The organism is Thermomonas sp., from assembly GCF_019104945.1.
In the GTDB taxonomy this organism is placed as follows: Bacteria; Pseudomonadota; Gammaproteobacteria; order Xanthomonadales; family Xanthomonadaceae; genus Thermomonas.
The window spans coordinates 1-57671 of sequence record NZ_JAHRWW010000017.1; the positions used below are offsets into that span (position 1 = coordinate 1).

General features: G+C 58.8%; 43 protein-coding genes, 8 tRNA genes and 1 riboswitch (1 of these 52 running past the window's edge). Of the genes, 27 read left to right on the forward strand and 24 right to left on the reverse strand.

The window, feature by feature from the left end; translation table 11 throughout:
- The first annotated feature begins 1369 nt into the window (after nucleotides 1–1369).
- A complete protein-coding gene (locus tag KUL77_RS04840; protein ID WP_297144181.1) occupies nucleotides 1370–2359 on the forward strand; it encodes an integron integrase in 990 nt (329 codons plus the stop codon).
- 2 nt (nucleotides 2360–2361) lie between these two features.
- Here the strand turns inward: KUL77_RS04840 and KUL77_RS04845 are convergent, their stop codons facing one another.
- The 5 genes from KUL77_RS04845 to rlmJ form a co-directional block, all read right to left on the reverse strand.
- The gene (locus KUL77_RS04845; RefSeq protein WP_297144182.1) at nucleotides 2362–2772 is read right to left on the reverse strand and encodes a hypothetical protein; all 411 of its coding nucleotides are present in this window, start codon (nucleotides 2770–2772) and stop codon (nucleotides 2362–2364) included.
- A gap of 116 nt (nucleotides 2773–2888) precedes the next feature.
- Nucleotides 2889–6383: a transcription-repair coupling factor gene (gene mfd, locus KUL77_RS04850; RefSeq protein ID WP_297144183.1), complete on the reverse strand. Its 3495-nt coding sequence runs from the start codon at nucleotides 6381–6383 to the stop codon at nucleotides 2889–2891.
- 72 nt (nucleotides 6384–6455) lie between these two features.
- Nucleotides 6456–7052, reverse strand: a complete 597-nt coding sequence (locus tag KUL77_RS04855) for a GNAT family N-acetyltransferase (protein WP_297144184.1) — start codon at nucleotides 7050–7052, stop codon at nucleotides 6456–6458.
- A 72-nt stretch (nucleotides 7053–7124) separates the two neighbouring features.
- The gene (locus tag KUL77_RS04860; protein ID WP_297144185.1) at nucleotides 7125–8066 is read right to left on the reverse strand and encodes a DUF808 domain-containing protein; all 942 of its coding nucleotides are present in this window, start codon (nucleotides 8064–8066) and stop codon (nucleotides 7125–7127) included.
- Between the two features lie 51 nt (nucleotides 8067–8117).
- Nucleotides 8118–8975 (reverse strand): 23S rRNA (adenine(2030)-N(6))-methyltransferase RlmJ, encoded by an 858-nt coding sequence (rlmJ, locus tag KUL77_RS04865; RefSeq protein WP_297144186.1) that lies wholly within the window; start codon nucleotides 8973–8975, stop codon nucleotides 8118–8120.
- 94 nt (nucleotides 8976–9069) lie between these two features.
- Between rlmJ and KUL77_RS04870 the strand changes: the two genes are divergently transcribed.
- Nucleotides 9070–10653 carry a M20/M25/M40 family metallo-hydrolase gene (locus KUL77_RS04870; protein WP_297144187.1) on the forward strand — a complete coding sequence of 528 codons (1584 nt, stop codon included), beginning with the start codon at nucleotides 9070–9072 and terminating at the stop codon, nucleotides 10651–10653.
- A gap of 65 nt (nucleotides 10654–10718) precedes the next feature.
- Here the strand turns inward: KUL77_RS04870 and KUL77_RS04875 are convergent, their stop codons facing one another.
- The 5 genes from KUL77_RS04875 to KUL77_RS04895 are packed head-to-tail and all read right to left on the reverse strand — an operon-like array spanning nucleotide 10719 to nucleotide 18025.
- Complete coding sequence (locus tag KUL77_RS04875) at nucleotides 10719–12248, reverse strand: Ppx/GppA phosphatase family protein (protein ID WP_297144188.1); 1530 nt, start codon at nucleotides 12246–12248, stop codon at nucleotides 10719–10721.
- A complete protein-coding gene (gene ppk1, locus KUL77_RS04880) occupies nucleotides 12245–14323 on the reverse strand; it encodes a polyphosphate kinase 1 (RefSeq protein ID WP_297144189.1) in 2079 nt (692 codons plus the stop codon). The genes KUL77_RS04875 and ppk1 overlap by 4 nt, the downstream gene beginning before the upstream one ends.
- A complete protein-coding gene (gene phoR / locus KUL77_RS04885; protein WP_297144190.1) occupies nucleotides 14320–15648 on the reverse strand; it encodes a phosphate regulon sensor histidine kinase PhoR in 1329 nt (442 codons plus the stop codon). Before phoR ends, ppk1 begins: the two co-directional genes overlap by 4 nt.
- Nucleotides 15648–16349, reverse strand: a complete 702-nt coding sequence (gene phoB, locus KUL77_RS04890) for a phosphate regulon transcriptional regulator PhoB (RefSeq protein WP_297144191.1) — start codon at nucleotides 16347–16349, stop codon at nucleotides 15648–15650. Before phoB ends, phoR begins: the two co-directional genes overlap by 1 nt.
- A gap of 59 nt (nucleotides 16350–16408) precedes the next feature.
- Nucleotides 16409–18025: a M48 family metalloprotease gene (locus tag KUL77_RS04895; RefSeq protein WP_297144192.1), complete on the reverse strand. Its 1617-nt coding sequence runs from the start codon at nucleotides 18023–18025 to the stop codon at nucleotides 16409–16411.
- 111 nt (nucleotides 18026–18136) lie between these two features.
- Here KUL77_RS04895 and grxC point away from each other — a divergent pair, with 111 nt between their 5' ends.
- The 4 genes from grxC (at nucleotide 18137) to KUL77_RS04915 (ending at nucleotide 21372) form a co-directional block, all read left to right on the forward strand.
- Nucleotides 18137–18415, forward strand: coding sequence for a glutaredoxin 3 (grxC, locus tag KUL77_RS04900; protein ID WP_297144231.1), 279 nt, complete (start codon nucleotides 18137–18139; stop codon nucleotides 18413–18415).
- The gene (locus KUL77_RS04905) at nucleotides 18412–18798 is read left to right on the forward strand and encodes a carboxymuconolactone decarboxylase family protein (protein WP_297144193.1); all 387 of its coding nucleotides are present in this window, start codon (nucleotides 18412–18414) and stop codon (nucleotides 18796–18798) included. The genes grxC and KUL77_RS04905 overlap by 4 nt, the downstream gene beginning before the upstream one ends.
- 107 nt (nucleotides 18799–18905) lie before the next feature.
- Nucleotides 18906–19910 (forward strand): isocitrate dehydrogenase, encoded by a 1005-nt coding sequence (locus KUL77_RS04910; RefSeq protein ID WP_297144194.1) that lies wholly within the window; start codon nucleotides 18906–18908, stop codon nucleotides 19908–19910.
- Between the two features lie 127 nt (nucleotides 19911–20037).
- A complete protein-coding gene (locus tag KUL77_RS04915; RefSeq protein WP_297144195.1) occupies nucleotides 20038–21372 on the forward strand; it encodes a Na+/H+ antiporter NhaC family protein in 1335 nt (444 codons plus the stop codon).
- A 59-nt stretch (nucleotides 21373–21431) separates the two neighbouring features.
- Here KUL77_RS04915 and KUL77_RS04920 read toward each other — a convergent pair whose 3' ends face one another.
- The 6 genes from KUL77_RS04920 to KUL77_RS04945 all read right to left on the reverse strand — a co-directional run bounded on the left by KUL77_RS04920 (nucleotide 21432) and on the right by KUL77_RS04945 (nucleotide 22873).
- Nucleotides 21432–22199 carry a Bax inhibitor-1/YccA family protein gene (locus tag KUL77_RS04920; RefSeq protein WP_297144196.1) on the reverse strand — a complete coding sequence of 256 codons (768 nt, stop codon included), beginning with the start codon at nucleotides 22197–22199 and terminating at the stop codon, nucleotides 21432–21434.
- Between the two features lie 93 nt (nucleotides 22200–22292).
- Nucleotides 22293–22377: transfer RNA gene (locus tag KUL77_RS04925), tRNA-Leu, on the reverse strand.
- A gap of 66 nt (nucleotides 22378–22443) precedes the next feature.
- Nucleotides 22444–22519: transfer RNA gene (locus tag KUL77_RS04930), tRNA-Lys, on the reverse strand.
- 69 nt (nucleotides 22520–22588) lie between these two features.
- Nucleotides 22589–22665: transfer RNA gene (locus tag KUL77_RS04935), tRNA-His, on the reverse strand.
- 21 nt (nucleotides 22666–22686) lie between these two features.
- Nucleotides 22687–22763: transfer RNA gene (locus tag KUL77_RS04940), tRNA-Arg, on the reverse strand.
- Between the two features lie 33 nt (nucleotides 22764–22796).
- A tRNA-Pro gene (locus tag KUL77_RS04945) sits at nucleotides 22797–22873 on the reverse strand.
- A gap of 325 nt (nucleotides 22874–23198) precedes the next feature.
- On the opposite strand from KUL77_RS04945, the gene tig reads away from it, so the two are divergent.
- From tig to KUL77_RS04985, 8 genes are all read left to right on the forward strand, one after another.
- Nucleotides 23199–24491: a trigger factor gene (gene tig, locus KUL77_RS04950; RefSeq protein ID WP_297144197.1), complete on the forward strand. Its 1293-nt coding sequence runs from the start codon at nucleotides 23199–23201 to the stop codon at nucleotides 24489–24491.
- 32 nt (nucleotides 24492–24523) lie between these two features.
- Nucleotides 24524–25147 (forward strand): ATP-dependent Clp endopeptidase proteolytic subunit ClpP, encoded by a 624-nt coding sequence (clpP, locus tag KUL77_RS04955; protein WP_297144198.1) that lies wholly within the window; start codon nucleotides 24524–24526, stop codon nucleotides 25145–25147.
- Nucleotides 25148–25276: 129 nt separating this feature from the next.
- Complete coding sequence (gene clpX / locus KUL77_RS04960; RefSeq protein WP_297144199.1) at nucleotides 25277–26566, forward strand: ATP-dependent Clp protease ATP-binding subunit ClpX; 1290 nt, start codon at nucleotides 25277–25279, stop codon at nucleotides 26564–26566.
- A 182-nt stretch (nucleotides 26567–26748) separates the two neighbouring features.
- Complete coding sequence (gene lon / locus KUL77_RS04965; protein ID WP_297144200.1) at nucleotides 26749–29241, forward strand: endopeptidase La; 2493 nt, start codon at nucleotides 26749–26751, stop codon at nucleotides 29239–29241.
- Nucleotides 29242–29456: 215 nt separating this feature from the next.
- The gene (locus KUL77_RS04970; RefSeq protein ID WP_297144201.1) at nucleotides 29457–29729 is read left to right on the forward strand and encodes an HU family DNA-binding protein; all 273 of its coding nucleotides are present in this window, start codon (nucleotides 29457–29459) and stop codon (nucleotides 29727–29729) included.
- 116 nt (nucleotides 29730–29845) lie between these two features.
- Nucleotides 29846–29920 (forward strand) — tRNA-Val (locus tag KUL77_RS04975).
- 62 nt (nucleotides 29921–29982) lie between these two features.
- Nucleotides 29983–30059 (forward strand) — tRNA-Asp (locus tag KUL77_RS04980).
- A gap of 124 nt (nucleotides 30060–30183) precedes the next feature.
- Nucleotides 30184–32151 carry a peptidyl-prolyl cis-trans isomerase gene (locus KUL77_RS04985; protein ID WP_297144202.1) on the forward strand — a complete coding sequence of 656 codons (1968 nt, stop codon included), beginning with the start codon at nucleotides 30184–30186 and terminating at the stop codon, nucleotides 32149–32151.
- A 90-nt stretch (nucleotides 32152–32241) separates the two neighbouring features.
- Here KUL77_RS04985 and KUL77_RS04990 read toward each other — a convergent pair whose 3' ends face one another.
- Both KUL77_RS04990 and gloB read right to left on the reverse strand, forming a co-directional pair.
- Nucleotides 32242–33030 carry an enoyl-ACP reductase gene (locus tag KUL77_RS04990; protein WP_297144203.1) on the reverse strand — a complete coding sequence of 263 codons (789 nt, stop codon included), beginning with the start codon at nucleotides 33028–33030 and terminating at the stop codon, nucleotides 32242–32244.
- An 82-nt stretch (nucleotides 33031–33112) separates the two neighbouring features.
- Nucleotides 33113–33877 carry a hydroxyacylglutathione hydrolase gene (gloB, locus tag KUL77_RS04995; RefSeq protein WP_297144232.1) on the reverse strand — a complete coding sequence of 255 codons (765 nt, stop codon included), beginning with the start codon at nucleotides 33875–33877 and terminating at the stop codon, nucleotides 33113–33115.
- A gap of 46 nt (nucleotides 33878–33923) precedes the next feature.
- Here gloB and KUL77_RS05000 point away from each other — a divergent pair, with 46 nt between their 5' ends.
- From KUL77_RS05000 to dnaQ, 3 genes are read left to right on the forward strand one after another with little or no spacing between them, the layout of a single operon-like run.
- Entirely contained in the window at nucleotides 33924–34589 is a 666-nt protein-coding gene (locus tag KUL77_RS05000) for a hypothetical protein (protein WP_297144204.1), read from the forward strand.
- A complete protein-coding gene (gene rnhA / locus KUL77_RS05005) occupies nucleotides 34586–35044 on the forward strand; it encodes a ribonuclease HI (RefSeq protein ID WP_297144205.1) in 459 nt (152 codons plus the stop codon). The genes KUL77_RS05000 and rnhA overlap by 4 nt, the downstream gene beginning before the upstream one ends.
- Nucleotides 35044–35766, forward strand: coding sequence for a DNA polymerase III subunit epsilon (gene dnaQ / locus KUL77_RS05010; protein WP_297144206.1), 723 nt, complete (start codon nucleotides 35044–35046; stop codon nucleotides 35764–35766). Before rnhA ends, dnaQ begins: the two co-directional genes overlap by 1 nt.
- Here the strand turns inward: dnaQ and KUL77_RS05015 are convergent.
- Both KUL77_RS05015 and KUL77_RS05020 read right to left on the reverse strand, forming a co-directional pair.
- On the reverse strand, nucleotides 35763–36467 hold the full coding sequence (locus KUL77_RS05015; protein ID WP_297144207.1) for a PP2C family serine/threonine-protein phosphatase: 705 nt from the start codon (nucleotides 36465–36467) through the stop codon (nucleotides 35763–35765). The two genes, dnaQ and KUL77_RS05015, sit on opposite strands and share 4 nt — an antisense overlap.
- Nucleotides 36468–36622: 155 nt before the next feature.
- Nucleotides 36623–36713: transfer RNA gene (locus tag KUL77_RS05020), tRNA-Ser, on the reverse strand.
- Nucleotides 36714–36878: 165 nt separating this feature from the next.
- Here KUL77_RS05020 and rnr point away from each other — a divergent pair.
- From rnr to KUL77_RS05070, 10 genes are all read left to right on the forward strand, one after another.
- Nucleotides 36879–39149, forward strand: coding sequence for a ribonuclease R (gene rnr, locus KUL77_RS05025; protein WP_297144233.1), 2271 nt, complete (start codon nucleotides 36879–36881; stop codon nucleotides 39147–39149).
- A 35-nt stretch (nucleotides 39150–39184) separates the two neighbouring features.
- On the forward strand, nucleotides 39185–39928 hold the full coding sequence (rlmB, locus tag KUL77_RS05030; protein ID WP_297144208.1) for a 23S rRNA (guanosine(2251)-2'-O)-methyltransferase RlmB: 744 nt from the start codon (nucleotides 39185–39187) through the stop codon (nucleotides 39926–39928).
- Nucleotides 39929–40048: 120 nt separating this feature from the next.
- Nucleotides 40049–40312: an RNA chaperone Hfq gene (hfq, locus tag KUL77_RS05035; RefSeq protein ID WP_297144209.1), complete on the forward strand. Its 264-nt coding sequence runs from the start codon at nucleotides 40049–40051 to the stop codon at nucleotides 40310–40312.
- A gap of 60 nt (nucleotides 40313–40372) precedes the next feature.
- The gene (gene hflX, locus KUL77_RS05040) at nucleotides 40373–41689 is read left to right on the forward strand and encodes a ribosome rescue GTPase HflX (protein WP_297144234.1); all 1317 of its coding nucleotides are present in this window, start codon (nucleotides 40373–40375) and stop codon (nucleotides 41687–41689) included.
- Nucleotides 41690–41730: 41 nt separating this feature from the next.
- Nucleotides 41731–42801 carry an FtsH protease activity modulator HflK gene (gene hflK, locus KUL77_RS05045; protein ID WP_297144235.1) on the forward strand — a complete coding sequence of 357 codons (1071 nt, stop codon included), beginning with the start codon at nucleotides 41731–41733 and terminating at the stop codon, nucleotides 42799–42801.
- A complete protein-coding gene (gene hflC / locus KUL77_RS05050) occupies nucleotides 42798–43661 on the forward strand; it encodes a protease modulator HflC (RefSeq protein WP_297144210.1) in 864 nt (287 codons plus the stop codon). Before hflK ends, hflC begins: the two co-directional genes overlap by 4 nt.
- A gap of 3 nt (nucleotides 43662–43664) precedes the next feature.
- Entirely contained in the window at nucleotides 43665–43853 is a 189-nt protein-coding gene (locus KUL77_RS05055; protein ID WP_297144211.1) for a DUF2065 family protein, read from the forward strand.
- A gap of 188 nt (nucleotides 43854–44041) precedes the next feature.
- Nucleotides 44042–45334: an adenylosuccinate synthase gene (locus tag KUL77_RS05060; protein ID WP_297144212.1), complete on the forward strand. Its 1293-nt coding sequence runs from the start codon at nucleotides 44042–44044 to the stop codon at nucleotides 45332–45334.
- A gap of 30 nt (nucleotides 45335–45364) precedes the next feature.
- The gene (locus KUL77_RS05065) at nucleotides 45365–46048 is read left to right on the forward strand and encodes a hemolysin III family protein (protein WP_297144213.1); all 684 of its coding nucleotides are present in this window, start codon (nucleotides 45365–45367) and stop codon (nucleotides 46046–46048) included.
- Between the two features lie 91 nt (nucleotides 46049–46139).
- Complete coding sequence (locus KUL77_RS05070) at nucleotides 46140–48788, forward strand: M1 family metallopeptidase (protein WP_297144214.1); 2649 nt, start codon at nucleotides 46140–46142, stop codon at nucleotides 48786–48788.
- An 81-nt stretch (nucleotides 48789–48869) separates the two neighbouring features.
- On the opposite strand, the gene KUL77_RS05075 is transcribed toward KUL77_RS05070, so the two are convergent.
- The 4 genes from KUL77_RS05075 to KUL77_RS05090 form a co-directional block, all read right to left on the reverse strand.
- Entirely contained in the window at nucleotides 48870–51749 is a 2880-nt protein-coding gene (locus KUL77_RS05075) for a TonB-dependent receptor (protein WP_297144215.1), read from the reverse strand.
- A 203-nt stretch (nucleotides 51750–51952) separates the two neighbouring features.
- Entirely contained in the window at nucleotides 51953–54859 is a 2907-nt protein-coding gene (gene gcvP, locus KUL77_RS05080; RefSeq protein WP_297144216.1) for an aminomethyl-transferring glycine dehydrogenase, read from the reverse strand.
- A gap of 36 nt (nucleotides 54860–54895) precedes the next feature.
- Nucleotides 54896–55024: riboswitch (glycine riboswitch) on the reverse strand.
- Nucleotides 55025–55118: 94 nt separating this feature from the next.
- Nucleotides 55119–56738, reverse strand: a complete 1620-nt coding sequence (locus KUL77_RS05085) for a SpoVR family protein (RefSeq protein ID WP_297144217.1) — start codon at nucleotides 56736–56738, stop codon at nucleotides 55119–55121.
- Nucleotides 56735–57671 carry the 3' portion of a YeaH/YhbH family protein gene (locus KUL77_RS05090; protein ID WP_297144218.1) on the reverse strand. It continues 329 nt past the right edge of the window, so 937 of the gene's 1266 nt are visible here — the last part of the coding sequence; its start codon lies off the right edge, out of view; it ends in the stop codon at nucleotides 56735–56737. The genes KUL77_RS05085 and KUL77_RS05090 overlap by 4 nt, the downstream gene beginning before the upstream one ends.

Here is a 57671-nt window from a genome sequence, read left to right on the forward strand (position 1 = left end):
GTCAGTCGCGTGGAGTTCGCTCTGGCTCTTGCTCTCCAAGCACGTGCAGGCTGTAGATTTTGATCTTGATCTTGTTGCAAAAACGAAATTTTCTTGTCGTTAAGCGAGTTCAATAATTGGCTTGCTAGATCGTGAGTGATTATAGTCATCACTGGCCTTGCAAGGGAGCGCGATTGATTGCTCTTCACAGGGCTAACGCCTGAGTTAAGCCGACACGCGCAGTGGCGGCGAATGCCTGCTAGCGTAGCGCAAGCAGGCATTTGACGCCACGAAGCGGGTTCGGCTTGAACGAATTGTTAGGCCGCGTGCCACAACTGCCGCGCCCACCGAGCGAGCATAACTCGCGACCCTGACCGCGATGGGATTGTACTTGCAGTTGGCGCCTGTAGAGTCTCGTGCGTCTTTCGGGCTCATCGGCTTCCCTGAGTTGAACGGCGCCGTTGTGCCAGAACCTTGAGGCTTATGGCACTGATGATGAGGGCAGCGGGAAGCAAAAAAATGAGGAGCAGAAGGCTCCAGAGGGAGCCAAAGCGCAGGGCGGCAATGAGTGCTGTAATGCCAAGGAGCGTCAGCGTCAACAGCACAATGGACAAGACGATAAGCTGGTCCGCCGCTTTATCTAGCTGTTGTGGGTCAGGTGGCATGCGAGATCACAGATAGCGGCCTAACACCTGAGTTAAGCCGCGCCGCGAAGCGGCGTCGGCTTGGACGAATTGTTAGGCAGCTCCCAGCTCACCACCAGAACCAAAGCGGAAGGCTGCCGTGCTTGCTGCTGCCAATGGAGAAATCGCCGCGGCCCTCGGGAATGCCCGCAATGCCCCGGCACAGTGGCTCCAGCCAACTCGCGCCCACTGTAAAGCAGGCTGGCTCAATTTCCGGCGGGAAACTCCAGATTTGCGGCTCGGGGGAGCAAGACACCCGAAGCTTCTGCGGCGCAAGCCAAGGGGCGCGGCCACCCTGATTGTTGGGAACAGACAGCTGTGCGTGATCAGGCGCAGAGATCTGGACGGTGCGGTGGGCGCCAAGGCTCCCCGCAAGCTCCTGAAGCAACGCTAGTAGCGAGGCGCACCCGGGCTCATCGGCGTTGAGATGCCACCCCGGGTAGTTTCGCTCGTTGGCCGTGTACCGCCAAAGCGAGATGCGTCCTTCTTGCTTCCACACGCGTCGATCTTCCTGAGCTGCCTAACAACTAATTGATCCCCAAAACGGGATGTGAACAAGTATGCACATTGTGGTGGGTTGAAGCTAGTCGGGGAAAACTGACCTTAAAACAAGCTGTTAGCCGCTGGCGACAGAGAGTCACTGCCGCCAGCATATCTGCCACAAAACTCCAAAAGCGGGATGTGGTGTGGATACTCCGTCGATATGGATGTCAAAACAGGGTGTAACGCATCAGCCGGCGCAATCACCTGGGTTGCTTGAGGCGATCCGTCAACGCTGCCGGGTGAAGCATTACAGCTTGCGTACTGAGCAGGCGTATGTGGCTTGGGTATGGCGGTTTATTCAAGCCAACGGCGGTTCGCATCCACGGGCCATGGGAAAGGCTGAGGTGGAGTTGTTTCTTACACGGTTGGCCACGGAAGGGAAGGTGGCCGCTTCAACGCAGAATCAGGCGCTGGCGGCGTTGCTATTTTTGTACCGCGAAGTATTGGTGTTGGATCTTCCTTGGATGGACGATGTGGTGCGAGCGAAGCGGCCGCGTCGGGTGCCGGTGGTGCTTTCTCGTGCTGAGATGGACCGTTTACTGACGATGCTGGATGGCCAAACATGGCTTATGGCGGCATTGTTGTATGGCTCTGGGCTGCGCTTGTTGGAGTGTTTGCGTCTGAGGGTGAAGGATGTAGATTTTGATCGCAGTGAAATTACTGTGCGTGCTGGTAAGGGGAATAAGGATCGACGCGTTCCGTTACCGCAACGGTTGCGAGAGCCGCTGCAGCAGGCGGTAAGCAGAGTGCGCGTGCTGCACGCACAAGATCGTGCGGCTGGGGTGTCGGGCGTCTGGTTGCCGCAGGCGCTAGAGCGAAAATACCCCAATGCGGGGTTGGAGTTGGCTTGGCACTACGTGTTTCCTGCAATGAGGCTTTCAAGGGATCCAAGCTGTGGCGTAATGCGCCGACATCATGTCGATGAGGCCGTTTTACAGCGCGCTGTGCAAATGGCGCGCAAGAAGGCAGGGATTGATAAGCCCGCAACGTGCCATACGCTTCGCCACTCGTTTGCTACGCATCTGTTGGAAGCAGGCTACGACATCCGCACCATTCAAGAATTACTTGGACACAAAGACGTCGCTACAACGCAAATTTACACCCATGTGCTGAATCGCGGTGGGCAAGGTGTGCGCAGTCCGTTGGATGGATAAGGTTATGGCGATACAGTGGAAATTTGCAGTGTGGCTTTCGGGGCAATTCCGCGTTCAAGGTCTTTCAGCGTCGTGCGTAGAGATCCAAGGGTGAAGTTGTTACTGCTTGTGTCCTGCGTGGGGTTTGTATGCAGTGAGAACGTTGTAGGGCGTCCTTTTGCAGGTTGCCAGCGAAGTTCGACTTCAGCATCGCCAGCCCAGATGCACTGCACGTTAGGTGGGCAGCGTGAGTCGTTGATGAGTTGCAGATAAGTGATTTTGCCACCATCCGAAAGTAAATATTGGCCACCGATAGGCAGCGTTACCGTGAGAGGGTGGGCTGCATCATTGGGCGGTGGTGTTTGCATTTGTGTGGCACTGGCGGCGCAGCCAGTTAGCAAGATCAGCGGTAGAAGGCGAGTAATACGAAGCATGGCAGGTGCTCGATGTCTGACCTTTCCATTGGATCGCGAAGTGTGGCCAAGTGCAAGATAATGCGTATGGTTGATGGAGCAAGCTTCGCAGTCGCGCCGCGAAGCTCGCGCCGCGCTTATATGTTTGGTGCCAATGTGGTGAGCAGGCCGCGCGCGCACTGGAAACGCGTAGCGACGTCAGGTAGTTCCAACGTGATGCGCAGTTTATCTGGGCCGTCCATCTTGTAGTGTTTGGGTTGGCCTTGAATCAATTGAATCACTGCCATCGGGTCGACATGGGGTTTCTCCACAAACTGCACGCGGCCGCCATTGCTGCCAAGGTCCAACTTCTTGATGCCTAGTCGGGTAGCGTCGAGTTTTAATTCGGCAGCGGCGAACAGGTGCTTGGTCGCATCCGGCAGCAGACCGAAACGGTCAATCATCTCCACCTGTAGCTCGCGCAGTGCATCCGCGTCGCGGGCAGCGCTAATCCGCTTGTATAGGGTGAGCCGCGCGTGCGGGTCGGGCAGGTAGTCATCGGGGATCAGTGCCGGGATATGTAGGTCAACATCGGCGCCAAAGCGGTCATCGTCATCCGCATCAGGCAGTTTGCCCTGTTTGATCGACTTCACCGCGCGTTCCAGCAGCTCGGTGTAGAGGCTGAAGCCGACTTCGGCCATCTGCCCGCTCTGGCCTTCGCCCAGCAGCTCGCCGGCACCACGAATTTCCAAATCGTGCGTGGCCAATGTAAAGCCTGCGCCAAGCTCATCCATCGAAGAAATCGCCTCCAGCCGTTTCTTCGCATCCGCAGTGATGCTGCGGCCGTCCGGCACCAGAAGGTAGGCGTAGGCGCGATGGTGGCTGCGGCCCACACGCCCGCGCAGCTGGTGTAGCTGCGCAAGGCCGAACTTGTCGGCGCGATTGATCAGGATGGTATTGGCATTGGGAATGTCGATACCAGATTCGATGATGGTCGAACACAGCAGCACATTGGTGCGCTGCTTGTGGAACTCCAGCATCACCCGTTCCAGCTCGCGTTCGTGCATCTGGCCGTGGGCGATGTCGATGCGTGCCTCCGGCACCAGCGCCTGCAGCTCGTCGTGCATGCGGCCGATGCTCTCCACGTCGTTGTGCAGGAAGTAGACCTGGCCGCCGCGTGCCAGCTCGCGCTGGAAGGCTTCGCGCAGCAAGGCATCGTCCCAGACGTGGACGAAGGTCTGCACCGCGAGGCGATTGGCCGGTGGTGTCGCGATGATCGACAGGTCGCGCAGGCCGCTCATCGCCATGTTCAGCGTGCGCGGGATCGGCGTGGCGGTCAGGGTCAGCAGGTGCACATTGGCGCGCAGCTTCTTCAAGCCTTCCTTCTGGCGCACGCCGAAACGCTGCTCTTCATCGACGATGACTAGGCCCAAATCCTTGAACTTCACGTCCGGTTGTAGCAGGCGATGGGTGCCGACGATCACGTCGAGTTTGCCCTCGGCCAGCTTCACCAACTCCGCGTCGATTTCCTTCTTGCTCTTGAAGCGTGACAGCACTTCGACCTTCAGCGGCCAGTCGGCGAAGCGGTCGCGGAAGTTGCGGTAGTGCTGCTCGGCGAGCAGCGTCGTCGGCACCAGCACCGCCACCTGCTTGCCGGCGCTTGCCGCGGCGAAGGCGGCGCGCACCGCAACTTCGGTCTTGCCGAAGCCGACATCGCCGCAGACCACCCGGTCCATCGGCTGGCTGGACTGCAGGTCGCGCAGCACCGCTTCGATCGCGGCGTGCTGGTCGGGGGTTTCCTCGAACGGGAAGGTGGCGGCAAACGGCTCGTACATCGCCCGGTCGACGTCGATCGCAAGCCCGGCGCGGGCCTGCCGCTTGGCCTGGATCTCCAGCAGCTCGGCGGCCACGTCACGCACCTTGTCGGCGGCTTTCTTCTTGGCCTTGGCCCATTGCTCGCCGCCAAGGTTGTGCAGCGGCGCGGTGTCGGGGTTGGCGCCGGAATAGCGGCTGATCCTGTCCAACTGCGCCACCGGCACGTACAGGCGATCGCCCTTGGCGTATTCGATGTCGAGGAACTCGCCGGGCAGGCCGCCGATGTCCATCGCCACCAGCCCGCGATAGCGGCCGACGCCGTGGTCTTCGTGCACGATTGGTGCGCCCAGCGAAAGCTCGCCAAGGTCGCGGATGATCGCTTCCGGCTCGCGCCCGGCGCGTTTGCGGCGGCGCGGCTGCGATGCGCGTTCGGGGAATAGCTGGCGCTCGGTGAGCACGCACAGCTGCGGCGCGTCCAGAGCGAAGCCGTCGTCAAAAGCAGCAACGGTGATGGCGAAGCGGGGTGCGGTATGGTTCGCAAAATACCCCACGAAATTCGGTACGTTCTCCGGCACCAACCCGCCTGCTTGTAGCACCTCGCGCAGACTCTCGCGGCGTCCAGCGGAGTCTGCGGCGATCAGCACGCGGCCGGGATAGGTCGCAAGAAATTGTTTGAGGCTGTCGCCAGAAATATGATCTTTCTGTGTAAGGGGCAGTGCTGGCGCGGGCTGCACTGGGAGCGTATGCGCCTCGGTAGAGCGCGCGTGCTGCGCGTTACAAATTTCGATACGCCCATTTTGGTTGAGCCGCTCGCGCAGCGTATCGGGCGCAAGCCAGAGGTCTTGCGGCGGTAGCAGTGGCCGTTCGATGTCGTGGCGCAGCTGGTCGTAGCGGTGGTTGATCTGCTGCCATGCAGCGTCTAAGGCTTCGCTTGTGCCCTCGCAGAGTACGGGGAGCACGCTGCTGCTGAAGTAGTCGAATAGCGTTTCGGTGCTTTGTGCTGCTCCGCGCTTGGGCGCAAAGAACAGCGGCAAATAGTATTCAATCCCCGCAGGAGCAAGGCCCGCTTTGAGATCTTGAACAAGCGCGCTGCGTCGTGTGTCGATGTCAAAGCGTTCACGCAGCGCATCCAGCGCGTGCTGGACGTGGGTGTCGTCCATTGGAACTTCGCGGCCGGGAAGAAGATCAATGAGCTCGATTTTTTCAAGTGACCGCTGGGTGTCGGTGTCGAAGGTACGGATGCTATCGATCTCGTCATCCAATAACTCGACTCGAAACGGGGTATCTGCACCCATCGGGTAGATATCCAGCAGGCCGCCCCGGACGGCAAAATCACCGGGGTCATAGACCTGCGGCACGTTGCGATAGCCAGCGGCTTCTAAGCGCCGCTTTTCAGCATCCATATCGAGACGCTGCCCAACGCGCACGCTAAAGCGGCTACCTAATATGTGGCTATGCGGCGCGATACGCTGCATCAATGTAGTGATGGGGACCACCACGATGCCTTGCTGCAGCTCCGGCAAGCGCGCCAAGGTGGCAAGGCGCTGGCTCACAATCTCGGGGTGCGGGCTGAAGCGGTCGTAAGGGAGCGTTTCCCAATCGGGGAAGCCGTGGATTTGCAGCCGCGCATCATCGTTTGCAAGCAGGCGCAGATCGGCTTCTAAAGCAGCAGCGCTCTGGTTGTCGCGGGTAATGGCTAGCAGCGTTCCGGAATAGGCGATGGCAGCGGCATGAATCGCGCAGGCCAGTGCGGTTGAGGACGACGGCGCGCGCCAGAATGCGCGGTTTTGCCCAGCGCGAGGAAGCGGAACAGGAAATGACAGCGGAGATTGCGGCATTCAAAAGCACCAATAAACACAAGCGCCGGACGCAACGCGCCAGCGCTAGAAAATGAAGTTGTCAGGTGGAGTTTAACGGTTACCGGGTGAAGGCTGCAGTGGCGCAGCCAGCGGCGGCAACTTGGGCTTAGGTGGCGGAATATCAAGAACCACACGAACCAGCCCAGCTTCCGCGGTGGGCTCACTACGAAAACCCAGCGACTGCGCCAAAGCCTGCATGGGCATATTAGATTCAAGGACGTCGCCGTACACGCGCTGCACCTTACGGCCTTTCGCCCAGCGCACCAAGCGGCGCATTAGGTGGCGGCCTAATCCCATACCGTTGACGTAATGGCTGACAAGAATTGCGAATTCTGCGTCTTTGCCGTTCGCGTCGATCGTGATGCGCGCCACCGCGCCCACCAAGGCCTCCCCCGGTGGCAGCGGCTCGGCGGCGACCAGCGCGAAGTCGCGGCGCGGATCGGGCCGGGTGAGTTGATCGGCCTGCTTGCTGGTTAGCTCCTTCATCGGATGCAAGAAGCGCTGGCGAATTTCGTCGGGTTCGAGCAGCGAAAACGCCGCCCGCATCGGGTCAGCGTCCTCCGGCCGGATGGGACGGATCAGGAGGTCGCGCCCGTTAGCGAGGCGGACATTTTCGTGCCACGGAGGCATGCGGTTGCGTGCGGCCATGTCGGAATCATCGCGCGGTAAGTGTTAAAAAAATGAATGGCAGATGTCTGCCCTTCGGCTGGGTGTAGCGGTTCAGACCGTTGGAGTATGCCGCTTGTTCCGCAGGAACGACAGGGCCGAAAGCCCCCCCACCAGCAGAGCACCCGCCAAAATTCCGGTAAGACCATTGAGTAGCGATGACCACAGCCACGACAACGCACCCGCGCTGAGGGCCTCAATGGCGTGGTGAAGTGGGCCAATGCCGTGGGCCAAAATGCCGCCGCCCACCAAGAACATTGCGGCGGTGCCAATGACCGAAAGGGCTTTCATAAGTTTGGGGGCAAAGGCGAGGACAAAGCGGCCAAGGCTGCGGCTGAAAGCGCCAGCACTGGGGCGAATGAGATGCAGGCCAAGATCGTCTAGCTTGACGATGCCGCCCACAAGACCGTACACGCCCACGGTCATTACCAATGAAATAGCAGTAAGTACGCCGAGCTGGGTGGCAAAGGCCTTTTCTGCAACCGTGCCCAGCGAAATCACGATGATTTCCGCCGAAAGCACGAAGTCGGTGCGAATCGCACCTTTGATTTTTTCCTGCTCGAAGGCGAGTAGGTCCATGGATGGGTCGGCAACGACCTGCGCAAGCATGTCGTGGTGCTCGACAGCTTCGGCCTTATGCAAAAATTTATGCGCCAGCTTCTCGGCACCTTCAAAGCAAAGATACGCCCCACCCAGCATCAGCAGCGGCAGAATCAACGGAATGGCGAAACCACGTGCTTCCAGCCAGCCCTCCAGCGCGGCGATGATTAGCGCTGCGGGCACGAGGATGGCTTTATTGACGAGTGAGCCTTTGGCCACGGCCCATACCACCGGAAGCTCGCGCTCGGCGCGCACACCGCTGACCTGTTCGGCGTTGAGTGCTAAGTCATCCCCAAGCACGCCAGCCGTTTTGCCGCTGGCGACTTTAGTCATGCTGGCAATATCGTCCAGCAGGCTGGCGATGTCATCGAAAAGGGCAAAAAAGCTGGAGGCCATAGGAGGTCAACAAGTGGTGGCCGCAGATTTTCGCATAACTTTGAAGGCGGCTTATACGGGTGCTTTTAGCCAATCCACGCGGGTGCTTGCACCGGCCTCGCCCAGTGCGGTGCATAAGGCTTCGAGGGCAGGGCGCATTTGGCTATCGAACTGCCAAGGCGCATTCAAAATCAGCATGCCACTACCGTTCATGCGCAGCGGAGAGTCGTCGGGGCGAACCAACAGCTCTAGGAGCAGCGCGGATTTTGCGGGTAGCTGTGCTGCCGCGCGCCGGAATGGCTGCAAGGCGCGCCCTTGTTTGATCGGATACCACAGCGCAAACATGCCCTGCGGCCAGCGCGACAGGCCTTCACGAAGCGCTTGCAGGGCGGTGTCGAATTCTGCCAATTGGGCCTCGTAAGGAGGGTCGATCAGCACCAATCCGCGAGCATATTTAATGTTGCCGTGCTTGGGAGGAAGCAGGGCTTTGAGCGCGGCGTAGCCATCGCTGGGGTGTACGCTGATGCGCGGTTCACGACTGAAATGCCCCTTAAGCACGGCGGCTTCTTCTGGCTGCAGTTCACAGGCGGCGATGCGGTCTTGCTCGCGCAGTGCGTGTGCCAGTAGCCACGGTGAGCCGGGGTAGGCATCGCTACCGTGTTGGCTGCGGCAGGCGCGGATCGTGGCCAAATAGCGCTGGATCGCCGGATGGCGCGGGGCCTCGGCCTGTAGCCTGGCGATACCGTCGAAGGCTTCGCCAGTCTTTTGTGCGGCCTCGCTTTCAAGGCGATATAGGCCGCGCCCCGCGTGAGTATCAAGGGCGAAGCAGGGGGCGGGTTTGGCGGTCAGCGCGTCGCATAGCGCCAACACCACAACGTGCTTGAGAACGTCGGCGTGGTTGCCTGCGTGAAAGGAATGACGGTAATTCATGGGGCTATTGTCGCATTCACCATGACCGATGGCCCACGCGGAGTGAAATTCGGGCTGGCAAGCTCTCCTTCCATATAAATCCTTTGGGGGCGATATGAAGCGTTGGGCGTTATCGGTGGCTTTGGTGGTAGCTTGCGCGGCGAATGCGCAGGAAAAAGTTGATTTGGACATGACGGGGAAAATCCGTCAGGAAGCCTTTCAGCGCTCACAGGTAATGGCAACGCTTAATCACCTCACCGATGTCATTGGCCCGCGTTTGACGCTGTCTCCAGCCATGTTGGAAGCCAACCGCTGGTCACGCTCCAAGTTCACCGAGTGGGGGTTGTCGAATGTGCATGATGAAGCCATCGACGACCTCGGCCGTGGCTGGGTGTTCACCAATGCCAGCATGGAGATGCTGGCGCCGCGCGCGATGCCACTACACGCAATCCCCAAGGCGTGGACGCCGGGCACCAGTGGTGCAGTTGAGGGCGAGGCTATTTTGGTCAAGCTAGAATCCAAAGCAGACTTGGAAAAGTGGAAGGGTAAGCTGAAAGGCAAGATTGTGTTTACCGACGACTTGCGTGCTTACAAGCCCAATGAAAAGTCCGATTTCCAACGTTACGACGGTGCAACGCTAGAAGAAATGCTGGCCTTCCCATTGCCGAAGGCGCGTGATATTGACCCGGCAATGATGGCGCGCTTCCGTGCGCGCATGGAAATGGCACCGCTGATCAATCAATTTTTGATTGACGAAGGTGTGGCGGCCACGGTGTCGATCAGCAGCTGGAATGATGGCATCGTGCGCGTGATGGGCGGTGGTTCACGCAAAGCCGGGGAATCGGTGGGCGTGCCCGCGTTGGTGCTGATGGCCGAACACTACAACACGGTGATGCGTGCACTGGAGCGTAAAGAGCCGGTCAAGCTGCGTGTCAACGTGGACGCGCGTTTCATAGACGAGGCCAATCAGCCCGGCTATAACACCATTGCAGAAATTCCTGGCGTTGGCCCGCAGAAAAATGAAGTGGTGATGCTCGGCGCGCATATGGACTCTTGGCATGCCGGTGCCGGTGCCAATGACAATGGCGCAGGCGTGGCGGTAATGATGGAAGCCATGCGCGTACTGAAGGCCGTTGGTGCCAAGCCGAACCGCACCATTCGCGTAGCGCTATGGACGGGTGAAGAGCAGGGGCTGATTGGTTCGCAAGAATACGTGAAGAAGCACGTGGCGAAGTTTGAAGAACCCAAAGACCCAGAACAGAAGGCTATCCCCGCGTTCTTCCGTCAAAACAAAGGCAAGTTAATCAAAGGCAATGAGTACGAAAAAATTTCTGCGTACTACAACCTTGATAACGGTAGCGGCAAGATTCGTGGCATCTACGCGCAAGAAAATTTGGCCGCAGCACCTATTTTCCAAGAGTGGCTGAAACCGTGGAACGACGTGGGCGCTACGATTGTTACCCAGCGCAATACTGGCAGCACCGACCATGTGAGTTTTGACGCCGTGGGTGTGCCTGGCTTCCAGTTTGTGCAAGATCAGCTGGATTATTTCAGCCATGTGCACCACACCGATTTGGACGTGCAAGATCACGCGGTGGAAGATGATCTGAAACAGGCGTCGGCGATCATTGCTTCGTTCGTCTATAACACCGCCATGCGCCCGACAAAGCTGCCGCGCAAGCCGGTGGCGGGGAACTGAGTTTTAACAATACACGCAGTATCAAGAAAGGGTCGGTCTCTACCGGCCCTTTCTTGTATCGAGACTTAGAGCGTTTCTACTTTGAGTTGAAGGCCAAGTCCCAGCATGTCTTCGGGCTCGCTTTCGAGGTCTGCACGCAGCAGTGGGTGGCTATGCAGCCAGCGTTTGTCGATGCGTAACAGCAGCTGTTCGCCTTGCGCACGCAGTTGCAGCGTGGGTGGAAGCTCGTCTTGGCGCGCGCGGTGCAGCAAAACAGCCAGCCGCAGCAGGGCGGCCGTATGCCGCGCGCCCGACAATAGGCGGTCTGGGATCATTTCAAAAGCAGATTTCGACACACTGCGCCGGTGGCTGCGTACCAAAGCGGCAAGATAGCGCTGCCCCTGTTGCGAGAACCCCGCAATATCTGAATGCTGCAGCACATAGGCACCGTGATTGTGATAACCACTATGCGCGATAGCGAGGCCCACTTCGTGCAAACGCGCGGCACGAACCAGCATGGCGCGGTCATCGCTAGAGAGGGGCCATGTGTCGCAAACCTGCTCAAACAGTTGCAACGCTGTGCATTCAACCCGCTCGGCTTGCGCGGCATCCACGCCGTAGCGCTGCATCAACGCGGTCACAGATACATCGCGTGGGTCGTCGGCGCCGCCACGGCCGAGAAGGTCATAGAGTACGCCCTCACGCAGCGCGGCTTTGCTTACCTGTAGGCGGCTAAGCTTAAGTGCGTTGAAGACGGCTTCCAGTACCAAGATGCCACCCGCAATGATTGGGCGACGATCATCGGAAAGAGTGGGTAGGTCGATCTCATCAATCTTGTCAGCGCGCAGCAGAGTGTCGCGAATCTGTGCGACGGCTTCAGGCGTGATCGCGCCTTTGGTGAGCTTCATCGCCACGCAGATATTGCTAATGGCTTTGTGCGTGCCCGAGGTGCCGATGGCTTCGTCCCAACCTAGGCTGCGGTAGGTGCTGGCGAACTGCTGGAATTGCACGGTGATTTCAGTAAGAGCCGCGTTCCAACGCTTACGTGAAAGTTTGCCGCCGGGGAAGAACCGCAGCGTGCTAGCCACGCAGCCCACTTGCAGGCTCTCGCGTTCGAGTGGGGTGAAACCGGTACCGATGATGCATTCGGTAGAGCCGCCACCGATATCGATCACCAGCCGCTTTTGTCCTTCTTCCGGGGGCTGTTCATGCGCTACTCCGAGATAGACAAGGCGCGCTTCTTCGCGCCCAGAAATCACGTCGATACCATGCCCCAGCGCGGCTTCAGCAGGAATAAGAAAGCGCTCTGGCGCACGCATTTGACGCACGCTATTGGTGGCCACCACGCGCACATGACGCGAAGGGATATTGGCAATACGTTGACCAAAGCGCGACAGGCTGGCCAGCGCACGTGCTTGTACATCCGGTGATAGGCCACCGAGGGCGTTGAGGCCTTCGGCCATACGCACGGTTTCGCGTAGGCGATCGACGATGCGCAGTTGGCCAAGTACGCGCTGCGCCACCACGATATGAAAGCTGTTAGAGCCTAGATCGAGTGCGGCTAAAAGATCACCTTCGTGCAGATTGGGATGCTGTTCGGCAGTGGTATTGATCATTGAGTGAGTGCCTCCAGCATGGCCTGCTGCGCCGAGAAGGGCGTTTCACCGTGCTGCGCCACGCAGCGTTGGTAGTGGCCATCGGCCTGTAATTGCCACGCGTTTTGATTGTCGGCAAGATAATTGAGCAGGCCTTCGCGCAGCACGCGGTGTGCAATGGCGGGGTCTAATATCGGGAATGCGGTTTCTACGCGGTGTAGCAAGTTGCGCTCAAGCCAGTCGGCTGAGGTGCAGAACAGGTCGGGTGTTCCATCATTGCCAAACCACCAAACGCGATGGTGTTCTAAAAATTGCCCCACGATTGAACGCACGCGGATATTGTCCGATACACCCACAATACCGGGGCGTAGCGCACAGGCCCCGCGTACGATTAGGTCAATTTGAACGCCCGCACGCGAGGCTTTGTAGAGTGCGCGCACCACATGCGGTTCATTAAGTGCATTCATCTTCGCCACGATGCGCGCTTGCTTACCTGCGCGAGCGTGTTCGGTTTCGCGTGCGATGCGCTCCAGTACGCCTTTGTGCAGCGTAAACGGCGATTGCAGTAAACACTTGAGTGTCAGTGGTGCGGCCAGCCCGGAAAGCTGTTGGAAGATCAGATGCACGTCGTGGCCAATATCGGCATTGGCGGTCATTAGCCCAAAATCGGTATAGGCGCGCGCGGTGCCGCTGTGGTAATTGCCGGTGGAAAGGTGCACGTAGCGGTGTAGTGCACCGCCTTCGCGCCGCACGATCAACAGCATTTTGGCGTGCGTTTTATACCCCACCACACCATACACCACCTGCACGCCCGCCTCTTGCAGACGGTCGGCAAGGCCAAGGTTGGCTTCTTCATCAAAACGTGCGCGCAGCTCTACCACTACGGTCACGTCTTTGCCGTTACGCGCCGCTTGAATAAGGTGCTCAACGATGGGGGAGTGTTTGCCCGTGCGATAGAGTGTTTGCTTGATCGCAAGTACGTTTGGGTCTTCCGCTGCTTGGCGAATTAGCTCAAGCACCGGAGTGAAGCTGTCGAATGGATGGTGCAGCAGAATGTCGCCCTGCTGGATTTGTTCGAACATGCCATCCATGCCGTGCGGTAGGCGCGGTTGGAAGGAAGGAAACTTCAGGTCCGAGCGCTGCACCATGTCATAGACTTGGCCAACGCGGTTCAAATTGACCGGGCCGTTAATTTTGTAAACCGCATTGGGTGCAAGATCAAAATTGGCCAGCAGACTGTTTACGACATCCTGCGGGCAGGCTTCGTCGATCTCCAACCGTACCGCGCGCAGGTAGCCACGTCCTTGCAACTCATCGCGCAGTGCCAGCGCAAGGTTGTCCATATCGTCTTCATCAACGATCAATTCTGAATTGCGCGTCACCCTGAACTGATGCGCGCTTTTTACCGTCATGCCAGGGAAAAGCTCGTGGACGAAGGCCGATAAAATGGTGCTAAGAAAAACAAAATTATGAAATGCGTCGCCGTCACCATCGGCATCGGGAAGCCGAATGATACGTGGCAGGGAACGCGGTGCACGCACCACGGCCAGATGGCTCTCGCGGCCAAACGCATCGCGCCCTTCCAATAGCACGACAACGTTGAGCGACTTATTGAGAATTTTTGGAAAAGGGTGCGCGGGATCTAAGCCCAGCGGTGAGAGCACCGGCAAAATTTCACTGAGAAAATAGTGGCGCAACCATTCGGTTTGTTCGAGCGACCACTCATCTTGTTGTAGCAGATGGATGCCTTGCGCCGCGAGTGCTGGGCGCAGTTCCTCGTAGAAGCATTGATACTGGCCCTGCACCAGCGCCGCCGCGTGTTTGTGGATACGCTCGAGCAGCGCCGCCGGAGCGATGCCATCCATCCCGGCTGCGATATTAAATTCTGCGGCGTGATGCACCGCGCCACCGCGGATTTCAAAAAACTCATCCAAGTTTGTGCACGAAATGCACAAAAAACGCAGCCGCTCGAGTAGGGGCAAGGCGGCATCCTGCGCCTGCGCAAGCACGCGAAAGTTGAAGTCGAGCTGCCCAAGCTCGCGGTTGCTGTACAGCGATGCGTCGCGAAGATTGGGTAGGTCGGCGTGCTGGGTCATGGTGGTGTTGTCGAAGGGGCAGGGGGGCGGGGTAGTACGCGGTTGGCGCTGAAGTGACATGCAAAGGTACTGCCAAACCCGAGTCTGCTGTCAACGTGGAGCTGCGCTTGATGCAAGCCCAGTACATGTTTAACGATGGCCAGCCCCAACCCGGTGCCGCCGGTGGCGCGTGAGCGGCTTGTGGACACGCGGTAAAAACGCTCGGTCAGGCGCGGTAGGTGCGCGGGAGCAATGCCGGGGCCGGTGTCTTGTACGCTTAGCGTCACCCCACCTTGCGCGGTGGATGCGAGCCGAATGCAGATCTCGCCGCCTTCTGGGGTATAGCGAACGGCATTGCTGACAAGATTGGAAAATGCGCTGTGCAGCTCTTTGTCTGCACCGAGCAGGTCGCACTGCGCGGTGTCTTCAACCCGAATCTGGTGGCGCTTGCCGCTCAACATCTCCGCTTCGCGGCGCAGACTGGCAAGCAGCGGGGCGAGTGCTACGTGCTCTTCGGGTAGGGTGTCGCGGGTCTCCAGCCGCGACAGGGTAAGCAGATCTTCCACCAGCTGGGTCATGCGTTGCGATTGGCTGCGCATTTCGCCGAGTAGAGGTGCCCATTCGGGGTGTTCGTTGGCGTCGAGAAGGTCGAGGTAGCCATGGATCACGGTCAGCGGTGTGCGCAGCTCGTGCGACACGTTGGCCACAAAGTCACGGCGCATGTCTTCTAAATGCAGAAGCTTGCTGACATCGCGCGCCACCAGCATCCATAGGTCGTCCGAATACGGCAGCAGGCGCAAACTCAAGCGTAGGTTGGGATCAACAGGAGAGGCTACGTCGGCCAACGGTGTTGCGTTGCGCCCTGCGGTGAGCCACTGGGTAATGGGAAGCGGCTGCAGCGCGCTGGCCACGGGTGCGTGGTAGTCCGCAGGGTAATGCAGGCCCAGCAGCGGCGTGGCGGTTTGGTTGAACCACTGCACGCGCTGACTGTTGCGTTCAATCAGCACCACAGCGTCGGGGAGGGCATCGGCAAGGGCGCGATACGCGCGTAGCATCGACAGTAGGCGGCGCTTGCGATTGCGCAATTCGGTTTGGCGGCGCAGCAATAAACCATCCAGCATCGCCCACGCATCTTGGCCGCGCGCAGGCTTCAGGCGTTTGCGCGAAATGAGGTGCAGCAGCAGACGGTGCAAGCGCCAGCTCTGCCACAACACAACGCCGAGTAAGGTCAGCGAGAGAACTGGCCAAAACTGGTGGATAAGTGCGCCTACGGCGCCTCCAATGGCGAGGATCAGCAATAGCCGTAGCAGTGAAAACAGCCAAGCGTTACGGCTAGACTGCGCCATCACGATGCCGCCGAGAAACGATAACCAGCGCCGCGTACGGTCTGCACCATATCGGCCAGTTGCGCCGGTTCTAGCGTTTTACGTAGGCGCCTAATATGCACGTCAACTGTGCGTTCTTCCACATACACGCTGCCACCCCAAACGTGGTCGAGTAATTGCGAACGCGTATACACTCGCTCGGGGTGGGTCATAAAAAAGTGCAGAAGCCGGTATTCAGACGGGCCAAGCTGTAGCTGCATGGCTTCATTGTCAATATCGGCAAATACGCGCTGGGCCGCGCCGTCGATACGCAGTGCGCCAATTTGGATGTTGCCATCGGCGTCATCCTCGCGCGAGCGACGCAGTACAGCGCGAATGCGAGCCAGCAGTTCACGCGTGGAAAAAGGTTTCACAACGTAGTCGTCCACCCCGGCTTCCAACCCGTTAACGCGGTCGTTCTCTTCGCCTCGGGCGGTGAGCATGATGATAGGAACTTCGCGCGTGAGTGCATCGCGCCGCCAGCGGCGTGCAAGATCAAGGCCGCTGCAGCCGGGGAGCATCCAATCCAGCAGAATCAGGTCGGGGACGCGTTCGGCAATTTGCAGCTGGGCTTCCTGCGCGTCGCTGGCCTGCATAGGGTTGTGGCCATCTTTGCGCAGGGTGAAGGCCAGCATTTCGCGAATAGCGGGTTCGTCCTCAACAATCAAAATGTGCTTTTGCATGCGGTCAACGAGGGCCGTAATGAAGATGTGGTGCCATTACACGACGAAACGATGACAGTTTAGTGACGAAATGCCCTCGCGCGCACGCCCAAGCGGCCGCTCACTTCTTCATCGCGTATTCCTTGGCGGCGCAGTTCAAGCACGGTGGGGGTGATCGCAGCGATGCGTGCATCGATACGGGCGCGCGCGTAATAGTCCAAGTCGTCGCGTTTTTTGAGGTTATTCAGCTGCACCAGCGCCTGTTCGGGGCGGCCCCCCAAATAGGCGGCTTCGGCCCAAGCCTCACCCGCGCGGACAGGATCTCCGGCGATTTCATTGGCGCGTGCATAGGCCTGCTGAAACGCCGGGTCGTTACTGCTGCTGCCCAATAGTGGGCGCAGCACGGCAACGGCTTTTTCTCCCGCGTCGCGGGTATTGCGCTCGGCCAGGAGCCGCGCATAGCTCAGCGCCAATGCGCGGTGGGTGGGCATGCGCGCAAGCAAGGTTTTGAAGCGTTGATCGGCGTCTTGGCTCTTGCCGGTGTGGGCTTCTGATTCGCCCATTGCGATCTGGAGCCATAAATTATTGGGCTGTGCTTTCAGTAGCGGGGCCAGCTCTTGCAGTGCTTCTGCATAGTGTCCGGCCTGCTGGTGGGCAAAGGCGAGGCCGTAGCGGCGCGCATCATCCAGCGGCTGCTTGCTGCGCATTTGCTGGTATTCGCGAATGGCCTGTGCGGGGGTAGATGCGCTAAGTACGCGCAAACGCTCGCGCGCCCAGCCGAAGTCGCCGGTATTGCCCTGGCCTTGGCGGCTGCGCGTATTGGTGGAAATTTGCAGATTAGGGGGGAGCAGCGGGTTGTTGCTGGGCAGGCTGGCGCTACTGGCCAGCGCAGGTTCCAGCTTGGCCGCACGTTCGCGCGCTTCGCTGATACGGGCAAGGGTCAGTGGGTGGGTTTGCAGATAGCCAGGCACCGCCGCACGCTCATCACCTTGGTTCATCCGCACCACGCCCTGCATGGTGACGAAAAAATCGGCCATGGCTTCGGGGTCGTAGCCCGCGCGCGCAAGCGTGCGAATGCCAATACGGTCGGCCTCGGCTTCATTGTCGCGGGTGTAGTCGATTTGCCGCTGCTGCAGTAGGCCTAGCCCGGTCACCAGTGCAGCGGAGGTGGCATCACCGCTGGAATTACCGCCCGCCTTTTGCGCCGCAACAATCGCGCCTAGGGTGGCCAGCAGAATGGGCAGGCTTTCGCGCTGGGCTTTTTCTGCGCCGCGCAGCACATGCTGCTGGGTTACGTGAGCGATTTCGTGGCCCAGCACACCGGCCATTTCATCTTCGCGATCCGCCGCTAGGATCAGCCCGGCGTTCACCGCGATATAACCGCCCAGCGTGGCAAACGCGTTGATCTGGCGTTCGCGCAGCAGAAAGAAGGTGAAACTTTGCTGCGGCCGGTCACTGCTGCCTGCAAGCCGCTGGCCCACGTCGGTTAGCCAGCCGTCCAACAACGGGTCGTCTAACACATAGCCTTCATGGCGCAGCTGGGCAAGCACCATCGCCCCGTATTCGGCCTGCTTTGCGGGCGATAAAATCGTGCCTGCCGACGAGCCAATGTCCGGCAGACGCTGTTCTTGCGCAGCAGCGGCGGCGCTCACGGCAAGGGCAAAAGCGACGGTGGCGTGCAAAAGGCGTTTTTTCATGCGAACAGAATGCCCTGTTTGCGAAACTAATGCGTGGACGGAGCTTGAATGGCTGGAAAATAGCATTTTCATCCCCATCTTTGACCTCAACCACCTTGCAATGTTCCGGAGATATTTGTGAGCAACTCGCCCGTTATTACGATCTATAGCACCGCCGTTTGCCCTTATTGCGTCATGGCCAAGAACTTTTTGAAGAGTAAGGGCTATAGCTGGACGGAAGTGCGCGTGGACACCGATCCGGCAGAGCGCGAAAAGATGGTGGCACTCACCAAGCGCACCAGCGTCCCGCAAATTTTTATTGGCGACGTGCATGTGGGTGGGTATGACGACATGATGGCGCTGCAGCGTGACGGCAAATTGGAGCCGCTGCTGGAAGGCAAGGCCGCATGAGCGACACCGAAGACCGCGTGCGGGAGTTCACCGAGTTCCGCCAGCGGATGAACAAACGCATCTTGGACGAGCCCAATCAGGTCGTGCGGCGCTTTTTTGCGCTGGATACGCAAACCTACCAAGAAGGCGCGCTCAGCGTTAAAACCAAGGAATTATGCGGCCTGGTGGCGTCGCTGGTGCTGCGTTGCGATGATTGCATCAGCTACCACGTGGCCCAGTGCAAAGATGCTGGCGTGAACCGCGACGAGATGTTTGAAGCCTTTTCAATTGGTCTGGTGGTAGGCGGGTCGATTGTGATCCCGCACTTGCGTCGCGCGGTCGATTTCTTGGATCGCTTGGAGCAGGGCGCAACCGAAACGCCGCCTGTACACGATCACGGTTGAGACTGGCTTCGCAGATGCAAAAGCGCTGCATCTGTCATAATCGCACGTTATAAACCCATTGCTGCCACGCCCCATCGCGTGGCAGCGCACTGTCTGGAAACTGGAAAATGACGACTATTACTGTCATCCGTGGCGACGGAATCGGCCCGGAAATCATGGACGCCACCTTGCATGTGCTCGATGCAATGCAGCTTGGGCTTTCATACGAAGACGCAGACGCAGGTATGGTCGCGCTGGAAAAGCATGGTGAGCTGCTTCCAGAAGCCACACTGGCCTCCATCGCAAAGAACAAGATCGCACTGAAGTCGCCCCTCACCACCCCAGTGGGCGGTGGTTTTACTTCGATCAATGTGGCGCTGCGCAAGCATTTCGACCTCTACGCCAATGTGCGTCCGGCGACCTGCTTCCCCAATACCAAATCGCGTTTTAGCTCGGGCGTTGATCTGATCACCGTGCGCGAAAACACCCAAGGCGTGTATATCGGTGAAGGCCAAGAAGTCACCGCCGATGGTGAAACTGCAGTGCTCACCTCGCGCGTCACCCGCCACGGCTCCGAGCGCATCGTGCGCTACGCCTTCGATCTTGCGCGCAAGACCGGGCGCAAGAAAGTTACGGTGGTGCATAAAGCCAACATCATGAAGTCCACCTCGGGCCTGTTCCTGAAAACGGCACGTGAAGTGGCGGCGCAGTACCCCGACATTCAGTGCAACGAAATGATCGTGGACAACACCTGCATGCAGCTGGTGATGAAGCCGGAGCAGTTCGACATCATCGTTACCACCAACCTGTTTGGTGACATCATCTCCGACCTGTGCGCCGGGCTCGTGGGTGGCCTTGGCCTGGCCCCGGGTGCAAACATCGGCACCGACGTGGCGATTTTCGAAGCCGTGCATGGTTCTGCGCCGGATATCGCCGGTAAAGGCGTTGCCAACCCCTGCGCGCTGCTACTCGGTGCGGTGCAGATGCTCGATCATCTGGGCATGCCGGAACAGGCCGCCCGCCTGCGCAAGGCAATTATCGGCACCTTGGAGGCGAAAGACTCGCTCACCCCAGATCTCGGTGGTGAAGGCAGCACGATGAGCTTTGCCAAGGCGATTGCCAGCCGGATCTGAGCGCCGGTTGAATGAGTAAGAGAAAAGGACGCCGCAAGCGTCCTTTTTTCATGGGGATATGGCGAACCGACATTGTGCAGTGCGGCAGTGTACGGGATAATTCGCATCTCTTTATGCGGATATAGCGATGAAAGTTCGTCCCGATGCGTGGGCGCTGACGCCCCTGCTGCTTTTTTTGGCGCTGTTCTTTGGGGCGGGCCTGTACTACTCGGCACAAGGGCTGCCGATGGCGTTCTATCAACTGCGCGCGCCGGTGGCTATCCTGCCTGCGATCGCGTTAGGCCTGTGGCTGGCGCGTCGGCGCGGTTTGCCCGCACAAACAACGCTCCTGAAAGGCATTGCTGATCCAGACATTATGCAGATGTGCCTGATTTTCCTGCTGGCGGGCGCGTTTGCCATGGTCACCAACAAAATTGGCGCTGTGGATGCGGTTGTCTCGCTGGGCATTGGCGGGTTGCCGCCGGTGCTGATCCTGCCCGGTATTTTTCTACTGGCCGGGTTCTTGGCGCTCTCGGTGGGGTCATCGATGGGCACGATCGCGGCGGTTGCGCCGATTGCGCTGGGTGTGGCCGACGCGTCCGGGTTGTCGCGCGCGCTGGTGATGGGGGCGGTGATTGGCGGCGCGGCTTTTGGCGATAATCTCTCACTGATCTCCGATACCGCGATTGCGGCGGCACGCACCCAAGGCTGCACCGTGCGTGAAAAATTTCGCGAAAACGCAAAGATTGCGCTACCAGCGGCGCTGCTCACGCTGGTCGTGCTGGGGTTTGTAGGTGAAGCCTCGCCAGTACAGAGTGCAGACGATGCCTCGCCGTGGCTGCTTGTGCCGTATGTGCTGGTGCTGATCCTCGCACTAGTGGGGCTCGACGTGCTGGTTGTGCTTGGCGTTGGCCTGATGGTGGCGGCGCTCTTTGGTGCGGGCTTTGCGCAGCATGGCTATAGCGTGGCCGAGTTCTCAGGCGATATTTATGCAGGCTTCGAAAGCGTCTTTGAAATCACCTTGCTGGCACTTTTAATTGGTGGGCTGGGCGCGTTGATCAAATCGGCGGGCGGGTTGGCGTGGATCGCGCAGACGATTGCAAAAATTGCGCGCGGAAATGACGGTAGGCGTACCGGCGAATGGAGTATCGCCGCACTGGCAACGGTGACCGATGTGTTTACCGCCAATAATACGGTGGCGATTTTGATCAGCGGAGGGCTGGCACAGGACATCGCGGAGCGGCATGGCGTGCCGCCTGCGCGGGCGGCCAGTGTGCTGGATATCTTCGTTTGCGCGGTGCAAAGCCTACTGCCTTACGGCGCGCAGATTCTACTTGCGGCTTCGCTTGCCTCGCTATCTCCGCTGGAGCTGGTAGGCAAGGCGCACTATTGCTGGGCATTACTGGTAATGACCGTTGTAGTAATGCTGTGGCCTGCTAAAAAACAGGTGAGAGATGCTGCTGCACTGCCAGCGCAGGCATAAGGGTCGTGGCATAAAAAAGGCGCCTACGTGGCGCCTTTTTTAATAACGATGTAGCGGGATCAGTTGCGTGACTGCAGTTTAGACAGCAGACGCAAAATTTCTAGGTACAGCCACACCAGTGTTACCAGCAGGCCGAACGCGGCATACCACTCCATATACTTCGGTGCGCCCTGTTCTACGCCCTGTTCAATGAAGTCGAAATCCAGCACCAGATTCAGTGCCGCAATCACAACAACAAAACCCGAGAACGCGATACCGATCAAGCTGCTGTCGTGGATGAAACTCATCCCCTTAAAGCCGAAAAAGCCCAGCCCGATTTGCACCAAATACAGCAGCGCAATGCCGCCAGTGGCCGCTACAACGCCTAGTTTGAAGTTCTCGGTGGCTTTCACCAACCCGCTGCGGTAGGCCATGAGCAGGGCGGCCAGAGTGCCGAAGGTGAGCCCTACCGCCTGCATCACAATGCCGGGGTACTTCACTTCAAACATGGCCGATGTGGCACCCAAGAACAGACCTTCCAGCGCTGCATAAAGCGGTGCCGTGACGGGGGACCAAGTTTTTTTGAAGATCGTGACCAGCGCCACGATAAAGCCGCCAATTGCGCCGCCCCAAACATAAGGCATGATCGCGCCGGGGTTACCTGCAGCCATTGCGGTGGAAAATTGGGTCCAGCTGAACATCGCACCGATAAGCGTCAAGACCAGCAAAAATGCGGTTTTATTGACGGTGCCGTTCAAGCTCATTGCATCGGCACTGTTTCTAACAATGCTGCCGCTGCCAAGGTCAAGAAATGTATTTTCGGAAAGGGCGGGGTTGCCGCTACGCATGAGATCCATCCTGTGCCAATACCGGCGGATGCCGGGAACCCGTGGAGCATAGCCTGCATGCGTGCAGCTTGCCACTAATGAGTTACGACAAGATGGTGCGAAAGGGGGGACTCGAACCCCCACGCCTTGCGGCACTGGAACCTAAATCCAGGGCGTCTACCAATTCCGCCACTTTCGCAGGTCTTTCTAAAAAACCAGATTGTTCTAACAACAACGCCCGGCATGTGGCCGGGCGTTGCAAATTTGGTGGGCCGTCAAGGATTCGAACCTTGGACCAATTGATTAAGAGTCAACTGCTCTACCAGCTGAGCTAACGGCCCGTGAGAAGCGGAATTGTAAACATCGATTTGATTGCATGCAAGCAATTTTGCAATCAAATTTTTGAAGAGTGGGGTGGCTGAAGGGACTCGAACCCTCGACAACTGGAATCACAATCCAGGACTCTAACCAACTGAGCTACAGCCACCACATAAAACAAACTTTCATTTGGCGCGCCCGGCAGGAATCGAACCTGCAACCCCCGACTTAGAAGGTCGGTGCTCTATCCGGTTGAGCTACGGGCGCCCGTTCCGAAAAGTGCATCGGGCAACGCCGGAATGGTCGGGGTAGAGGGATTCGAACCCCCGACATCCTGCTCCCAAAGCAGGCGCGCTACCAGACTGCGCTATACCCCGCCAGATGGAACCCAAACATTCCAGCCGTCGCCGCATTGTTGCGATTACTGTCCTTCGAGGCACGCCAGTGCAACGAAAGGCCGACTATTGTCATGTGCTAAATTCATTCTGTCAACGTGTTTTGCAGTGATTGATCGCCCGATGTCATTGGATAGATGACGCGGCGGCTGAAATCAGCGAAACTAGCAAGTTCGGCGCGAAGTCAATTCGTGCTCGGGGCAACCCGAAACACTCGTAAGCGAGTGTCGCCACCAAATTTTGTCTTCAAACAGTTTTTCTTCTAAACAAGTATGGGTTCGCACGAGCCCGCAGGAGTCATCGCATCATGCAAGTCTCGGTCGAATCCACCGGCAACCTCGAACGTCGCGTTATCCTCAGCCTGCCTGCGGGCGACGTTGAATCGCAAATTGGCAGCCGCCTGCGCGAGATCGCGCAGAACGTGCGCATCAAGGGCTTCCGCCCTGGCAAGGTGCCGGCAAAAGTTGTTGAACAGCGTTACGGCGCGCAGGTGCGCGGCGAAATCGTAGACGGTCTTCTGCGCCAAGGGCTGGATCAGGCCGTGCGTGAAAACGAGCTGCGCATTGCGGGCCTGCCGCAAGTCACGCCGGGTGAAGATGCTGCCGAAGGTGAGCTGAAGTATGTGGCCGCCGTTGAGCTGGTGCCGGATTTCGGTGATCTTGATATGAGCAAGCTGGAAGTGGTGCGTCACACCGCCGAAGTGGCCGATGCCGATATCGAGCGCATGCTGGAAAACCTGCGCCAACAGCGCGCACGCTGGAATAAAGTTGAGCGCGCCGCGAAAGAAGGTGACCTCGTCAACGTGGAAACCAGCAGCGTGATCGACGGCACCCGTATGCCGGCCGAAGGCGTGGAAAAAACCGGCACCGTGCTGGGTTCGGCTTCGCTGTATCCGGAAGTGGAAGCCGCGATTGCAGGCATGCAGCCGGGCGAAGAAAAGACCATTGACGTGACCCTGCCTGCCGATTGGCACGTTGCGCAGTTCGCCGGTAAAACCGTTACCTCCACTTTCAAGTTGGTGGACGTGTCCGAGCAGGTTCTGCCGGAAGTCGATGCCGCGTTTATCCGCAGCTTCGGCATCAAGAGTGGTGAGCTGGAACAGTTCAAGAGCGAAATTCGCAGCAACCTCGAACGCGAACTGAAGGGCGCGCTGATGAACCGTCTGCGTCGCGAAGTGGGCGAGCAGCTGACCAATGCCTATAAGGACGTCGAGCTGCCGCCGCGTTTGGTGGAAAACGAAGCGCGCGGCCTGCACGCCAGCGCCACTGAAGACGCACGTCGCCGTGGCCAGCAGCTCACTGCTGAGCCGGAAGCCTTCCAGGAAGCCGCACGTAAGCGCGTGCTGATGGGCTTGCTGGTGGGTGAAGTGGCGCGCCGCAACGAGTTGCGTTTGGAGCAAGAGCGTCTGATGGAAACCATGCGTTTGATCGCCTCCACCTACGAACAACCTGAACAGGTCCTTGCGTTGTACCGTAATGACCCCCAATTACTGCAAGGGCTACAAAACCGCGTGATGGAAGAGCAGGTGATCGACTGGATCGCCGAGCGCGCCCAACACACGGAAAAAACGCTTACCTTCCAAGAAGCGATTGGCCAGTAACCGTTCTTAATCAACAGGCAAAGCGAGACAGCATGAACCCGATCACGAATCTCAATCTGGTCCCGATGGTGGTTGAACAAACCAGCCGTGGCGAACGCGCATACGACATCTATTCGCGCTTGCTGAAGGAGCGGGTGATTTTCTTGGTCGGCGGGATCGACGACCATGTGGCCAACGTGGTCGTCGCCCAGATGCTGTTCTTGGAAGCGGAAAACCCGGAAAAAGACATCAGTCTGTACATCAACTCCCCCGGTGGCGTGGTCACCGCGGGGATGGCGATTTACGACACCATGCAGTACATCAAGCCGGATGTGAGCACCATTTGTGTGGGTCAGGCCTGCTCGATGGGCGCGGTGCTGCTGGCGGCGGGCGCGGCGGGTAAGCGTTATGCGCTACCGAACTCGCGGGTGATGATCCACCAGCCGCTAGGCGGCGCGCAGGGGCAGGCCACCGATATCGACATTCAGGCGCGCGAGATTCTGTCGATGCGCGAACGCCTGAACGAAATTTTGGCCCGTCACACCGGTCAGCCGATTGAAACCATTGCCCGCGACACCGAGCGCGATAACTTCAAATCGGCTGAAGCGGCGCGTGAATACGGGCTGGTCGATGAGGTGTTGACCCGTCGCCCAGACGAGTCGATCCAGGCGACCTAAGCCTTGGCTCACAAATTTCGGTCGATGGCCGATAAAACGTAAGACATAGACACATCGCCCCGGCTTGGCCTGCCGGAAGCGTATGGTATTCTCGGGCTAAAGCCGCGTCCTGCGGCGAGTGAGTGGCAAATGAGCGAAGACCGTCAGGGACGCAACACCGGCGACAACACCAAGATCTTGTACTGCTCTTTCTGTGGAAAGAGCCAGCACGAGGTGCGTAAGCTAATCGCAGGTCCCAGCGTATTTATTTGTGATGAATGCGTTGAGCTGTGCAACGACATCATCCGCGAAGAGCTGGAAGAAAAAGCGCAGTCCACACGCAGTTCGCTGCCGAAGCCGCGTGAAATTCTCGAAGTGCTCGACCAATACGTAATTGGTCAGCAGCGTGCCAAAAAGACCTTGGCCGTGGCGGTATATAACCACTACAAGCGCATTGAGAGCCGCCAAAAGTCCGACGAAATCGAGCTGGCGAAATCCAATATCCTGCTGGTGGGCCCCACCGGTTCGGGTAAGACGCTGCTGGCGGAAACGCTGGCGCGGATGCTCAATGTGCCGTTCACCATGGCCGATGCCACCACCCTCACCGAAGCTGGCTATGTCGGTGAAGACGTGGAAAACATCATCCAGAAGCTGCTGCAAAAATGTGACTACGACGTCGAAAAAGCGCAGCAGGGCATTGTTTATATCGACGAAATCGACAAGATTTCGCGCAAGAGTGAGAACCCGTCAATTACCCGCGATGTCTCCGGTGAAGGTGTGCAGCAGGCGCTGCTCAAGCTCATCGAAGGCACCTTGGCCAGCGTGCCGCCGCAGGGCGGGCGCAAACACCCGCAGCAAGAATTTCTGCAGGTCGATACCAAGAACATTCTGTTCATCGTCGGTGGCGCGTTTGCCGGTCTCGACAAGGTGATCCAGCAGCGTTCTACCGAATCTGGTGGAATTGGTTTCGGCGCCAAGGTCAAGGGCAGCGAGCGCAAGGCCGATGTTGGCCAAGTGCTGGCCCGCGTGGAGCCAGAAGACCTCATCAAATATGGCCTAATCCCCGAATTTGTCGGGCGCCTGCCGGTGGTTGCAACATTAGAAGAGCTCGACGAAGCGGCACTGATCAAAATTTTGACCGAGCCGAAGAACGCCATCACCAAGCAGTTCAAGAAGCTGTTTGATATGGAAGGTGTCGAGCTGGAGATTCGCCAAGACGCACTGGCGGCGATCGCTAAAAAGGCAATTAAGCGCAAGACCGGCGCGCGTGGCCTACGCACGATCGTTGAATCGGTACTGCTCGATACCATGTTCGAGCTACCGTCGATGGAGAACGTCAGCAAGGTGGTGGTGGATGAATCGGTGATCGAACACAAGTCCGAGCCGTATTTGATCTACCAGAGCGCTCCGGCACCGGTTAAGGCAGCCTCTGGCGAATAAACGTCGCTGCTGCTTAGCACTGAAAGGCCGCCTCCGGGCGGCTTTTTCATAGATAAATGCAAAGCATTGATTCAAAAGAAAATAATGAAAGGGTTGTGGAATAGTGCTTGCAAGCAGGCGTGCGCAGCCCCATAAACACACTAGAGCAGGGTGTTCCTGCAGTTTTTTTCCGGAGTCCCCACATGGCTACCCCGAAACCCTCGTCTAACGCTTCCATTTTGCCGGTGCTGCCGCTGCGCGACGTGGTGGTATTTCCGCATATGGTGATCCCGCTGTTTGTGGGGCGTGAAAAATCGATTCGCGCGCTGGATATGGCGGTAGAAGGCGATAAGCGCATCCTGCTTGTGGCGCAAAAACAAGCCGATATCGATGACCCTGTGGCCAACGATCTGCACGCCATGGGCACCATGGCGCAGGTGCTGCAATTGCTGAAGCTGCCCGACGGCACCATCAAGGTGCTGGTGGAGGGGCTGTCGCGCGCACGCGCGGTGGATGTGCATGAGCAAGAAGGCGCGCTCTATGCCACGGCCGAGACGGTTGCGTCTGGTACCGAGCGCGAACCGCTGGAAATTGCAGCGGTCACCCGTTCGCTGCTTTCCCTGTTCGAGCAGTACATCAAAACCAACCGCAAATTACCGCCCGAGTTGGTGCAAACGCTGGCGACGATCGAAGACCCAGATCGGCTGGCCGATACCGTTTCCGCGCATCTTGGCGTGCGTTTGGCCGACAAACAAAAGCTGCTGGAGTCGCTGGACACCGCCACGCGTCTTGAGCTGCTAATTGGGCTGGTGGACGCAGAAATCGATGTGCAGCAGATGGAAAAGCGCATCCGTGGGCGCGTGAAATCGCAAATGGAAAAAGGCCAGCGCGAGTACTATCTCAACGAACAAATGAAGGCCATCCAGAAAGAGCTGGGTGACCTAGATGACGCTGCGCCCAACGATCTTGAGGCGCTGGCGAAGCGCATTGCCGAATCCGGCATGCCCAAGCCGGTTGAGACCAAGGCGAAGTCCGAGCTCGCTAAGCTCAAGCAAATGTCACCGATGTCGGCTGAAGCGGGCGTGGTGCGCAACTATTTGGACTGGCTGCTGGGTGTGCCGTGGACGGCGCGCAGCAAGGTGCGCAAGGATCTGAAGGCCGCGCAAGAAACGTTGGATGCCGATCACTATGGTTTAGAGAAGGTCAAAGAGCGCATCTTGGAATACCTCGCCGTGCAGGCGCGCGTGGCCAAGATGAAAGGGCCGATCCTATGCCTCGTGGGGCCGCCCGGTGTGGGCAAAACCTCGCTGGGGCAGTCGATTGCGAAAGCCACCAACCGCAAGTTCGTGCGGATGGCGCTGGGCGGCGTGCGCGACGAGGCGGAGATTCGTGGCCACCGCCGCACCTATGTCGGCTCGATGCCGGGGCGCATCGTGCAAAATCTCAATAAAGTGGGCAGTAAAAACCCGCTGTTCGTGCTGGATGAGATCGATAAGATGTCGATGGATTTCCGTGGCGATCCGTCCTCGGCGCTGCTGGAAGTGCTCGACCCTGAGCAGAACCACACCTTCAACGATCATTATCTCGAAGTTGATCTTGATCTATCCGAAGTGATGTTTGTCGCAACGTCGAACTCGATGAACATCCCCGGCCCGCTGCTGGATCGTATGGAAGTGATCCGCATCCCGGGTTATACCGAAGAGGAAAAGCGCAATATCGCAACCCGCTACTTGGTGCCCAAACAGCTCAAAGCCAATGGTTTGCGCGAGGGTGAACTGGCGATTGGTGAAAGCGCGATTACCGACATCATTCGCTACTACACGCGTGAATCGGGTGTGCGTAATCTGGAGCGTGAAATCGCCAAGATCGCGCGCAAGGTGGTCAAAGACATTGCGCTGCAAGGGCCGCAGCCTGTGGTGAAGGCTAAAAAGGGCGAAGTGATAAAGCCCAAGACCGTGCACGTAACGGCGAAGAATCTGGGCAAGTATCTCGGCGTGCAGCGGTTCGACTATGGCCGTGCCGAGGCTGAAAACGAAATCGGTTTGGTCACAGGCTTGGCTTGGACTGAGGTCGGCGGCGACTTACTGCAGATCGAATCCACGCTGGTGCCGGGTAAGGGTGCATTGATTCTCACAGGCCATCTGGGTGATGTGATGAAAGAATCGGCCTCCACTGCGCTGTCGGTGGTGCGCGCGCGCACCGCGCAATTGGGAATCGATTTGGACTTCCTGCAAAAGCATGATGTTCACGTTCATGTGCCGGATGGTGCAACGCCCAAGGATGGCCCCAGTGCAGGGATCGCGATGGCCACAACGCTGGTGTCGATGCTAACCAAAATCCCCGTGCGTCACGATGTGGCGATGACCGGCGAAATTACCCTGCGCGGTCGCGTCAGCGCGATTGGTGGACTGAAAGAAAAGCTGCTCGCTGCCCTACGCGGCGGTATCAGCACTGTGATTATTCCGGAAGAAAACCGCAAAGACCTTGCCGACCTTCCAGCCACGGTGACCAAGCACTTGAATATCATTCCGGTGAAGTGGATTGATGAGGTGCTCGACCTTGCGTTGGAGCGCCCTGTGCAAGTGCGCAAAGTCGCGGCAAAAGCCGCAAAGCCCAAAGCGAAGCGTTCGGTGGCGGCATTGGCCAAAGCCAAGACGCGGAGCAAAAATGGCGCGCGCGCGGCGATTAAGCATTAAAAAAGGCGACCAACATGGGAATTTTCTTACAAAAATAGCCGAAAGCCGCATCAACGCTACGTTTCCTGTTGCACGCAGGAAAATGCGCTGGTATAAGATTGGCAACCGCGGCAGTTTAAAAAGTGCTGCGGCAAATTTGGGTTCAAGGCAGGGGAGCGTTTTGAACCCAACACTGAATTCTTCGCACCAACATCCGTCACGGAGCAATAAAGCAAATGAATAAAGCCGAATTCGTAGAAGCCATCGCTGATGGCGCTGAACTGACCAAAGCCGACGCTGGCCGCGCTCTTGATGCCATGATCGCTGCTGTCACCAAGGCTCTGAAGAAGGGTGACACCGTGACCCTCGTGGGCTTCGGCACCTTCTCGGTTCGTAAGCGTGGCGCCCGCACCGGCCGCAACCCGCGCACCGGCGACACCATCAAGATCAAGGCCTCCAAGAACCCGACCTTCAAGGCGGGCAAGGCACTGAAAGACGCGGTCAACTGATCGCATCGCCTTGATGGCACAAAAGCCCGGCCATGTGCCGGGCTTTTTTAATATGTGCAAAGTTTTGGAAAAGGGGTTCCACTTTGCATCGAAGGCTGTCATACTTCGCGCCCTTCGGGCACTTAGCTCAGCGGTAGAGCGGCTCCCTTACAAGGAGCGGGTCGGGGGTTCGATCCCCTCAGTGCCCACCAAGAAAAGTTTCAAAAAAGAGTTGCGTTAGTCTGAAAGTTGTATAGAATAGCGGGCTCACAGCGGAGTGGTAGTTCAGTCGGTTAGAATGCTGGCCTGTCACGCCGGAGGTCGCGGGTTCGAGTCCCGTCCACTCCGCCATTTAGTGAAAGCAAAAATCCCTGCAGCGATGCGGGGTTTTTTGTTTTTGGCGTGTGCGTTTCATCAGCGCAGACAGGCAGTTCGCGTTAGACTAGAGGGCTACGTCTTAATTGCTGGTTGGCCAATGCTGCAGAATCTCCGTGAAAAGACCTCGGGTTGGATCGGTGCCACGATCCTAGGCCTGTTGACCATTCCGTTTGCCTTTTTCGGCATGGAGTCTTACATGTCGCAAAGCGTGGAGACTTATGTCGCCCGTATTGCGCAGCCGCCATCGTGGTGGGCTTCCGCGCCGCAGGTGTGGCCGGTGACCTATCTTTGGCATATCGAAGACATCGACGCGCAGGAATACCGCGAGCGCCTAGAAGATGTGCGTATGCGCATGCGCGACCAGCAGGGCGATAACTTCGACCCTAAGGCGTTTGAGTCGGCGGAGAACAAGCGCAAGATCGTGGATGCGATGATTGATGAGCGCCTGATGAAGATGGCTTCAGATCGCGATGGCGTGGTCATCAGCGACAATGAAGTGCGTAAGACCATTCAAGGGATGCCTGATTTTCAGGTGGACGGCGCGTTTAATACCGACCGCTACCGGCTGTTGCTGGCGTCGCAGAACCCGCCGATGACCCCGGCGCAGTTTGATGCGCGTATTCGTGAAAGTTTGAAGAACGCGCTGATCCCAACCGCGATTTCGCAGTCTGGGTTTGTGACCAATGCCGAGCTCGATCGCCTGATGCGCCTCATGGGCGAGCATCGCGACGTGAGTTTCCTCATGCTGCCGCCGCCCGCTCCGGATCGCGCTGAGGTAACCGCGGCGCAGATCGACGCTTGGTATAAAGCCCACCAAGGCGAATACCGCAAGCCGGAAACAGTGCGCCTTGAGTACGTCGAGGTGGATGCCAGCAGTGCGCAGTCTTCCGCTGCGGATGAAGCTGATCTGCGCAAGCGCTATCAGGAAAATATCGCCAAGTATTCGTCGGCTGAAAAGCGCGAGGTCTCGCATATTTTGGTAGAAGTGCCGAGCAATGCAGACGCAGCGGCGAAGAAGGCCGCTGAGGCCAAGGCGAACAAGCTGGCTGCGGAAGCTAAAGCGCCGGGTGCTGATTTTGCCGCACTTGCGAAAGCCAATTCCGATGACGCAGGTTCAAAGGAAAAGGGGGGCGACTTGGGCTGGATGGCCAAGGGCGGCATGCCGGGTGCGTTTGATGACGCGGCGTTTGCGATGAAAGACGGTGAAGTGCGCGGGCCGATTAAATCGGACTTCGGCTATCACATCGTTAAATTGAATGCGATCCAGCCGGGCGTGCAGCGCACGTTTGAAGAAGTGCGCCCAGAGCTTGAAAAAGAACTCCAGGAAGGCTCGCGCGAGCGTGCGTTCAACGAGCTCACCGGAAAGCTCGTGGACGCCGTGTATAAGACGCCAACATCGCTGGAACCTGCCGCCAAAGCGATGGGCTTGGAGCTAAAGACCACGCCGCCCTTTACCCGCGCCGGTGGCCCTGGAATTGCGAGCGATCAAAAAGTGCTGCGCGCAGCGTTCTCTGACGTGCTGCTGCAAGACGGCACCGCCAGTGATCCGATCGAACTTGGGCCGGAGCATAGCGTGCTGGTGCGCGTGATCGACCATGTGCCGGAGCGTGCGCTGAAGCTTGATGAGGTGAAGGACGCGGTGATTGCGGAGATCCATGCCGACCGCGAGCGTAAAGCTGCAGAAACGGCAGCGAATGCGCTGATCAAGCTGGCCAATGAGAAGGGCTTGGCGGAAGCGGTTAAGACGCTTGGTTTAGAAGTCACCGAGGCAAAAGACATTACCCGCAGCGTAGCGATGCCCACACCTGAAATTACGGCGGCGTTCTTCAATGTACCGCGCCCGCAAAATGGCAAGGTGACGGCGCATAAGGTGCAGTTGGGTGGCCAGTTCGTGCTGTTTGCGGTGAGCGCGGCGCGGGATGCGGATCTGGGGCAGGTGACGCCGCAGGAGCGCAATCAGTTGCGTCAGCAGGTGTCGATGGCCAATGGTATTCAGGCGCAGGAAGCTTTCGTACGTGCGGCGCGTCAAAGCTACAAGATCAAGGTGGCCGAAGATCGCCTGTAAGGGCGATCTTCCAAGCAGCCGCATTTTCTGTAGTGCTGATAACAAAACGCCCGGTCATTGCCGGGCGTTTTGCTTGGAGCATGTGGCGGTTTATTCGATACCGCTCATACCCATGATGTTGTAACCCGCATCCACGTAGGTCACTTCGCCGGTGATACCGGAGGCAAGGTCTGAACATAGGAATGCAGCGGCGTTGCCAACGTCTTCGATAGAAACAGTACGGCGCAGCGGTGCGGCGGCTTCAAAGGTGCTGAGCATCTTGCGGAAGTTGGCCACGCCAGAGGCGGCGAGGGTGCGGATCGGGCCAGCCGAGATTGCATTGACGCGGGTGCCTTCCGGCCCTAACGACATCGCCATATAGCGCACAGTGGCTTCCAGCGAGGCCTTGGCCACGCCCATGGTGTTGTAATTGGCCAGCGCGCGTTCGGCACCCAGATAGGACAGGGTTAGGATGCTGCCGTTGCGGCCTTTCATCAGCGGGCGTGCGGCCTTGCCCAGCGCGGCCAGCGAGTAGGCGCTGATGTCATGCGCAATGTGATAAGCCTCGCGGCTGATGCCGTCAAGGAAGTCGCCTTCAATCGCTTCGCGCGGGGCGAAGGCGATGCAGTGGACGAGGATGTCAAAGCCATCGCTCCAGTGCTTGCCCAGTTCGTCGAAGCAGGCGGTAATTTGGCCGTCGTCGGCTACGTCGAGCGGCAATACAATGTTGCTGCCGTATTCTTCGGCCGCTGCCTCTACGCGTGATTTGAGCTTGTCGTTTTGGTAGGTCAGCGCCAGTTCTGCGCCTTCACGATGAAAAGCGTCGGCAATGCCGGTGGCGATTGAACGCTGGCTGGCGATGCCGGTGACCAGCGCACGCTTGCCTTGCAGAAATCCCATGGTGTCTCCTTGGTGGTGCGCCAGGTGGCGCGTCGAGCGAATGCTTTAGTTTGCCTTGTGCGGGGCTTGCAGACCAGCCCAATCAGCCGCGAAATTCATCTTTCCATGCACGCAGTGCAGCAAAAATCTCGCTTGAATGGGTGAATGTTTGCCCCGCGCGCCGCTGTACGGCTTCGCGCACAGGCTGCACATCGCAGCGCAGGAATGGGTTGCAAGCGCGCTCATCGCCCAGCGTTGTGGGCAGCGTTGGCTGGCCCGCCGCGCGCTGCGCGCGGGCTTGGGCCATGCGCTGCTGCAGGGCGGTGTTGCCAGGTTCGATGGTGAGCGCAAACGCGGCATTACTGAGGGTGTATTCGTGCGCGCAGCAGACCTGCGTGGCGCCTGGCAGGGCGGCGAGGCGCTGCAATGAGGCATACATTTGCTCGGCCGTGCCCTCGAACATGCGCCCACAGCCAAGGCTAAATAGAGTGTCGCCACAGAACAGTAGCCCCTCACCTGCGTACGCAATATGGCTGCGGGTGTGGCCGGGGACTGTGATTACGCGGAACTGCCAAGGGCCAATGCTGAGCATTTGTTCGCCATATACATGGCGAAAACCGCTGGGCAGACGCGTATCTTGCGGCGCATAAACAGGCGTATCCGGCCAGTGTTCCAGCAGCTTGGCTACCCCGCCGATATGGTCGTCGTGGTGGTGGGTCAGCAAGATGGCGTAGGGCGGGGGATCATTTCCCCAGGCTGCTAAAACCGGCGCTGCTTGGCCTGGATCAACGATCAATGCGCGCCCACTGGGGTCGCGAAGCCGCCAGATATAGTTATCGTTAAAAGCGGGTATCGGCAGAAGATCCATTTGTCTAGCCGTGACGTTGGGCAGCATTTGCCGCAGAATCACCACCATGCCGTCGTTTGCTTTCTCCCGTCAACCTGAATCTGTCGCCGCCGCTTGGTTTTCCAGTCGCGCCGGGCAGGTGCTGCTAGAGAGCGAGCAGGACGTGCTACAGGTCGCCTTATCCCAGCGCGCTGGGCTTGCCAGCCTGTGGCTGGGGCCGCAGGCCGCGCTGGCGCCCACGGATGTAGATGAGCTGCCACTGCTACGGCTGAGTAGCGATGCTTGGCCGCTTTTGCAGGGCGACGTGCGCTGTACGCTGCCGCTGCCGCTAGCAACTGAGTCGTGTGCGACGGTGATCGTGCAGCATGTGGAGATACAAGGCAGTGCATCGCAACAGCTTTTGGACGAATGCGCGCGCGTGCTGATTCCCGGTGGCCGGTTGTGGTTGCTGGCACTTAACCCGTTTGCGCCGTATCGCCTGCGCTGGCGTGGTAGCGGGCTAGGTGCGCGTGAACCCGTGACGTGGCGGCGTCGCCTGCGCGGTGCAGGCTTGCTGCCAGATTCACTGACTCGTGGCCTTGGGCCGAGCTGGGCCGAGCTACCCGACGGGCGTCTGCAAGATGGCGTGGGCTTACGCGCCGCGTATCTGCTGCGTGCCGAGAAGCGGCAACTGCCGTTAACCCCTATGCGAGCACGCCCGTTGCTGCGCTGGGCTCCAGGAGGGGCGGCATGAACGCAGTGCGCAAGCAAGTGGAAGCCTTTACCGATGGCGCCTGCCTAGGCAACCCCGGCCCCGGTGGTTGGGGCGTGCTGCTGCGTTGGCGCGGGATCGAGCGTGATCTTTCTGGCGGTGAGGCGCAGACCACCAATAACCGCATGGAGTTGATGGCGGCGATTGCGGCACTGGAAACCCTGAAAGAGCCGTGCGATGTCGTGCTTACCACCGATTCTCAATACGTGCGCCAAGGCATTACCGAATGGATGGCCAATTGGCTGCGGCGGGGGTGGAAAACGGCCGGAGGCGATCCTGTCAAAAACCGTGACCTATGGGAGCGCCTGCATTTGGCGGCTAGCCGACATTCCGTTGATTGGCGCTGGGTCAAAGGCCATGCTGGACATGCAGAAAATGAGCGGGTGGACGTTTTAGCGCGCGATGCGGCGCTGACATTTAAGGATCAGGTGAACTAATGCGGCAGATCGTGCTGGATACCGAAACCACCGGTATCGAATGGAAAAAAGGCAACCGTGTCGTCGAAATTGGCTGCGTGGAGCTGCTGGATCGTCGCCCTAGCGGGCGCACGTTTCACTGCTATTTGAACCCAGACCGAGAGTTTGAGCCGGGCGCGCAAGAAGTGACCGGGCTGACCTTGGACTTTCTTGCCGATAAGCCGCGCTTTCCCGAGATTGTCGATGAGTTCTTGATGTTTATTGATGGCGCAGAGCTGGTCATCCATAACGCGGCGTTCGATATTGGCTTTTTGGATGCGGAGCTGGCGCGGTTAGATGGTCGCGGCACAATCCGCGAGCGCTGCACGGTAGAAGATACGCTGGCAATGGCGCGCAAGCGCTTCCCCGGCGCGAAGGTGTCGCTGGATGCGCTGTGCAAGCGCCTTGGCGTGGATAATTCGCAGCGCCAGCTGCATGGCGCGTTGCTTGACGCGCAAATTTTGACCGATGTGTATCTTGCGCTGACGTCGGAGCAGCGCGAAATTGGGTTTGAGCGCGAAGCGTTGGCAGATTCAGAAGCGGTGAACGCACCCATTACGATTGCGGATGCATCGCGGCGGCCGCGTGTGCACGTATCGGATGAAGAAGCGCAGGCGCATGCAGAACAACTTGCGATCGTGCAGAAAAAGGCCGGACGCTGTCTGTGGTCAGAGTTGGAAGAAGGGGCTGCAGATGCGGCTTAGTGCCTGCGTACCAGCACTACGGTGATATTGTCGGAGCCGCCGCCGTCGAGCGCTGCGGCGACGAGGCCATCGACGCATTCTTGCGCGCTGCACTCGTGGTGCGATAGCACCTGCGCGATGTGTGGATCATCTACTTCTTCGGTAAGCCCGTCACTGCATAACAATAGCTGCATGCCCGGCCGCAGTTCGCCGACACGGGTTTCGATATTGAGTTGATCGGGCGTGGTGACGCCGAGTGCCTGTGTCACCACGTTGCGATGTGGGTGGCTGCGCGCCTGTTCGGCGCTGATGGCACCTTGCGCGATCAATTCCTGCACATAGCTGTGATCGTGTGAAATTTGGGTCAGCGTGTCGTCGTGCCAGAGGTAGATGCGGCTATCGCCCACCCACGCAATTTCAAAACGGTTGCCGGTGATCCGCGCGGCAACAATCGTGGTGCCCATTGGCAGGCTGTCGCCACGGTGGCGCGAATGACGGATGATTTCTTCGTCGGCCACTCGAATCGCAGCCGAGAGTGAGCTGCCTGAGCTGATTTCGCGCACCACAGTTTCGCGCGCCAGCGCGCTGGCCACTTCGCCATATTCGTGGCCACCCATACCGTCGGCGACCAGCCATAGGCCAAGATCGCTATCGCCGTAATAGGTGTCCTCGTTGAGCTCGCGGCGCAGGCCAACGTGGGTGAGGTGTCCGAATTCGATCATGCGAACGTCAATACTCGGGGTTCAATTATGTAAAACGCAAGCATGGGGAGAAATAGGACGGCATTCACACGATAATGTGGTTTTAACCAACAAAATGCCCCTGCCATTCGTTTATTGGCAGAAAAAGAAAACGCCCCGATGGGGCGTCTTGTAACTGGCGGAGAGGGGGGGATTCGAACCCCCGATGCGCTATAAACGCATGCCTGATTTCGAGTCAGGTACATTCAACCACTCTGCCACCTCTCCGGAAGTGGGCCGCAAATGATACGGCGATCGCGGCCGAACGGCAAGCAGGCACCACAAATTCCGCTTGCCCTGTACCATCACCCTATGAGCAAACCTCCTAGCAAGCGCGGCGCAGGCCGCAAAATGCCCGAAAAAGGGCGCGGCCCGCGCAAGCTTCCCGCTTGGATGCCGGATGTTGCGGCGACTCCATCGAAAGACCCGCATGCGCACCGCGAAGCGCAGCGCTACGACAACCCTATTGCCAGCCGGGAAATGCTGCTGCAGGTGCTGGCCGCAAGCGATGGCCCGATGGACGCTTGGGAGCTTGCGCAGAAATTGGCGCTCACCGCGCCAGATCGCTTCGATGCGCTACAAAAGCGCCTAGGTGCGATGCTACGTGCGGGGCAGTTGCTGCAGAATCGACGCGGCGGCTATGTCCCCGCCGCGCGTGCAGAGCTCATCACCGGTAGCGTGATCGCCAACCCCGATGGGTTTGGCTTTCTGCGCCCGGAGCAGGGCGGCGATGATTTGTTTTTACCGCCCTATGAAATGCGTAAGGTCTGCCACGGCGATCGTGTGCTGGTGAGCATCACCGGGATGGACTATCGCGGGCGTGGTGAAGCCAGCATTGTGGAAGTGCTGGAGCGGCGCCTAACTCGGCTATTAGGGCGCTATACCGAAGAGCTAGGTGTGGCGTATGTGGTGCCGGATGATCGCCGGATTCAGCGCAACGTCTTGATCCCGCAGGACGCACGCAATGGTGCGAAGAGTGGGCAGCTCGTGGTGGCCGAAATTACCACGCCGCAAGACGCGCACCGCCCGCCGATTGGCCGCGTGCTGGCGGTATTGGGCGATAAGCTCACCGCCAGTCAAGCGGTGGAAGCGGCGATCCATGGGCACGATATTCCGCATGAATTCTCGCCCGAGGTGCTGGCGCAGGCTACGGCCATTGCGCTGGAAGTGAGCGCTACAGAAGCTACCGAGCGCGTGGATCTGCGCCGCGTTCCGCTGATTACCATCGACGGTGAGGACGCCAAAGATTTTGACGACGCGGTGTGGTGCGAGCCAAATGCCGATGGTTTCCGCTTGATCGTGGCGATTGCCGATGTTTCGCACTATGTGCAGCCGGGTAGTCCGCTGGACGATGAGGCGCAAAAGCGCGCAACGTCGGTGTATTTCCCAGGGTTTGTCGTGCCGATGCTGCCGGAGACGTTGAGTAACGGCATCTGCTCGCTCAACCCGAATGTGGATCGCCTGTGTTTCGTTTGCGATATGCAGATTGGTCGCGATGGCGCAGTGGGTGAGTCACGTTTTTATGAAGCTGTGATGCATTCCCATGCGCGGCTCACTTATACCGACGTTTGGAATGCGGTGGGCGACGGCATTTTGGAGGATGACCACGCCGCGGCACTGGCTAAGATAGGGGCGCAATTGCCGCAGGTGCAGCGCTTGCATCAGCTCTATCAAATTTTGGACAGGGCGCGCGCCAAGCGCGGCGCGATTGAGTTTGAAAGTGGTGAAGTGCGTTTTGTATTGGATGCCAAGGGGGCAGTGACTCAAGCCGGGATGCTGCAGCGAAATGATGCGCATAAGCTGATTGAAGAGTGCATGATCGCCGCCAATGTGCAGGCGGCGCGCCATCTGCTGCAGTCGGGCATTCCCGCACCGTTCCGTGATCACGACAAGCCGCCAGAATCCAAATACGCAGACCTTGAAGAGTTCCTCAAAGAATTTACCCTGCGCCTACCACCGTGGGCCAAAGTGCGGCCCAAAGATTTTCGCGCGCTGCTTGAAAAAATACGCGAGCGCCCCGATGCTGCGTTACTCGAGTCGGTGATCTTGCGCAGCCAGTCGCTGGCGGTGTATGCCCCCGACAATATCGGCCACTTTGGGCTGGCGCTAGAGGCTTATGCCCATTTCACCTCGCCTATTCGCCGCTATGCCGATCTCTTGGTGCATCGTGCGCTGAAATACGCCCTGCGCGGCGGGCGGCGTGAAGCCTACATATATTCGCCGCACGATATGGCCACCTTAGCCCTGCAGTGTTCCGAACGTTCGCGCCGGGCCGACGAAGCGCAGCGTGAAGTGGACGAGCGTTACCGCGCTGCGTGGATGGAAACCCACGTGGGCAAAGAGTTTGAAGGGGTGATCAGCGGCGTCACCAGCTTTGGCCTGTTTGTGGAGTTGGACGAGTCCAAAGTCAACGGACTGGTGCACGTGACCCAGCTGCCGCGTGATTTTTATCAGTTCGACGCGGTGCGTAAAACCTTGAGCGGCGAGCGCCGTGGCCACGCCTACCGGCTAGGTGATCGCGTGCGGATCGTGGTGCTCAAAGCCAGCGTGGAGGAGCGCAAGATCGACTTCCGCCTCGTGGAAGAGGGGGATGGCTATGCCAAAGGTGTGAAGCCACTACCGGAGCGCGGCAAGCCGGCGAAGCGGAAAAAACAGCCGTATTGAAGCAAGGTTAGGCGACATTCCGGCACAATAGCGCCATGAGTAAATCTTCCCAATGGGTGGTTGGCCTCAACGCGGTCGCGTCCGCGTTGGAGCACGACGCCAAACATGTGCATGAAGTGCTGCTGGAAGCCGGTAGCAAAAATCCGCGGATTGCGGACATCGAGCAGCAGGCGCGGCGTAAAGAGATCGACGTGCGCCGGGTCACCGCGCAGGCGCTGGATGGCGTGGCCGGTGGATTGCGCCATCAGGGCGCGGTGGCGCGCTATGCGGCCGCGAAAACCTGGGATGAGCACGAGCTAGTAGGCTTGGTTGAAGCGGCCGAAGGGCGCGCCTTGCTGCTGGTGCTCGACGGTGTGCAAGACCCACACAATCTGGGCGCCTGTCTGCGCAGCGCGGCAGCGGCGGGCGCAACGGCGGTCATCATTCCCAAAGATAAAGCGGTGCAGCTCAATGCCACCGTACGCAAGACCTCGGCGGGCGCGGCAGATATTCTGCCGGTCTTCAGTGTGACCAATCTTTCCCGCACACTGCGTGATCTGCAAAAAGCCGGTGTTTGGATTTATGGGTTAGCGGGTGAAGCCGAGACCTCGCTGTATGCGCTGGACCTCACCGGCAATGTGGCGTTGGTGATGGGCAGCGAGGGCGATGGCATGCGCCGCCTGACCCGCGAGAACTGCGATCAGCTGGTGAAAATACCGATGCCCGGCGGCTTTGAAAGCCTCAATGTCTCCGTGGCAACCGGGGTTAGCCTCTTTGAAGCGGTGCGCCAGCGAGGCTAAAAGCCCCTAACGCAGACATGTGAAGAAGAGTTTCCCTTCTTACCTGAACGTGCGCTAACATCGCATGGCGATCGCTCGCGACAACAAACAACAACAACACTTATGACACACGGGGAATCCATGTCAAAATCGCAGTCTTTGCAGGACCCATTCCTGAACGCTTTGCGCCGTGAGCGCGTCCCGGTTTCAATCTATCTGGTCAACGGCATCAAGCTGCAGGGGACGATTGAATCGTTCGACCAATTTGTTGTGCTGCTGCGCAATACCGTCAGCCAGATGGTCTATAAGCACGCCATTTCCACCGTGGTACCTGCACGCAATGTGCGTTTGGGGAGTGCTTCCGGGCAGGGCGGTGAAGACGCGGCGGCAGACGATTCTGAATAATCGATGCGGGGCTTGTAAATGCGGGAACATGCCCGCATTTACACGGTAATGCCAACTCAACTGTTTGACCGTTCGCGCGGTGGCGAGAACGCACTGCTGATCCAACCCTATGCCGGAGGCCCGCCGGCGGAAGGTGTGTTGGAAGAATTTACTGAACTGACGCGCTCGGCAGGGGCCAGCGTGCTGGCTACTTTGAACGCACGGATTGATAAGCCGAACCCGTCGATTTTGATCGGCACAGGGAAGCTGGAAGAAGTCAAAGCCGCCTGCGACGCGGTGGGTGCGGACTTGGTGCTCATCAATCACGCGCTCACACCCATCCAAGAGCGTAACTTGGAGCGCGCGCTGGAGCGCCGCGTGGTGGACCGCACGGGGCTGATTCTCGATATCTTCGCCCAACGTGCGCGCAGCCATGAGGGCAAGCTGCAAGTGGAACTTGCCCAGTTGCGGCATATGGCTACACGCTTGGTGCGCGGCTGGACCCACTTAGAGCGCCAGCGTGGCGGCTCGATTGGCCTGCGTGGGCCGGGTGAAACCCAGCTAGAAACCGACCGCCGCCTGCTGCAAAAACGCGTGGAAATGTTGCAAAAGCGTTTGGAGAAAGTGGATGTGCAGCACGCGCAAATGCGCCGTGCGCGTGTGCGCAGCGAACTGCCGCGCGTGGCCTTGGTGGGCTATACCAATGCCGGGAAATCCACACTGTTCAATGCCTTAACCGGCGCGGATGCCTATGCCGCGGATCAGCTCTTTGCCACGCTTGACCCCACCGTGCGCCGCATCGAACTGCCGGGTGGCAATGTGGTGCTGGCCGATACCGTAGGGTTTGTGCGCGATCTTCCGCACGAACTGGTGGCGGCGTTTCGTTCGACCTTGAGCGAAGCGCGTGAGGCCGATCTTTTGCTACACGTCATCGACGCCGACGACCCGCTGCGCGATGAGCGCATGGCGCAGGTGGATGAGGTGCTGCATGACATCGGCGCAGGAGATATTCCGCAGCTGCTGATTTTCAATAAGATTGACCGTATTGAAGGCGCGCTGCCGCGTTTGGATCAGCGCGAAACCGATTATTCCGCCGTCTGGCTGTCTGCGCGCGAGCGGCAGGGGCTGGAATTACTCAATACTGCGCTGGAGCAGCGGCTTGGGCTGCAGCGTGTGGCGGGTCAAATTAGCCTTCCGGTAGATGCCGGGCGGCTGCGTTCGCGGCTGCACGCCATTGCGGCTGTGCGCGCCGAATGCCACGAGGCCGACGGCTGGCAACTCACCGTTGATTTACCACTCGCCGACGCCATGCGGCTTGCCGCACAACCGGATGGCTTACCCTTACGTTCACTTTTGCCGACAGAAATACCGGCACTTCCCGTAGAATCTCACGCATGACCACACAAAGCAGCGGCCCGCGCGGGCCAAGAGCGGCCTGGATGGCCTGGAATAAACCCGGTGGCGGCGGACGCAACGTCGGCGGCGGGTTTGGACAGTTTCTCAATAAACTGCCGGACTTCGGTGGTGGTGGCGGGCCTTTGCGCTGGGCCGCCATCCTGCTGGGCCTGTGGCTGGTGTTCAACTGTTTCGTGCTGGTGGCCGAACAGCAGCGCGGCGTGGTGCTGCGTTTTGGCCAGTTCGATCGCATCATGCAGCCGGGGCCTAACTTCAAAATGCCGTGGCCGATCGAGCGTGTGATCAAGGTCAACGCCACCCAAATTAAAAATTATGAAGATCGCGTGCCGGTGCTGACTTCCGACGAAAATATCGTAGAAGTGGCGATCAACGTGCAGTACAAGGCCGTGGACGCCAAGCTCTATCTGTTTGGTACGCGTGATGGTGATGAAGTGCTGCGCCAAGCCGCACTGAGTACGGTGCGCGAACTCGTGGGCCGTTCCAAACTGGACACCGTATTGGGCGCGCGCGAACAGCTCTCGGTAGCCGCACGCGACCGGCTGCAAAAATCGCTGGAGGCCTATCGCACGGGGCTTACCGTGACCGAACTCAACCTGCCCGATGCGCGCCCGCCGCAGCAGGTGAAGCCTGCGTTTGATGACGTCAACAGCGCCCAGCAAGATCAGCAGCGTTTGATTTCGGAAGCGCGCGCGTATGCGGCTAAGATTGTGCCGGAGGCGCGCGGCCAAGCGGCGCGCGTACGCACCGTGGCGGAAGGTTATAAAACGGCGGAAATCGCCCGCGCTACTGGTGACGCGGAACGCTTTAGTCTTTTGGTGGCGCAGTATAAAGGTGCGCCGGAAGTGACCCGCAAGCGCCTGTGGCTGGAAACCGTGCAAGACGTGCTGGCCAAGAACCGCAAGGTGGTGGGTGGCGATGGTCGTCAGCTAATTTATGTGCCCATGGACGCGAGCAGTGCCACGCCTGCGCCGCAGGCTCCCGTGGTGCTGCCGGATATGACCGGGTCCGCACCGCAAGCGACAACCCAAGACAATAACCCGGCGCGGCCGGGGCGCAGTGGCCGCTCGACCGGCCGTGATGAGGTGGTGCGATGAGATTTCATGCCTGGATGGCCGGTGCGGTAGCGGCGTTGATGCTGCTGATGGGCTCGGTGTTTGTGGTGAATGAAGGCCATACCGCCATCGTGTTGAATTTAGGCCGCGTGTCGCGGGTGAATCTGCAGCCGGGGCTGCATTTCAAGTGGCCGCTAGTGGAGTCGGCACGGGTGTTTGATAAACGTCTGCAGGTGCTGCCTGCGGAGCCGGAACGCTACCTGACCTCCGAACGTAAAGACGTCAGCGTGGATTTCTTTGCCGTGGGCCAGATAGAAGACGCGCGCGCCTTCTATCGTGCGACTGGCGGCGATGAGTCGGCGGCCATTGCCCGCCTTGCCCCCATCATCAAAGACGCACTGCGTAATGAGATCAACGCGCGCACCTTGCAAGAGGCGGTGTCGGGCGACCGCACAACGATTGTCAAAAGTCAGCTGGGGATTATCAACCGCGGCGCTTCCACCTTGGGCGTGCGCATCTTGGATTTGCGCATCAAACAGTTGGATCTACCTACCGATAGCCGCGTGATCGACGACGTGTATAACCGCATGCGCGCCCAGCGTCAGCAGGTAGCCAGCCGTCTGCGCGCCGAGGGTGAAGAGCAGGCTAATGAAATCCGCGCCGGTGCCGACCGTGATCAGCAGGTGATCTTGGCCGAAGCCGAACGCGATGCACAAAAATCGCGCGGTGAAGGGGACGCGGAAGCGGCGCGTATTTATGCCGAAGCGGCCAACCGTGATCCAAGCTTCTACGCCTTCCAGCGTAGCCTTGAGGCATATCGCAAGGCGTTCTCCAATAACGATAGCGTGATCGTGCTGGAGCGCAATGATCCGTTCCTGCAATACATGCGCAGCGATCGTTAATGTATGAGCGACCTCTGGGCCGCACTGTGTTTAGTCGCGATTATTGAGGGGCTGCTACTGTTTGCAGCCCCAGCGGCGTGGAAGCGCACCGTTGAGCAAATGCTGGCGCTGAGCGATGAGCAGGTTCGGCGCTTTGGCGGCGTTATTTTAATGCTGGGGCTGATCTCGCTTTGGCTGGTGCGTGGAAGCTGAACGCCGCCATTCGCCGCCGCGATTGAAAGCAGGTAGAATGCACAAAAGCCGGGGTTCGCCTCGGCTTTTTCCGTGTTTGGCGCTTGCTAGCTGCCTCTCGCCCCGATGGCGGGATGGCGTCAAAGTGAGGAGCGCTTGATACACCCATCCAGTGGCCCCGATGGCCGCGAGAAAACAGGAGTATGGCCATGGGCCAGTCAGTCGTCGTGTTAGGCGCCCAATGGGGCGATGAAGGCAAGGGTAAGATCGTTGATCTGCTCACCGAAGATATCGGCGCGGTGGTGCGCTTTCAGGGCGGGCATAACGCTGGCCATACGCTGGTTATCAATGGTAAGAAGACGGTGCTGCACCTGATCCCGTCCGGCATCCTGCGCGATGGCGCGCTGTGCCTGATCGGTAATGGTGTGGTGATTTCGCCTGCCGCACTGCGTAAAGAAATTGATGAATTAGAAGCGGCGGGTGTGGAAGTGCGCTCGCGCTTGAAAATCTCCCCAGCCGCGCCGCTGATCATGCCGTATCACATCGCGTTGGATCAGGCGCGTGAGAAGGCCGCAGGCGGCAAGGCGATTGGCACCACCGGGCGCGGCATTGGCCCGGCCTATGAAGATAAGGTGGCGCGCCGTGGTATCCGTATCGCCGACCTGCATTACCCCGAACAGCTGGCGGAAAAATTGCGCGCGGCGCTGGACTACCACAACTTCGTGCTGACCAAGTATCTGGGCGTTGAAGCGGTGGACTTCCAGCAGACCTTGGATGAGGCGCTGGAATTTGGCAAATACGTGCAGCCGATGAAGTCCGACGTGGCGGGCATTTGCCACGAACTGCGCAAGGCCGGTAAGCGCGTGCTGTTTGAAGGCGCACAGGGCGCGCTGCTGGATATCGATCACGGCACTTACCCCTACGTCACCAGCTCCAATACCACGGTGGGTGGCGCGCTGGCCGGTGCGGGCGTGGGTGCAGATGCCATCGACTATGTACTGGGTATCGCCAAGGCGTATGCCACCCGTGTTGGCGGTGGCCCGTTCCCCACCGAGCTCGATGATGAAGTGGGCCAAGGCATTCGTGATCGTGGCGCGGAATACGGTGCGTCCACCGGGCGGCCACGCCGCTGCGGTTGGATGGATATCGTGGCACTGAAGCGTGCTGTTGCCATCAATGGCATCTCCGGCCTGTGCATCACCAAGCTCGACGTGCTCGACGGCATGGAGAAGCTGAAGGTCTGCATCGCTTACGAATACCACGGCAAGCGCAGCGAGTACGCACCGCTGGACGCACAGGGTTGGGACGAATGCACGCCGGTGTATTTGGAGTTCCCAGGCTGGAGCGAGAATACCCACGGCGTGACCGAGTGGGACAAGCTGCCGGCCGCTGCCCGCGCCTACCTGCGCGCGCTGGAAGAGCTGGCGGGCTGCCCAATCTCTATTGTCTCTACCGGCCCGGATCGCGACCACACCATGGTGCTGCGCGATCCATACGCCTAAAACGGGCATACGCGGTGGTATGCTTGCACCATGCAGCATGCCACCGCCACCACGTTTCCCTTCCCGAACGCTCGGGCCTCTCTTGCGCCGCAAGGCTTCTCGCGAGAGGAGCTGGCCAATGCGCTGACCCACGGTGTGGGGGCTGCAGCCGCACTCGCGGCCGGTGCGGTACTCATCACTTTAGTGGCCATTTACGGGGATGGCTGGCAGCTAGCCGGGGCCATTGTGTTTGGTGTGGCGCTGTTGCTGCTGTACACCGCTTCAACGCTGTACCACGCCTTCACCAATCCGGTGCTTAAAGGGCGCTTAAAGGTTTTTGACCACTGCGCGATCTATCTCTTGATCGCAGGCACCTACACGCCGTTCACCTTAGTCGGCTTGCGCGGCCCGGTGGGTTGGTGGCTATTCGGCACTATTTGGACGCTGGCGCTGGCAGGGGTGGTGTTCAAACTTTTTTACACGGGGCGCTTCAAAAAGCTCTCAACGCTGATTTATATCGGCATGGGCTGGCTGGTAATTCTTGCGGTAAAACCCATGCTGCACGCGCTGGGCACCGCGCCACTGCTGTGGCTGCTGGGGGGGGGCGTGGCCTATACCGCTGGGACATTCTTCTATATGCGTCCGCAACTGCGTTATTCGCACGCGATCTGGCATGGTTTTGTGATTCTAGGTAGCGTCTGCCATTACGCTGCGGTGATGCTGCACTTGCTCTAATTTCATTTCGCTATGCCGTGACTTCTGGCAGTGCGTGCGCTGATTTTTTCGCAGGATCATTGAGCCCTTGTGCTTTCACATAGGGGTTGCCATGCGTCGTATTCTTTCTACAGCAATTGCGTTGGCGCTGGTTAGCGCGACAGGTGCGGTGTGCGCACAACAACTGGGCCATGCACCCACGTTAACAGAGGTCACCACCCAGCTTCCACGCGATGTTGCGCCGGTGCATTATCGCCTTGAAGTTACGCCGCATGCCGAGGCCATGACGTTTGATGGCAATCTCAAAATTGAACTGAACGTGCTTGTGCCGACCAACACCATCGTGTTGCAGGCGGTGGATATGCAGTTTGTGACGAGTGCACTGGTTGATGCAAAAGGCCGTGCGCTGAAAGCAAACGTTACCTTGAATGCAGATGAGCAAACGGCCAGCTTCAAGTTTGAGCAGACGCTTGCGCCGGGCAAATACCAGTTGCTCACCACCTATACCGGAAAAATCGGCACGCAGGCCAATGGCCTGTTTGCGCTGGACTATCCCACCGAAGCGGGTAAGAAGCGCGCACTTTATACGCAGTTTGAAAACTCGGACGCACGCCGTTTCATCCCTTCGTGGGACGAGCCAAACTACAAGGCGACCTTTGACCTAAGTGTGGTGGCCCCCGCCGGGCAGATGGCCGTGAGTAATATGCCGGTGAAAGCCGAAGAAACGCTGCGAAACGGATTGCAGCGCATTACCTTTGAAACCACGCCAAAGATGTCCACCTACCTGCTGTTTTTGGGGCTGGGTGAGTTTGACCGCATCTCCTTGGAAGACGGCGGTGTGGACATTGGCGTAATTACCCAGAAAGGCAAGGTTGAGCAGGCGCGTTTTGCGATGGAAGCCAGCCGCGATGTGCTGCGCGAATACAACGACTACTTCGGGGTGAAATATCCACTTAAGAAGCTCGACAATATCGCCGCACCGGGACGCAGCCAGTTCTTCAGCGCGATGGAAAACTGGGGGGCGATTTTTACCTTTGAATCTTCGATGCTGCTAGACCCAGCAACTTCGAATGTCTTCAATAAACAGACGATCTTTTTGACCGCGGCGCACGAGATTGCCCACCAATGGTTTGGTGATTTGGTCACGATGGCGTGGTGGGATGATTTGTGGCTCAACGAAGGCTTTGCCACTTGGATGGAAGGGCGTACCACGCGCAAGTTGCACCCTGAGTGGGATACATCGGGTGTGGATGCGGCCTACACCAGCCGTGGCCCAATGGGCGGTGATGCCTATGTCACCACCCATCCGGTGGTGCAACATATTGCAACGGTAGAGCAAGCCAGCCAAGCGTTTGACGGTATCACCTATGGCAAAGGCTCTGCGGTGATTTCGATGCTGGAAGATTATGTGGGGGAAGATGCGTGGCGTAATGGTGTGCGTAGCTACATCGCCAAACACGCTTACGGCAATGCGGTGACCGATGCGCTATGGGAAGAAATTGAGCAGGCCGCACCGGGGAAACAATTTATGCAAGTGGCACATGACTTCACATTGCAGCCGGGTGTGCCGCTGATTCGTGCGTCTAGTGTGTGCAAGAACGGTTCAACCGATATGACGTTGGAGCAGGGCGAGTTCACCGTGGACCGCCCAGACAAAACTCCTCTGCGCTGGCGTGTGCCGGTAAGTCTGCGCGGGGGGGATGGCAAGGCCGTAAAAGTATTGGTGGACGGCAAGGCCAGCGTGACGCTACCGGGCTGCGGCCCTGTGTTGGTGAACGCCGGGCAGAAGGGCTATTACCGCACGCTCTACACGCCTGCACAATTCAAAGCGCTGACTGCTTCCTTTGCGCAATTGCCCGTGGTGGATCAAATGGGTGTGTTGATGGATACCGGCGCGCTGTCTGCGGTTGGCCTGCAGCCGCAGGCCGATATGCTGAATCTTGTGCTGCAAGTGCCGCTAGATGCCGCACCAGAAATGTGGCAAATGGTATCGGGTTCACTGGGGGCGCTCGATGATTATTTTGATCAAGATGCAAAGCGCAAAGCAGCCGTTCAAAAGTTTGTCATTGCTAAGCTTTCGCCAAAGTTTCAACAGCTTGGTTGGGAGCAGAAGGAGGGGGACAGCACAGCAGTCAAGCAATTGCGCACAAGCCTGATTAGCACGCTGAGTGGGCTAGGCGATGTGGCCGTATTGGCAGAAGCGCGCCGCCGCTTTGCCGCCTTCTTGCAAGACCCAAAAACACTCAGCCCTGATCTGCGTCGCACGGTGCTGGGTATTGTGGCGTATAACGCCGATGAAGCCACGTGGAACCAGTTGCACACGCTGGCGCAGCAAGAAAAATCGTCCATGCTGCGTGATCAGTACTATGGCTTGTTGGCGCGTGCAAAAGATAAAACACTGGCGCAGCGCGCCTTGGCCATGGCGCTCACCGATGAGCCTGGGGCCACCAATGGCGCTTCGATGATTTCTTCGGTGTCTTGGGAGCACCCGGACATGGCATTTGATTTTGCCGTTGCACACCGTGAGAAGGTCAATACGCTGGTTGATTCCACATCATTGCCACGTTATTACCCAGGGCTTGGTGCAAGTGCGAAAGATCTTGCAATGGTGGATAAGATCAACGATTTCGCAGAAAAGTACATTGCACCCACTTCGCGACGCGATGCAAAGAGCGCCGTCAATGGTATTCAAACCCGGCTAAAACTGCGTGCGCAATTGCTTCCTCAGATAGACGCGTGGTTGAAATCGAAGGGCGTGTAACCCAACCAATTCGATTCCAAAATGAAAAGGCCCCGCGATTTTCTGCGGGGCCTTTGCGTTGGTGCGGTTGTGCCTGCTTGCTTAGAACGTGTATTCCGCTTGCAGGGTGAACGAACGGCCACGCGGGTCGGCGATACGTGCTTCCCAGCCAGCACCATCGCCATCATCCAAATAGCGCAGGGTAAACGGCGGATCGGTATTGAACAGGTTACGAATGCCGAAGGTGAGCTTCATCTTTTCAAACCCAGTCCAGCTCACGCTGTAGTTGTAGATCGTGTAGCTATCCACGTCGCGGCTGTAGTTCGGCGGAACGTAACCGTTGCGGATACCCGGCGGCTGCCAGTCTTTATAGCCATCACGATAAATCTGGGTCAGCATATGTGCCCAATCGCCACGCTGCCAGCCAAATGCAAGCGTGTGCTTCCACTTGATCGGAAGGTTGAAGTAGCGCTCGTATTCGCCTACCAAGTTGTCGCTGTAGGGCAGGCTATCGAAGGTCTTGGTCTTGAACGTGTCGAGGTAATTACCGTTCAAGTGGACGTTCCAGTTGCCACCTGCCAGCTGCCCGCGCATATTGGCATCCAGCTCCACGCCGCGGGTCAACGTGCCGCCGGTGTTGATATAGCGCTGGTCGATTTGGATGATATTGCCGGTGCTATCGCGAATGAAGTTGGAAGCGTACAGCGGGTAGTTTGCGGTCATCGTGGAGAGGTTGAAGCCGCTGCGGATGGTGTTGGTGCGTTCGATTTCCCACCAGTCCACGCTTACGTTGAAGTTGGCGGTGGGCGCGATCACAAAACCAATGCTGCGCTGTTCGGCTTCTTCCGGTTTCAGGTTGGGGTTGCCGCCGGTGACGATGTCGGGGCGAATTTGCACATTGCAGTTGGCCACATCTGGGTCGTACTGGCCGTTCGGGCACTTGGCCGGGTCTGCTAAATCAAGACCGGTGTACTGCGTTTCGGTGATGCCGCGGAATAGTTTGGCAAAGTCAGGCACTTTGAAGCCAGTGCTGTACGCGCCACGGAACACCAGCCAGTCGATCGGTTGCCACTTGAACGAATACTTCGGGTTGGTGGTGCCGCCGAAGCCATCGTAGCGGTCGTGGCGCACGGCAAGGTTGACTTCCAAACTCTTGACGACGGGCAGGTTCACTTCAACAAAGGCCGCTTTCACGTTACGTGTTTTGGGCGACATATAGTTGGATGCATCACCCGGTGCGCCGAACACATAGGCGTTACCTGCAGACCATTCGGCCGGACCGCTGAACTCGTATTCTTCACGACGAATATCCACGCCAACCGCTGCCTGCACATCGTCTTCTGCCCAAAGTTTGAAGCCGAGGCTACCGCTGGCACTGGCATCGAAGGTGGTGGTGGTGGATGCGCCCTTATACAGCAGTAGCCCGCTGGCATCGGCGGCGGCCAAGGCAGCGTAAGCGGCTTGTGATTGGTCTTGCCCCGGCATCAAGAAGGGGTTGAGTAGCCCACTCTTGAGTGCGGCCTTCAGTTGCGGCGTGTAGTAGTAACCGCCTGCAAGGACAGAATCGGCACGGCTTTCTGCGCGTGATAGGCCGATGTCGTAGTCCCAGTTTGCAAAGGTGCCGGTGAAGCCGAATAGCACGCGGTAGGCTTTGGTGGTGGTCTCTAGCTGACGCGGGCCGCAGATCTCACAGCGCCAACGATAGGTAATGGGGGCGCCGTAATTGAGATTGGCTTGGCTGCCGAAGTAACCCAAGATTTGGTTATAGATCGCGTCGTAGGTGGCCTGCGTATTGGCATTGAGCTCATAAGCGTCAAGCTGTGTGGCGCTGGCATTTCTGCTTGAGCTGATTTGCTGGGCTTCGAAATGACGCGTTGAACTCACCTTCGAGGCCATCAGCTCGGCGAAGAACTGGGTGTCATCGTTGATCTTGAAGGTGGCCCGGCCAATGCCTTGCACCGTGTCCACCGGTTGCTGGATGGTGCGTGCGCGGCCGTAGTCCCAGGCGCAGCCGAAGCTGGCGCCGGGGCTGGACCAGACTTTATCGTCATACTGCCCCATCATGTCGCCACCGTTTTCGCAGCCTGCGCCGCCGGGAAGGTCGAGCGTACTGATGGTGGTTTTGGTGAGCCCCGTGACGGGATCTATTAGCCCTCCGCCAATCATGCTGCCGGTGGCACTCACGACGTTGGCAAACGGGGTACCGCGTGTATCGGGTGCTAGGCCGCGATCCGGCTGGAAGCTGTTGGCAAAATCGCGCTGCGAACCCACCAACATCTTGTTTTTCTTGACGTTGACCGCCGCCCATACGTTCCAATGGTCGGAATCAAGGTCGCCCCATCCACCTAATAGACTGGCATGGAAGATATTGCCGCCACCTTGCTGGGTGACGTCGGCACCGGCGGTGGCGGTATAGCCTTGGTAATTATCCCGGGTGATGAAGTTGATTACGCCGCCGATGGCGTCGGTGCCGTACACGGCCGAGGCACCGTCGCGCAGCACTTCTACACGCTCGATGGCGGCAAATGGAATGGAGTTTAAGTCAACCACTTGGCCGGCAAGACCGTGCGCAGCGACGCGGCGGCCATTGAGCAGCACCAAGGTGGCATCTGCGCCTTGGCCGCGCAGGTTGGCACCGGAAACGCCGTTATTGCCACGCGTGCCGGGAGGCGCCACACCACTATTGGCCGCAAGGCTATCAGGCCCGTTACTGGCGACGTTGAGCTGCTGCAGTAGCTGTTCTGCTGAAGTGATGCCTTGAGCATCAATTTCAGCGCGTTGAATAATAGTGATGGGAAGCGCGGTTTCGATGTCGGTGCGCTGGATACGCGAGCCGGTAATCGTAATTTTATCAAGCGTTTTTGCAGCGCCTTCGGCCGTTGTTTTGGCGGTGTCTGCCTGTTGTGCGGCCGCAGGCAAGGCCATGGCGGCGATCAGTGCGATGCAGAGCCTGCGCGGTGTGAGTGTATGGCGAGTGGACATCACTTCCCCCCCGGGGTGTTGTGGAGTAAACAGCGAGAACGCTGCTATTCCTAATCTAACCTTAAATTGCCGTTAATGGAATATGTATTTCGGCATGGCAATTCTGCTGGAATAAATGTTTCTCCGGTAACGGGTGTAGATGCGTCAGAATGCAAAACGGCCCGCTTGCGCGGGCCGTTAATGTTGCAGCGATGTAGGTTGGCTTACGCCTCGTCTTTATACGCATCCACCGGGATGCAGGCGCACATCACGTTCTTGTCGCCGTGCACGTTGTCCACGCGCGCCACCGGCGGCCAGTACTTGACCTGCTTGAGGCTGGCCAGCGGGAACGCCGCCAGTTCCCGGGCGTAGCCGTGGCTCCAGTCGCTGGCGCTGACCTGGGCTGCGGTGTGCGGGGCGTGTTTGAGCGGGTTGTCTTCGCGGTCCAGCTTGCCGCTGATGACGTCTTGGATCTCGGCGTGAATCTGGATCATGGCATCGATGAAACGATCCAGCTCATGCAGCGACTCGGATTCGGTGGGCTCTACCATCAAAGTACCGGCTACTGGGAAGCTCAGCGTGGGCGCGTGGAAGCCGAAGTCGATCAAGCGCTTGGCCACGTCCTCGGCGCTGATGCCGGAGAGTTTCTCCAGCGGGCGCAGATCGAGGATGCATTCGTGCGCCACCAGCCCGTTGCGGCCGGTGTATAGGGTGGGGAAGCAGGCTTCCAAGCGCTTGGCGATGTAGTTGGCATTAAGCATCGCCACTTGCGTCGCCTTGCGCAGGCCGTCACGGCCCATCATCGCGATGTACATCCAGCTGATCGGCAGGATGCTGGCGCTGCCGAAGCTGGCCGCGCTCACCATATTGCCGCCGCCGGTGCCTTCCGTTTTCACGCCGCCTTCGCCGAAGGCCTTGGGCAGGAACGGTGCCAGGTGCGAACGCACCGCGCAGGGGCCCACGCCGGGGCCGCCGCCGCCGTGCGGGATGCAGAAGGTCTTGTGCAGGTTGAGGTGGCTGACGTCACTGCCCCATTTGCCGGGCTTGGCCAGACCGACCAGCGCGTTCATGTTGGCGCCGTCGGTATACACTTGGCCGCCGTGCTGGTGGATGATCTCGCAGATCTCGACCACGTCTTCCTCGAACACGCCGTGGGTGGACGGGTAGGTCATCATGATCGCGGCGAGGTTGGCCGAATGCTTCTCGGCTTGGGCGCGGATGTCGGCGACGTCCACATTGCCGTTGGCGTCGCACTTGGTCACCACCACCTTCATCCCGCACATCTGCGCGCTGGCCGGGTTGGTGCCGTGGGCGGATTCGGGGATCAGGCAGATATTGCGATGCGCTTCGCCACGCGAGGCGTGGTAGGCGCGAATGGCCAGCAGGCCGGCGTATTCGCCCTGCGCGCCTGAGTTGGGCTGCAGGCTGACCGCGTCATAGCCGGTGGCTTCCACCAGCATGGCTTCCAGCCCGCTGATGAGTTCTTGATAGCCCTGCGCCTGCTCGGCGGGCACAAACGGGTGGATATTGCCGAACTCAGGCCAGGTCACCGGGATCATCTCGGCGGTGGCGTTGAGCTTCATGGTGCAGCTGCCCAGCGGGATCATGGTGCGATCCATCGCCAGGTCCTTGTCCGCCAGCGTGCGCAGGTAGCGCAGCAATTCGTGTTCGCTGTGGTAGGTGTTGAACACGGGATGGGTCATGAAGCTGGAGCTGCGCGCCAGTTCGGCCGGAATCAGCGATGGTGCGCTGGCGTCCAGCGCCTCGATCGACGGCAGCGGTTTGCCTTCGCCGAAGATCGTCCACAGCAGTTCCAGATCGGCGCGAGTGGTGGTTTCATCCAGCGAGATGCAGATGTACTCATCCCAAGCCTTGCGCAGGTTGACGCCGTGGGCGCGGGCGCGTTCCAGTAGGGCGTCGGTTTGTGCGCCGGTCTTCAGGCTGATGGTGTCAAACGCGCTGCCGTGGTGGTCTTGCGCGTAACCCAGTTGGGCCAAACCAGCCTTAAGAATGGCGGTGTAGCGGGCCACGCGCTGGGCAATGCGCTTGAGGCCGTCGGGGCCGTGGTAGACGGCGTACATTGCCGCCATCACCGCCAGCAGCACCTGCGCGGTGCAGATGTTGGAGGTGGCTTTCTCGCGGCGGATGTGCTGCTCGCGGGTTTGCAAGGTGAGGCGGTAAGCGGGGTTGCCGGCGGCGTCGATCGACACGCCAATCAAGCGGCCCGGCATCGAGCGCTTGTAGGCATCGCGGCAGGCCATGAAGGCCGCATGCGGCCCGCCGAAGCCAAACGGCACACCGAAGCGCTGGCTGTTGCCGATCACGATGTCGGCGCCCATTTCGCCCGGCGACTTCAGCAGGGTCAGGGCGAGCAGGTCGGTAGCGAAGGTGGCCAATGCGCCGACCGCATGGATTTTTTCCACCTCTTGGCTCCAATCCATCAGCCAGCCGCTGGAAGCGGGGTATTGGATCAGTACGCCAAAAAAATCACCCTTGGAAATGGCGGCGTTCCACTCGTCTTCGGAATTGGCCAGCTCCACGCTCAGCCCCAGCGGCTCGGCGCGGGTTTTCAGCACTTCAAGCGTTTGTGGATGGGTGTCGCCCGATACGAGGAAGGTGTTGGACTTGGACTTGGCGCTGCGCTTGGCCAAGGTCATCGCTTCGGCGCAGGCAGAGGCCTCGTCGAGCAGCGAGGCATTGGCGATGTCCATGCCGGTGAGGTCGGCCACCATGGTCTGGAAGTTGATCAATGCTTCCATGCGGCCTTGCGAAATTTCGGCCTGATACGGGGTGTAAGCGGTGTACCACGCCGGGTTTTCGAGGATGTTGCGCAGGATTACATTCGGCGTATGGGTGCCGTAATAGCCTTGGCCGATGAAGCTCTTGAATACCTTGTTCTTGCCAGCAATAGCGCGGATCTTGTCCAGCGCATCCACTTCGGTCATCGATTCTGGCAGCGCCAGCGGATTGCCGGACTTGATGCTGCCGGGGACGATGGCGTCGGTGAAGGCTTCAAGGCTGTCGTGGCCGACCGTCTTCAGCATCGCCGCGATTTCGGCGTCGTTGGGGCCGATATGGCGTTCGATAAAAGCGTCGTGGTGTTCGAGTGAGCGGAGAGACGGTTGGGTCATGGCGGCATCCGAAGGCGCATGGGCGCAAAAAAGGGGGATGCCCGCTCTGTCCTTTTGCCTGAGAGTTTGAAAGCGCGCGGGTGGGGAGGGGGATTCCGCACGCTTCTTGCCCCTTCGGCGCCGGCGCAAGCCCTGCGGCTGGCCGATCTCTCCAGAGTGTGGTCACACGGCGGTCTGTGGCCTGAGCGATTCCGGGCGGTTGCGCCTTCGGCAGCGCGGCAAACAGGTGTTCGCGCGCTTCTCCCACCGTGCCGCGGAATTATACTTCATACACGGTAGGATCGCCGCCGCTGGCGTCCACACTTTCAAGCCGTACCGGGAAGCCCCAGAGCCGGGTGACGTGTTTGAGCACTTCTTGCGCGTCGGCTGCGTCCAGCGGGCGGTTTTGATAGCGTGCATGGCGCAGCGTCAGGCTGCGATCGCCGCGCAGATTGACATTCCAAACCTGAATATTCGGTTCACGTACGCCGATATCGTATTGCCGAGAGAGCAGTTGCCGCAGCTCGCGGTAGCCGTCTTCATCATGAATGGCACTGATGGTGAGCTGCGGCTGATCAGCATCGTCGTGGATGGCAAACAGGCGCAGATCACGCATGAGCTGCGGGCTTAAGTATTGGCCAATAAAACTTTCATCTTTGAAGTTGCGCATGGCGTAATCCAACGCGGGCAGCCAAGGCGAGCCCGCCAGATCCGGAAACCAGCGCCGGTCTTCTTCGGTGGGTGCTTCACAAATGCGGCGAATATCGCGGTACATCGAAAACCCCAGCGCGTACGGGTTGATTCCGCTGTAAGCAGGGTGGCTGGGCGATGGTTGGTAAATGACATTGGTATGTGAAGACAACCATTCCAGCATCACGCTGTCATGCAGTTGGCCTTCGTCGTAGAGCGCGTTCATCAGCGTGTAGTGCCAGAACGAGGCCCAGCCTTCGTTCATCACTTGGGTTTGCCGCTGCGGATAAAAATACTGCGCGATCTTGCGCACGATGCGCACGATTTCGCGCTGCCAAGGCTCCAAGAGTGGTGCATTTTTTTCGATGAAATACAGTACGTTTTCTTGCGGCTCACGTGGAAAGCGTTCTTCACTTGATGCCGTTGCTTGCTCGGTTTGCGCATTGGGTAGCGTGCGCCAGAGTTCGTTGACCTGCTGCTGTGCATAGCGGCGGTGCTCTTCACGGCGCGCTAGCTCGTCTTGCAGGCTGCGCTTGGACGGGCGCCGATAGCGATCCACACCCACCGTGGCCAGTGCATGGCAGGAATCAAGCAATTGTTCGACGGTATCCAAGCCGTAGCGTTCTTCGCATTTGCTGACATAGTCGCGGGCGTACACCATGTAGTCGATGATCGAAGAGGCATCGGTCCACATGCGGAACAGATAGTTGCCTTTGAAAAAGCTGTTATGCCCATACGCAGCGTGGGCGATCACCAGCGCTTGCATCGCGGTGCTGTTTTCTTCCATCAAATAGCTGATGCAAGGGTTGGAGTTGATGCAGATTTCATACGCCAGCCCCATATGCCCGCGCCGATAGTTGCGCTCGGTAGCAAGAAACGATTTTCCGAAACTCCAATGGCGGTAGTTCACCGGCATGCCCACGCTGGTGTAGGCGTCCATCATTTGCTCGGATGAAATGACTTCCAGTTGGTTGGGGTAGGTATCTAGGCCAAACCGCTTGGCGGTAGCGGCAATTACACTGTGGTAGCGCTCGATCAGCTCGAACGTCCAATCGCTTGGTGCGGGCAGCGGTTCTGTGGGGCGCGGCGGCGGTGGTAGTGGCGTGTCAGGAACGGTGTGGTGGCGGCGCTCGCCGACATTGGCGAGCGTCCAAGGGTTGTCGCCGCGACGGCGTTCGAGAGCTGGATAGGCGCTGGGGTTGATGCTCATGCCGTTGCACCCTCCTTGCGGAAGAGGTCACGGAAGACTGGATAAATTTCACTCACAGCGGTCGCTTTACGAATGGCGAAATTGTCAAACTGTGCGCTGAGTTCGGCGTATTCCTGCCAAAGTGCCTGCTCGTCTTCTACTACTTGCACATAGGCGTAGTAACGCACCAATGGCAGGATGCGTTCGCGCAGCAGTTGGCTGCATTGGCCATTGTCGGTAGAAAAATTGTCGCCATCGCTGGCCTGCGCCACGTAGAGATTCCATTCGGTACTGGGGTAGCGCGCAAGAATGATCTCGTCGAGCAGTTGCAATGCGCTACTGACAACGGTGCCACCGGTTTCGCGCGCGTGGAAAAATTCGTCTTCACTGACTTCGGCAGCCTGCGTGTGGTGGCGAATAAACACCAGCTCGATTTTTTCGTAATGCCTCGTCAAGAAGAGGTACAGCAAAATGAAGAAGCGCTTAGCGAGGTCTTTGCGCGCTTCGTCCATGGAGCCAGATACATCCATCACACAAAACATGACGGCGCGGCTGATTGGAACAGGTACTTTGGTGTGGGCGCGAAAGCGCAGATCGAGCGTATCGAGGTAGGGTGTGCTGCGAATTTTTTGCTGCAGTTGTTCAATCTGCAGTTTGAGCTCCGCCGCTGCATTGCTTTCACCTTGGCCGCTGTCTTGCAAAGCTTGCAACTGCTCTTGCAGTTCTAGTAAATGGCGTTTCGCCGATTTTGAAAGCGCGATGCGCCGCCCCAACGCCTGCCGCATGGTGCGTACAACGGCAAGATTATGCGGCGTACCGTCGGTGCTAAACCCCGCGCGTCGCGTCTTCCACTGCGGTTGGTCACCAATATGGGTGCGCAGCAAATGCGGTAGCTCTAGGTCTTCAAAAAATAGCTGCATGAACTCGTCTTTACTTAGGGTAAAAGTAAAGTCG

Bases quoted from the DNA above. Each gene is read 5' to 3' on its own strand.
- KUL77_RS04840 (WP_297144181.1), top strand. From the start codon at position 1,370: ATGTCAAAACAGGGTGTAACGCATCAGCCGGCGCAATCACCTGGGTTG.
- KUL77_RS04845 (WP_297144182.1), bottom strand. From the start codon at position 2,772: ATGCTTCGTATTACTCGCCTTCTACCGCTGATCTTGCTAACTGGCTGC.
- mfd (WP_297144183.1), bottom strand. From the start codon at position 6,383: ATGCCGCAATCTCCGCTGTCATTTCCTGTTCCGCTTCCTCGCGCTGGG.
- KUL77_RS04855 (WP_297144184.1), bottom strand. From the start codon at position 7,052: ATGGCCGCACGCAACCGCATGCCTCCGTGGCACGAAAATGTCCGCCTC.
- KUL77_RS04860 (WP_297144185.1), bottom strand. From the start codon at position 8,066: ATGGCCTCCAGCTTTTTTGCCCTTTTCGATGACATCGCCAGCCTGCTG.
- rlmJ (WP_297144186.1), bottom strand. From the start codon at position 8,975: ATGAATTACCGTCATTCCTTTCACGCAGGCAACCACGCCGACGTTCTC.
- KUL77_RS04870 (WP_297144187.1), top strand. From the start codon at position 9,070: ATGAAGCGTTGGGCGTTATCGGTGGCTTTGGTGGTAGCTTGCGCGGCG.
- KUL77_RS04875 (WP_297144188.1), bottom strand. From the start codon at position 12,248: ATGATCAATACCACTGCCGAACAGCATCCCAATCTGCACGAAGGTGAT.
- ppk1 (WP_297144189.1), bottom strand. From the start codon at position 14,323: ATGACCCAGCACGCCGACCTACCCAATCTTCGCGACGCATCGCTGTAC.
- phoR (WP_297144190.1), bottom strand. From the start codon at position 15,648: ATGGCGCAGTCTAGCCGTAACGCTTGGCTGTTTTCACTGCTACGGCTA.
- phoB (WP_297144191.1), bottom strand. From the start codon at position 16,349: ATGCAAAAGCACATTTTGATTGTTGAGGACGAACCCGCTATTCGCGAA.
- KUL77_RS04895 (WP_297144192.1), bottom strand. From the start codon at position 18,025: ATGAAAAAACGCCTTTTGCACGCCACCGTCGCTTTTGCCCTTGCCGTG.
- KUL77_RS04905 (WP_297144193.1), top strand. From the start codon at position 18,412: ATGAGCGACACCGAAGACCGCGTGCGGGAGTTCACCGAGTTCCGCCAG.
- KUL77_RS04910 (WP_297144194.1), top strand. From the start codon at position 18,906: ATGACGACTATTACTGTCATCCGTGGCGACGGAATCGGCCCGGAAATC.
- KUL77_RS04915 (WP_297144195.1), top strand. From the start codon at position 20,038: ATGAAAGTTCGTCCCGATGCGTGGGCGCTGACGCCCCTGCTGCTTTTT.
- KUL77_RS04920 (WP_297144196.1), bottom strand. From the start codon at position 22,199: ATGCGTAGCGGCAACCCCGCCCTTTCCGAAAATACATTTCTTGACCTT.
- tig (WP_297144197.1), top strand. From the start codon at position 23,199: ATGCAAGTCTCGGTCGAATCCACCGGCAACCTCGAACGTCGCGTTATC.
- clpP (WP_297144198.1), top strand. From the start codon at position 24,524: ATGAACCCGATCACGAATCTCAATCTGGTCCCGATGGTGGTTGAACAA.
- clpX (WP_297144199.1), top strand. From the start codon at position 25,277: ATGAGCGAAGACCGTCAGGGACGCAACACCGGCGACAACACCAAGATC.
- lon (WP_297144200.1), top strand. From the start codon at position 26,749: ATGGCTACCCCGAAACCCTCGTCTAACGCTTCCATTTTGCCGGTGCTG.
- KUL77_RS04970 (WP_297144201.1), top strand. From the start codon at position 29,457: ATGAATAAAGCCGAATTCGTAGAAGCCATCGCTGATGGCGCTGAACTG.
- KUL77_RS04985 (WP_297144202.1), top strand. From the start codon at position 30,184: ATGCTGCAGAATCTCCGTGAAAAGACCTCGGGTTGGATCGGTGCCACG.
- KUL77_RS04990 (WP_297144203.1), bottom strand. From the start codon at position 33,030: ATGGGATTTCTGCAAGGCAAGCGTGCGCTGGTCACCGGCATCGCCAGC.
- gloB (WP_297144232.1), bottom strand. From the start codon at position 33,877: ATGGATCTTCTGCCGATACCCGCTTTTAACGATAACTATATCTGGCGG.
- KUL77_RS05000 (WP_297144204.1), top strand. From the start codon at position 33,924: ATGCCGTCGTTTGCTTTCTCCCGTCAACCTGAATCTGTCGCCGCCGCT.
- rnhA (WP_297144205.1), top strand. From the start codon at position 34,586: ATGAACGCAGTGCGCAAGCAAGTGGAAGCCTTTACCGATGGCGCCTGC.
- dnaQ (WP_297144206.1), top strand. From the start codon at position 35,044: ATGCGGCAGATCGTGCTGGATACCGAAACCACCGGTATCGAATGGAAA.
- KUL77_RS05015 (WP_297144207.1), bottom strand. From the start codon at position 36,467: ATGATCGAATTCGGACACCTCACCCACGTTGGCCTGCGCCGCGAGCTC.
- rnr (WP_297144233.1), top strand. From the start codon at position 36,879: ATGCCGGATGTTGCGGCGACTCCATCGAAAGACCCGCATGCGCACCGC.
- rlmB (WP_297144208.1), top strand. From the start codon at position 39,185: ATGAGTAAATCTTCCCAATGGGTGGTTGGCCTCAACGCGGTCGCGTCC.
- hfq (WP_297144209.1), top strand. From the start codon at position 40,049: ATGTCAAAATCGCAGTCTTTGCAGGACCCATTCCTGAACGCTTTGCGC.
- hflK (WP_297144235.1), top strand. From the start codon at position 41,731: ATGGCCTGGAATAAACCCGGTGGCGGCGGACGCAACGTCGGCGGCGGG.
- hflC (WP_297144210.1), top strand. From the start codon at position 42,798: ATGAGATTTCATGCCTGGATGGCCGGTGCGGTAGCGGCGTTGATGCTG.
- KUL77_RS05055 (WP_297144211.1), top strand. From the start codon at position 43,665: ATGAGCGACCTCTGGGCCGCACTGTGTTTAGTCGCGATTATTGAGGGG.
- KUL77_RS05060 (WP_297144212.1), top strand. From the start codon at position 44,042: ATGGGCCAGTCAGTCGTCGTGTTAGGCGCCCAATGGGGCGATGAAGGC.
- KUL77_RS05065 (WP_297144213.1), top strand. From the start codon at position 45,365: ATGCAGCATGCCACCGCCACCACGTTTCCCTTCCCGAACGCTCGGGCC.
- KUL77_RS05070 (WP_297144214.1), top strand. From the start codon at position 46,140: ATGCGTCGTATTCTTTCTACAGCAATTGCGTTGGCGCTGGTTAGCGCG.
- KUL77_RS05075 (WP_297144215.1), bottom strand. From the start codon at position 51,749: ATGTCCACTCGCCATACACTCACACCGCGCAGGCTCTGCATCGCACTG.
- gcvP (WP_297144216.1), bottom strand. From the start codon at position 54,859: ATGACCCAACCGTCTCTCCGCTCACTCGAACACCACGACGCTTTTATC.
- KUL77_RS05085 (WP_297144217.1), bottom strand. From the start codon at position 56,738: ATGAGCATCAACCCCAGCGCCTATCCAGCTCTCGAACGCCGTCGCGGC.